We start from the raw sequence: 52,995 nt of genomic DNA, 5'->3' as shown, positions 1-52,995 counted from the left end.
CCTTGCCGCCCCTTCAATATCAGGCGGTGATGTGATGTAGTTCGGCCAGAGCTTCAAGTGCTTTTTCAAAACAGAGTAGCGGTGCACGTACGGTTCCCGCCCCGACCTGACCAATCCCCGCATCTTTATGCGCGATACCGGTATTAATCAGCGGCGTAATCCCCGTCTCTACGACACGACGGACATCCAGCCCCAGACATGCCCCCTTGAAATCCCATGAGGGGATCTGAAACAGCGGGTTGTTGGCAAGATAGATCTCCGCCATCTCTTCTGAGGTTTCCAGCGCCGCGCCCATACCACCCGCGCCGACGAAGCGCGTTACGCCGGGTGCCGCAATCATTGCTGCACCACCAATCCCCAACGTTTCTGTGATGGCGCTGTCGCCAATGTCCGGATTCGCGTCAGCCTGGCTATAGCCGGTAAAAAACAAACCCTGCGGCGTATTTACCGGCGCGGTAAACCAGCGATCGCCAGTTCCGCTCACGCGAATGCCGAAATCACGACCGTTACGCGTCATCGCAGTGACCACTGAGCCTGCCTTAATTTCCGCCGCGGCATCCATCACTGCCTTACTATAGGCCATAGCCAAATTGAGGAAGAATTGGTCTGTTACGCTCAGGAACTGCAGTACCTCAGTGATTTCCGTCTTCGGACGATCCAGACCAGCGATTACCGGAGAGAGTGTACGCAGTAACAGAGAAGAGGCGGCAATATTACGTTGGTGGAACTCATCGCCCATGGTGATGGCCTGCGCCATCATTGCCGTCAGATCGACGCCATTTTCCATCAGCGAGAGCGCTTCCTGTAGTACTGGCGCCAGCGTGTCGCGCATCCAGCGCAAGCGCTTTTGCACGTCATCACCGTAGGCGCCAAAACGCATCACTTTGCCAATACCTTCATTGAGGTTGCAGCAGGACTGGTTACCATGCACCACGTCACGCACCACCAGCACCGGCATATTAGCGGAGGTGATTCCCCCCATCGGACCTACCGCACCAACGTGATGGCAAGGGATAAAATCAACCTCACCCTGCTCCAGCATCCACACGGCATCTTCTTCCGTCACCGCCCAGCCTTCAAACAATGATGCGCCAATGCAGGCTCCGCGCATTGGGCCGGTCATCTCTTCCCAGGCGATCGGCGGACCAGCGTGCAATAATTTGCGTCCAGAAGACAATTCGGCCACCGCTTCTTTTGCAGGGCGCACAGCAACCCAGTGGGGACGCGCGGCTTTAATTCGTTCGATAATGGCTTCGTTGGCCTGTGCAATAGATGAATACATATCCGTACCTCTGAACTTAATGTAACTGTTTGAGTAAACTGGCAAGACGGGCGTTGCCACCGGCAACAGGCGCCCACTGATAATGCACAACCGGCGTACCGCTGCTTTGCAGATCCAGTGCAAAGCTGCGTAATCCAGCGTTAATGACCTGTACGCCATCAAGGAGTGCGCTATGGGATGCCAGGATGCTACGTTCCTGGTGATGTGTCAGGTTGACGGCGAGTAAAACTGCCTCTTCCAGCGTTTCCACCACCGCTATCCCAGCCTCGCGAAGTATCTCCGCCTGCCCACAGCGCCCCTGCGGATCGGCCTCGGTTCCGGTCAGAGTGGCAATCACCACAAGCGGGGCGGCACGTTTGGCTCGCACCTGCTCTACCGCCTCAACAACCGCTCCAGCCGGGTCAGCACAGGCGCCATAGCCCAGCACCACATCCAGAAGCAGTACGCCCACATCCGGCAACGCGGCCAGTTTTTCGATCTCAATGCTGCGAGTCGTCGGGTCAATCATCGGATGCGGTCTGCCCAGGGTGTAGCTGTCGTCCCCCAGGTCGACAATGCGATGGCCACCGCCTTCCAGCATCACTCCCTGGTCATGGCTTTCGCTAACGGGTACTCCCAGCCCGGCAGAGAGCAACATAGCGGCTTCAGCTGCCAACGTGCCGCCGGCGTACAGACCGTAAATACCTTTACCGGCCACTTCCGGTTGAACCTGTCTCTGCAGTGCCACACGCATCAGCAATACCGCCAGTTGTGCAGCATCAGAAAGTGAATTCGCCAGCCAGACGTTACCTTCGCGACGCTGCTCCGGCTTGCTTCCCAGAAACAGCGCGACAACCGGTTTACCCACGTTTTGCATCGCGGCAATAATGCAGGTTCGCACCTGCGGTGACGGTGGTTTAGAGACAAACGCAATCACCCGCGTGGCATCATCCGTAGCCAGCATTTCCAGTGCGGTCAATGCGCTGATGCCGCCAACATCAGCACTCAGGTCGCGACCACCCAGACCGATAGCGTGGCTCACACCCTGCTGGTGTAGTGCAATCTGCGAAGTAATTTCCTGAATCCCGGTGCCTGACGCGCCAATCACGCCAATCCCGCCTTCAGGGAGTACGTTGGCGAAAGCTAATGGACTTCCGGCTATCATCGCGGTTCCGCAGTCTGGTCCCATGACGAGAAGCCCGCGCTCGCGCGCCAACGTTTTCAGCTCAACTTCTTGCTCCAGCGGCACGTTATCGGAAAAGAGCATCACGTTTTTGTTCGCCAACAGTCCCTCTTTAGCAACGGACGCGGCATATTCCCCAGCGACCGATATCAGCAACAGATTAGCCTGAGGCAATTTCTGGCACGCACTTTCGAAGCGACGTGCTTTAACCAGTTGATGCGAACTCCCTGACGCATTGGTAATCGCGTTCAGCTCTTTTTCCAGTTGCTCACGGATCAAATCCAGTATCCCGGGCTCTTCGCCTTCGGTTCGGACTGCGACACAAATATCGTTTGGCGTGGCGTCAGCAAAGTCGTCGTGCCAGAATCCGGTGGAATCCAGCATTGATTTATTGGCTGGCGTTCCCATCATGACTGAAACCTGATCGACTTCCGGGCGTTCACTGAGTTTTCGGGAAATGATCATCAGGCTGACGGAATCCTGAAAACTTCCCTTTTTAATAAAGGCGTAAATCATTACCGCTACCTCTTTATGTGCGTTTTTCTTTTAAAAACAGCATTGCAACTAAACCGATAGCCAGCAGAGTGGCTGAAACATAGAAGCTGGAAGCCAGGCTTCCGGTCATATCACGTGCCGCGCCGGCAATAATGGGGGCAAGAATAGATGAGCTCATGCCGATGAAATTAAATAAACCAAATGCGGTGCTGTAGTTATTTTCATCCACGCTGTCGGCAACCAGCGCAACCAGTACTGGATCCAGCGCCAGTTTACCCACCAGACCATAGACACACAGCGCAATGATTACCCCTGTCATATTCGGCATCCAAATAATTGACAGCATGCTGATAATCGCTACCGGCACCAGAAACATAATTAATGGTTTTCGCTTGCCTAATTTGTCAGAAAGGCTGGAGAATAACAGCGCGCCAGGAATTGAAATCCAGGCCACCAGCGAAGAGATAAACCCGGTTTCGCTACCGGCAATACCACGTTCATTTTGCAAATAATAGGGAAGCCAGGTCAGGATTACGAAGAAACCGAACAGGCTACAGAACACCATTATATAAGTAATAATTAAGTTACGATTTTTTAGCAGGTCGCTGAACTTACCTTTTTTCACCGGCGCACCATCGACATCAGCGGTGCGTTTCTTCTCTTTTACGAACAGCCATATAGCCACCCCGACCAACACCGAGGGAACCGCCATCGCATAAAATGGCATGCGCCACGAATGTCCTTGATCGTATACCAGCCAGCTTGAGGTCATCAAACCCAGCGCAATACCAAAGGCCATACCACTGTTGATGATCGCACTGCCAAGAGAACGATATTTCTTCGGGATCTGCTCGGAAGAGAGACCGTATTGCGGACCGTAGTAGGTTCCTTCACCAGCCCCCGTTACCACGCGGGCAAATAGCAACGTATACCAGCTTTTCGCCCAACCAGTAACCGCGGTGAAAACACCAAATAGAATAAATCCTGGAACCAGTACTTTTTTCTTACCAATTTTGTCGCCCAGAATTCCGGCTGGAACCTGAAGCAAAGCATAAGAAAAATAGAACACGGAATTAAGAATACCTAACTGTGTGCCGCTTAAACCAAATTCCTTTTCTAATTCGCCCATCACCGGATTGAGCACCGTACGGTCGGCGTACATAAAAATCCATCCGAGCCAGAACAGGAAAACGGTGACCCACCAGGCCGGTATTCCCTTTTTCTTTGTGGCCTCAGCCACTTCATATGAACCAGACATAAGCAATCTCCCGGTAATAATTACCGCTGAATACCTCATGTTACCTGACACGATACGTGAGGTTTGATGTTTTAACTGCGCCTACCTTATCGGGGTAAAAATGTATTTCATTTGAACAAAGTCACACAAAATCCATTGTTATAAATTCCTGGTAACTGACCACAGCATTATTAAAAAAAGTCTAATAATCATTTTTAAAACAATTTAAATAAAGAGACTGAAATCATCATTAATTATCGAGTTATTTTTGTAGATATTTTACTTGTCGCTCCCATCACATAATAAAGGTAATAAAACGTTATTTTGACCGCGAGATAATTTGCATAATGAGGTCATCAATGAAAAAGAGAATTGTCATTGCTCTTGGCGGTAATGCGTTATTACAGCGCGGAGAAATTTTGAGCGCAGAAAACCAGCGGCGGAGCATTCAGGTATTTGCTGAGATGGCAGCCGAATTAGCCCGTGACTATCAGTTGGTCATTGTTCATGGCAACGGCCCTCAGGTTGGCCTGCTGGCGCTACAGAATGCAGCATACAAAGAATCCCCGGTCTGGCCGCTGGATATTCTGGTCGCGGAAAGCCAGGGAATGATCGGTTTCGCTATTACTCAGGAACTGGCGTCATCCGCGGGTAACTCTCCCGTCACAACGCTGATGACCCGGGTTGAGGTGGATCCGCAGGACGAAGCCTTCTCAGCTCCCGGTAAGTATATTGGCCCCGTGTATCAACCGGATCAACAGGCAGAGCTGGAAGCACGCTATGGCTGGCAGATGAAAACCGATGGGCAATATATTCGCCGCGTGGTTCCCTCACCGACTCCGCTGAAAATTCTCGATAGCGACGCCATCCGTACGCTGATGGATGCGGGACATACTGTGGTTTGCTGTGGTGGCGGCGGTATTCCGGTTATTGCACAGGGTGATGGTTACCAGGGAACCGAGGCCGTCATTGATAAGGATTTGACTGCTGCCGTTCTGGCACAATCCATCAACGCTGACCATCTGCTGATTCTGACAGACGCCGATGCCGTGTATGAAAACTGGGGAACGCCGCAGGCGCGTGCGCTACGACATGCCACCGTTGAGGAACTTACGCCATTTGCCACACCTGATGGCGCGATGGGGCCTAAAGCGGCGGCGGTGATGCAGTTTGTCAAACAGACCGGGAACGCGGCATTTATCGGCGCCCTGAAAGATGCCCCGCAGATTCTGGCTGGAGAAAAAGGTACCTGCGTGACAAAGTAAACCGAGATGAAAAAAAGGCTTCCCGGAGGAAGCCTTGTTTGTCGTTAGCAGACTGAATTACAGAACGTCAACCGCGTTCAGTTCTTTGAAAGCCTGTTCCAGACGGGTGATCATAGTTGTCTGACCAGCACGCAGCCATACGCGCGGATCGTAGTATTTCTTGTTCGGCTGATCTTCGCCTTTCGGGTTACCCAACTGGCCCTGCAGGTAAGCTTCGTTTGCTTTGTAGTAGTTCAGAACACCTTCCCAGGTAGCCCATTGGGTATCGGTGTCGATGTTCATTTTCACTACGCCGTAGCTTACGGAGTCTTTGATTTCCTGAGCAGTAGAACCGGAACCGCCGTGGAAGACGAAGTTCAGGCTGTTGTGCGGCAGGTTATGTTTCTTAGAAACATAGTCCTGAGAGTCGCGCAGGATGGTCGGGGTCAGAACCACGTTACCCGGCTTGTAAACGCCGTGTACGTTACCGAAGGACGCTGCGATGGTGAAACGCGGGCTGATTTTGCTCAGCTCGGTGTACGCGTAATCAACGTCTTCCGGCTGGGTGTACAGTGCAGAAGCGTCCATATGGCTGTTGTCCACGCCGTCTTCTTCGCCACCGGTGCAACCCAGTTCGATTTCCAGAGTCATGCCCATTTTGGACATGCGCGCCAGATATTTGGAGCAGATTTCGATGTTCTCTTCCAGAGACTCTTCAGACAGGTCGATCATGTGAGAAGAGAACAGCGGTTTGCCGGTTGCTGCGAAGTGTTTTTCACCCGCGTCCAGCAGACCGTCGATCCACGGCAGCAGTTTCTTCGCGCAGTGGTCAGTGTGCAGGATAACCGGAACACCGTAGTGTTCAGCCATCTGGTGAACATGATGCGCGCCAGAGATAGCACCCAGGATTGCAGCGCCCTGAGGCACGTCGGACTTCACGCCTTTACCCGCGATGAAAGAAGCACCACCGTTGGAGAACTGTACAATTACCGGCGCTTTAACTTTTGCAGCAGTTTCCAGAACGGCGTTGATGGAGTCGGTACCCACGCAGTTAACAGCTGGCAGAGCAAAGTTGTTTTCTTTAGCTACCTGGAAAACTTTCTGTACGTCATCACCAGTGATTACGCCTGGTTTTACGAAATCAAAAATTTTAGACATATTACGAGTCCTGTATCTTCGGCCGTTATACACATCATCCTTCAAGCCGCCTCATCGTTGGCTGCTCTCGCTCGCCCCAGTCACTTACGTAAGTAAGCTCCCGGGAACTCACTCTGTTGCCGCCTTGATGCAACTCGAATGATTTTGTGTAAAGAATTGAAGCGTGCTCTAAAGCGCGCTGAAATAAGGGCAGGTTTCCCTGCCCATTAAAGTCTTACTTTTTAGCACGCTCTTCGAGCATGGCTACTGCTGGCAGTACTTTGCCTTCCACGAATTCGAGGAACGCGCCGCCGCCAGTAGAGATGTAGGAGATTTTGTCAGCAATGCCGAACAGGTCGATTGCTGCCAGGGTGTCACCGCCGCCTGCGATAGAGAATGCTTCGCTGTCTGCGATGGCATTAGCAACGATTTCAGTACCTTTGCGGAAATTCGGGAATTCGAACACGCCAACCGGGCCGTTCCACAGAATGGTTTTCGCATTCTTCAGGATGTCAGCCAGCTGCTGTGCAGAAGCGTCGCCGATATCCAGGATCTGCTCGTCTTCTTTCACATCGCTTACGGACTTCAGGGTAGCCGGTGCAGTTTCAGAGAATTCAGTCGCTACGCGAACGTCGGTTGGGACCGGGATGTCGCAAGTGGTCAGCAGACGCTTAGCTTCGTCAACGAGATCTGCTTCGTACAGGGATTTACCCACGTTGTGGCCTTGAGCAGCAACGAAGGTGTTCGCGATACCACCGCCAACGATCAGCTGGTCAGCAATTTTTGACAGAGAGTCCAGAACGGTCAGTTTGGTAGAAACTTTAGAACCACCAACAATAGCAACCATCGGACGAGCAGGTTCTTTCAGCGCTTTACCCAGTGCATCCAGCTCGGCAGCCAGCAGCGGACCTGCACAAGCAACATCGGCGAATTTACCGATACCGTGAGTAGACGCCTGCGCACGGTGAGCAGTACCGAAAGCATCCATAACGAATACGTCGCACAGAGCAGCATATTTTTTGGAGAGTGCTTCGTCGTCTTTCTTCTCGCCTTTGTTAAAGCGAACGTTTTCCAGAACAACCAGTTCACCGGCAGCGACTTCAACGCCGTCCAGGTAATCTTTTACCAGGCGAACCGGAGCAGACAGTTTGTCTTTCAGGTAGTTAACAACCGGCAGCAGAGAGAATTCTTCGTTGTACTCGCCTTCGGTAGGACGACCCAGGTGGGAAGTTACCATCACTTTAGCACCCTGTTTCAGGGCCAGTTCGATGGTCGGCAGGGAAGCACGGATACGCGCATCGCTGGTTACTTTCCCTTCTTTAACTGGTACGTTCAGGTCCGCACGGATAAAAACGCGTTTACCAGCCAGATCCAGATCGGTCATCTTAATTACAGACATGGTGAATCCTCTCGTTGATTCATAAAGTTTTGTCGACGCTCAAGCGTCGAGCCTGAAACCAATAGCAGCCATCGCTAACGTCGTGTCGAGCATACGGTTAGCAAAGCCCCATTCATTATCACACCAGACCAGCGTTTTGATCAGGTGAGCGCCACTCACACGCGTTTGCGTACCATCAACGATGGCGCTGTGCGGGTCGTGGTTAAAATCTACTGAGACCAACGGTAATTCCGTATAGTCAACTATACCATGAAATGCACCTTGTGCTGCTTTTTGCAGCAACTGGTTGACTTCACTGGCTTTTACTGGTTTTTTCACCGTCACGCTTAAGTCGATCGCCGTCACATTTATGGTCGGTACACGCACCGCTATCGCTTCAAAACGATCGTTAAACTGCGGGAAAATTCGCGTGATGCCCGCCGCCAGTTTGGTATCAACCGGAATGATCGACTGGCTGGCCGCTCGCGTGCGACGCAGGTCAGGATGATAAGCATCAATAACCTGCTGATCGTGCATCGCGGAGTGGATCGTGGTGACGGTACCAGACTCAATGCCGTAAGCATCATCCAGCAATTTAATGACGGGTATTATGCAATTCGTGGTGCAGGAGGCATTGGAAACGATCCGGTGCTCAGCGCGCAGCTGATCCTGATTAACGCCAAACACAACGGTTGCGTCGATGTCGTGACTACCAGGATGTGAAAAGAGCACTTTCTTTGCGCCGGCGGCAATATGCGCCTCGCCGTGTTCGCGGCTGCCGAAAACCCCCGTACAATCCAGCACAACGTCGACACCCAGTTCGCGCCACGGAAGCGCATCGAGCGTTCGCTCATGCAGAATGCGGATCGCGTCATCGCCAACGATGAGCTGGTCTCGTTCCTGACGAACATCCCAGGCAAAACGCCCATGGCTGGTGTCATATTTCAACAAATGCGCCATGCCTGCAGCATCCGCCAGTTCGTTGATTGCCACCACGGTGATTTCCGCCCGACGCCCGGATTCATATAAAGCACGAACCACGTTGCGTCCGATGCGACCGAAACCATTAATCGCTACGCGTACGGTCATAGGTCTCCTGCAAGGATTTCTCAGAAACGATGTGGCAGACAGAGTAATGCAGCAAATCGCTCAGGGAAACCTTACCTGTCGCAAACTGCGACTAATTGGTTAATTGTCGAACATTTAATCGACTGAAACGCTTCAGCTAGAATAAGCGAAACGCGGAATAAAAGGAATGATTGTCCAGCAACAGAACACAGTTATCTGACTTACGTCACATTTTAACGTCCTTCAACGCGACTTTTATTCCATATTCCAGAATTACGAATAACCGTAGCAAGATTATTTCGTTGCCATGTCACAAATCCTGATTTATATCAGAAAGCTCCCTAACCCGCGTCTATATTATCAGCGCTACGTCCGAGTCTCGGAGTCCCTCAACTATGGCAACATTCTATCCTCATCCATCTGAAGCTCGCTTTCATGCGCTGCGTTTATTACCGGGCCAGGAAGTCTTTTCAGCGCTACACGCTTTTATCCAGCAGCATCAACTACAGGCAGCCTGGATAGCGGGTTGCACCGGCAGTTTGACCAACATTGCTCTGCGCTTCGCCGGACGTGAAGAAACCACATTACTTACGGGTACGTGGGAAATTATCTCTCTGAACGGCACGCTGGAACTTACCGGCGAGCATCTCCATCTGGCGGTTGCTGACCCACACGGCGCGATGCTGGGCGGACACATGATGCCGGGCTGTACCGTGCGAACCACGCTGGAGCTGGTGATTGGCGAGTTGACGTCTCTGGCATTCAGCCGTCAGCCCTGCGCCGTTTCCGGTTATGACGAACTGGTTATTTCATCCCGCTAACGCTTCACTTATACGAGGTCTTTTATGGCGCGTCGCCAATTTTCCAGCCAGTCTCTGGTTCTTATTGTCATTGCTATCGCCATCAACATGGTCGGTGGGCAGCTTATCAGCATGTTGAAATTACCTATTTTTCTCGACTCGATTGGCACGTTGATCAGCGCGGTGCTGTTAGGCCCGGTAGTGGGGATGCTAACCGGATTACTCACTAACCTGTTGTGGGGGTTACTGACCGATCCGATCGCCGCCGCCTTTGCGCCCGTCGCCATGGTTATTGGACTGGTCGCCGGTTGGCTGGCACGGGCGGGATGGTTTCGCACCTTACCCAAAGTCGCGGTCAGCGGCGTAATTATCACGCTTGCCGTGACCCTCGTTGCCGTGCCGATTCGCACGACTCTGTTCGGCGGTGTCACTGGCAGCGGCGCGGATCTTTTTGTCGCCTGGATGCACTCGGTCGGTCAGAACCTGATGGAGTCCGTCGCCATCACCGTCATCGGAGCGAATCTGGTCGATAAAATCCTCACGGCAATCATCGTCTGGGTGCTGCTGCGACAGCTTCCGCTGCGCACCACGCGCCATTTCCCTACGATGTCTGCCGTGCGCTAAATGCATCCGTTTACGTCGTTAACTCTGTGGGCGCTTGCCGCCTGCTCCACGCTCCTGCTGCCAGCCGGAGTGCCGCTCAGCTTGTACAGCGCCGCGACGTTTGTCGGTTTGCTATGTATGAAGGCTACGTGGTCGCGGGCGAAATACGTACTCTGGCTGATGATCCCCTTAGGACTGGGGCTATGGCTGGTACACGGCGGATGGCTTACCGAGTGGATTAGCGGGCAGCCGCGCACACCGGAACGCTGGGCCGATGCCGTTACGCTCTGGCTGCGGATCCTGGCCATTGTGTCGACATCGCAGATGTGGATGCAGTACGTGCCGGTTGCGCGCTTTATGCGCGCCCTGTTTGCTTCACGCCTGCCGCCAGGCGTTGCCTATCTGTTTGCAGGCCCGCTGCTGGTGGTTGAACAGCTCAAACGCCAGTTGGCGATTATTCACGAGGCTCAGCGCGCACGCGGCGTACCGCTGGATGAATCCTGGTACCAACGTTTACGCGCTATGCCGGCATTAATTGTGCCGCTCACCCATAACGCGCTCAATGACTTAGCCGTTCGCGGTGCAGCGCTCGATATGCGGGGATTTCGCCTGCATCGCACTCGCACCACTCTATGGGCGCCGCCAGACAGCACCTTACAACGTCTGGCCCGCTACGGTATGGTGGTTCTGATGGCAGTTGAGACAGGAATCTGGATATGGTTACGTTAGAGCAGTTTCGCTATATTCCGACGCACGCTATGCGGCCATCCGCCTGTTACGATTTCCATTACGCCAGGCCTGGTATGGTGGCTATTTTTGGTGAGAACGGCAGCGGGAAAAGTACGCTGGCACAGCTGATGGCTGGCTGGTACCCCGACTTCCTTCCGGGAGAAATTGAGGGCACAGGCACGCTACTGGGTAATCCCATCGGGAAACTGTCGCTGGTCGAGCAGTCGAGTACCATCCAGCTTGTGCAGCAGTCACCTTACCTGCAGCTTTCAGGTTGTACTTTCAGCGTGGAGGAAGAAGTGGCGTTTGGCCCGGAAAATCTCTGCCTTACCGAGACTGAAATTATGCAGCGCATAGATGCCGCCCTTACGCTGACGGAATGTCAGCCTCTGCGCCATCGTCATCCCGGCACCCTTTCCGGCGGGGAAACCCAGCGGGTGGTGATTGCCAGCGCACTCGCCATGCAGCCGAAAATATTGATTCTGGATGAAGCGTTCAGTCGCCTGACGGCGCAAGCCACGGCAATGCTGCTGGCTCGACTGCAGCAGTGGGCACAGGAACAGCATGCTTTGGTGATACTTTTCGAACGCAACCCTTCACCTTTTCTCAGCTACTGCCAGCAGGCATGGCAACTGCGCGACGGAGCATTGTCATCACTATGCTAACGCTAAACCAGGTCAGCTATCGCTGGCCGAACGCCGCCGATGACTGTTTACGCAATATTTCGCTGGAACTCCAGGAGGGGGAATGGCTGGCGCTAACGGGCGATAATGGCGCAGGAAAATCCACGCTTTTGCGCATCATGGCCGGGCTACTGACGCCCTCATCCGGCACAATAACCGTTCAAAATCGTGCGATTGCGCAACTGAAAAACCGGGAGCGCGCCAGGGTGCTCGGCGTACTGTTTCAGGAGGCGGAGAATCAAATCTTTCACAGCAAGGTTGCAGAGGAAGTGGCCTTCGGATTACGGCTACAGAAGCTTCCGGCGACTGAAATTGCGCAACGCACGATGGCGGCGCTGCGATTATGTCAGTTAGAGGATGTCGCCGACGCGCACCCGCTCGATCTGCATACTGCACAACGACGTATGGTTGCCGTCGCCAGTCTGGAAGCCCTCGAACCCGCTATTCTACTGCTGGATGAGCCCAGCCGGGACTTTGATGCGCACTGGCTTGGCGTCTTTGAAAACTGGCTGGCAGTGTGTCGTACGCGTGGCGCCAGCGTTGTGGCGATCAGTCATGACGCAGCATTTACGCAGCGCCATTTTTCGCGCGTAGTACGTCTTGAAGCAGGTCAGCTACGCACGTAACTACCCTGATAAGCAAAAAAACGGGCCGCCTAAGCGACCCGTTTTCACCTGTAATCGAAATTACAGCAGTTCTTTTGCTTTCGCGACCACGTTGTCTACGGTGAAGCCGAATTCTTCAAACAGCAGTTCTGCCGGTGCAGACTCACCAAAGGTAGTCATACCGACGATAGCGCCGTTCAGGCCCACGTATTTGAACCAGTAGTCAGCAATGCCTGCTTCGATAGCGACGCGAGCAGAGACAGCTTTCGGCAGTACGGATTCACGGTAAGCCGCATCCTGCTTGTCGAATGCATCGGTAGACGGCATGGAAACCACGCGCGCTTTCACGCCTTCAGCGGTCAGTTTGTCCCAGGCAGCCACGGCAAGTTCAACTTCAGAACCGGTGGCGATGAAGATCAACTCCGGCTGACCCGCGCAATCTTTCAGCACGTAGCCACCGCGAGCGATGTTCGCCAGTTGCTCTGCGGTACGTTCCTGGTGTGCCAGGTTCTGACGGGAGAGGATCAGTGCGGTCGGGCCGTCCTGACGCTCAACACCGTATTTCCATGCTACTGCGGATTCAACCTGGTCACACGGACGCCATGTGCTCATGTTCGGGGTCACACGCAGAGAAGCAACCTGCTCTACCGGCTGGTGAGTCGGGCCATCTTCACCCAGACCGATGGAGTCGTGAGTATAGACCATCACCTGACGCTGTTTCATCAGCGCAGCCATACGCACCGCGTTACGGGCATATTCCACGAACATCAGGAAGGTGGAGGTGTACGGCAGGAAACCACCGTGCAGGGAAATACCGTTGGCGATAGCGGTCATACCGAATTCACGTACACCATAATGGATGTAGTTACCGGCAGTATCTTCGTTGATGGCCTTAGAACCAGACCACAGAGTCAGGTTAGATGGCGCGAGGTCAGCGGAGCCGCCGAGGAATTCAGGAAGCCAAGGACCGAAGGCTTCAATCGCGTTCTGAGACGCTTTACGGCTGGCGATTTTCGCCGGATTAGCCTGCAGCTTAGCAATGAACTCGTTGGCTTTCGCGTCGAAGTCAGACGGCATTTCACCTTTCATACGACGGGTGAATTCAGCAGCTTCCTGCGGGAAAGCTTTGGCATAAGCAGCGAACTTCTCGTTCCAGGCGGCTTCTTTTGCCTGGCCGGCTTCTTTCGCATCCCACTGCGCGTAGATTTCAGACGGGATTTCGAACGGCGCGTATTTCCAGCCCAGCTGTTCACGGGTCAGTGCGATTTCTGCATCGCCCAGCGGCGCACCGTGAGAGTCGTGGGTACCGGCTTTGTTCGGAGAACCGAAACCGATGATGGTTTTGCACATCAGCAAGGACGGTTTGTCGGTCACTGCGCGTGCTTCTTCAACAGCGCGTTTAATGGCGTCAGCATCGTGACCATCTACACCACGAATCACGTGCCAGCCGTAAGCTTCGAAACGCTTCGCGGTGTCATCGGTGAACCAGCCTTCAACGTGGCCATCGATAGAGATGCCGTTGTCATCATAGAACGCAACCAGTTTACCCAGTTTCAGCGTACCGGCCAGGGAACATACCTCGTGAGAGATACCTTCCATCATGCAGCCGTCGCCCATGAAAGCATAGGTGAAGTGGTCAACGATGTCGTGACCAGGACGGTTAAACTGCGCCGCCAGCGTTTTTTCAGCGATAGCCATACCCACTGCATTCGCAATGCCCTGACCCAAAGGACCGGTCGTGGTTTCAACACCCGCCGTGTAACCCACTTCCGGGTGACCCGGCGTTTTGGAGTGCAGCTGACGGAAGTTCTGCAGCTCGGACATCGGCAGATCATAGCCGGTGAGGTGCAGCAGGCTGTAAATCAGCATTGAACCGTGGCCGTTTGACAGCACGAAGCGGTCACGGTCAGCCCAGGACGGGTTAGTCGGGTTGTGGTTCAGGAAATCACGCCACAGGACTTCGGCAATGTCAGCCATACCCATCGGGGCACCCGGGTGACCGGATTTGGCTTTCTGTACTGCGTCCATGCTCAGCGCACGAATAGCATTGGCAAGCTCTTTACGTGAGGACATTTTGACTCCAGATCGGATAATGAAGGCCACGCCCTAAACGACTTGACGACAGCGCGTTTTGGGCTACGCCGGAAAAAAGTGCCAACAATGTAACCCAAGCCGCGTGTCATGTACATGGAGCATCCTTTCGCCGCTTCAGAAATCTCTGGATCATGCGCGCAAGTTGCGCAATCTTCTCGCCCGCTTATTGTTCTTTTCTTTATACTTAGGCCGAGCGTCGGTTCACCTGTAAACGACGCATTTTTTAGAATAATCCTGACCTTGTGCGGAAGAGAAAAAATGAAAATTCGCGCTTTACTGCTTGCTACGAGCATGGCGGCGGCATTGACCGGCTGCCAGAACATGGACTCAAACGGACTGCTTTCCTCAGGCGCAGAGGCTTTCCAGGCCTACAGTCTGAGCGATGCGCAGGTAAAAGCGCTGAGCGATCAGGCCTGTAAGGATATGGACAGCAAAGCTACCATCGCCCCGGCTGGCAGCGAGTATGCAACGCGTCTTGGCAAAATCGCCGCCGCGCTTGGCGATAACATTAACGGCCAGCCGGTGAACTACAAAGTGTATATGGCGAAAGATGTGAATGCCTTTGCCATGGCGAACGGCTGTATCCGCGTATACAGCGGCCTGATGGATATGATGACCGACAACGAAGTCGAAGCGGTGATCGGCCACGAAATGGGTCACGTTGCGCTGGGCCACGTGAAAAAAGGGATGCAGGTTGCGCTGGGTACGAACGCCGTGCGCGCAGCTGCGGCTTCCGCTGGCGGTATTGTCGGCAGCCTGTCGCAGTCGCAATTGGGCGATCTTGGCGAGAAACTGGTGAACTCGCAGTTCTCCCAGCGTCAGGAATCCGAGGCGGATGATTACTCGTATGATCTGTTGCGCAAACGTGGGATCAATCCGGCTGGCTTAGCCACCAGTTTTGAGAAACTGGCAAAACTGGAAGCAGGACGTCAAAGCTCAATGTTTGACGATCACCCGGCATCCGCAGAACGTGCGCAACATATTCGCGATCGCATGAGCGCAGACGGGATCAAGTAATCTTCGAACAGTGCCGGATGGCGGCGTGAACGCCTTATCCGGCCTACAAATTCAGCAACAATGTAGGCCGGATAAGCGCAGCGCCATCCGGCAAAAAACAGCTTACTCGCCTTTCTTAGCCGCCTGGATATAGAGCATTTCTAATGCTAACGTTGCCGCCGCCAGTGCGGTGATCTCTGACTGATCGTAGGCCGGAGCCACTTCAACAACATCCATCCCGACGATGTTCAGATCTTTCAGACCACGTACCAGTTTTATCGCGCGATCGGACGTCAGGCCGCCGATCACTGGCGTACCGGTTCCTGGTGCAAACGCCGGATCCAGACAGTCGATATCAAAAGTCAGGTATACCGGCATATCACCGACAATCTGCTTAACCTGAGCGATAATGTCATCAACGCTGCGGTCGTTAACCTGGCATGCATCCAGCACGGTAAAACCGTTGTCTTTGTCGAACTCGGTACGAATACCGATCTGCACAGAGTGATTCGGATCGATCAGACCTTCGTTCGGCGCAGTGTAGAACATGGTGCCGTGGTCGAATTCGCAGCCGTTCGCGTAGGTGTCGGTGTGGGCGTCAAAGTGCACCAGCGCCATTTTACCAAAGTGTTTAGCGTGCGCGCGCAGCAGCGGCAGCGTGACGAAGTGGTCGCCGCCAAAGGAGAGCATGCGCTTACCGGCAGACAGCAGCTTCTCAGCATGCGCCTGCAGTTTTTCACTCATTTCACGCGCATCCCCGAACGCATAAACCAGATCGCCGCAGTCCACCACGTTCAGGCGCTCACGCATATCGAAGTTCCACGGGAAGCGGTTGTGCTCCCAGGCCAGGTTGGTGGAAACCTGACGGATCGCCGCCGGGCCATGGCGGCCACCCGCACGACCTGACGTTGCCATATCAAACGGTACGCCGGTGATCACCCAATCGGCGTCGCTGTCGTAGGGCATGAAGTTCATCGGCAGACGCAAAAAACCAAAGGCGTTAGAAACCAGGGAGTTGTCGTATTGATGACCTAAGGTGCTCATGTACTGACCTCTTTTAAAATCGGTGAAAAAAAATCCCCTCCGCGTCGTTAAGCCCGACGAGGAAGGGATTGATTTACGTGACTACTTGTATGGGCGAATTATCGCCTTAAAACTGCGCGGCTTCAAGCAAAGCGTTTATTTCCGGCAAGGCGGCGGCGCGTAACCGTTACTGTCCGCTGGAAACGCCTGGGCAGAGCACGGCGGTATCGCCTTCGCAACTTTTCCCTGTAGCTCAAAGGCGGCAAAACCAATCACTCCGGTGTTACGTACATCGCCCTGTGCGGAATTAGCCGCGTAAGAGTCCGAGGCAGAGGAAAACTGGAATGCCGCTTCGGTAGTGCTGTCTTTGCGGAATCCTTTGATTGCCAACGAATCTCCCGCATTCACAATATAGCCATTGTGACTCAGTGAACCCAGCTTGCCAGTAAGAACATCCAGTCCATCGACTGTGGCCACAATTTCATAATTTGTATCGCGACTGTTGTTACGCACATACAATTGATAGGTCATGCCCAATTTTGCCGGAATAAGATATTGCCATTTGCCGAAAGAATTATTGTAGTGCCGGGTAATAGGAATAGATCTGAAATTTGCATCACGAACCGCATACTCCAGGTCGCTAATACGAATGCTGTAAATCTGGTCATAACAAGACTGATATGCCGTCGAGTAATTAATGACTATCATCTCAGTCGGTTCACGGTCTACGCGTTCAGCGGACACGCCAGTCACCGTAGAGTGAACATCATTACCCCAGGCAGTTCCCACCTCGGAATCCGGAGCATTGCTGCGCTGCATCTGAGATGAGCAGCCCGTGATAAACAAAAAAACAACCGCAAATAATGCGTTAAATTTAAATCCTTTCATATCTGTTCCTTTACCGATGACGAGTTAATCTGGCAACAATGCTAGGGGTATTAAATAAGAAAGGAAGGGATTAACATCCTATTTCAGATATTGTTTAATAAAAAGGGCCGACTTATATAAATAAGTCAGCCCTCAAGAGGAATAATCTTAATTATTCGTCTTCGAGATAAGTGTATCCGTACAGACCCGCTTCGAACTCTTCGAGGAATTGCTGTTGCAGCTCAGCATCCAGATCGGTTTTTTTCACCTGGTCACGGAACTGCGTCAGCAGGGTGTTCGGATCCAACTGCACGTACTGCAGCATATCCGCCACGGTATCGCCTTCATCAGAAAGCTCAACTTCCACGCTGCCGTCGGGGAAGACGAACACGTCAACCGCTTCGGTATCACCGAACAGGTTGTGCATGTTGCCGAGGATCTCCTGGTACGCACCCACCATAAAGAAGCCCAGCATCGGCGGATTTTCCGGGTCGTATTCCGGCATCGGCATGGTCGTCGCAATCCCGTCGCCGTCGACGTAGTGGTCGATAGCGCCGTCGGAGTCACAGGTAATATCCAATAGCACCGCACGACGCTCTGGCACCTGATTCAGTCCTTCGAGCGGCAGTACCGGGAACAGTTGATCGATCCCCCATGCATCCGGCATCGACTGGAACAGGGAGAAGTTGACGTAAATCTTATCCGCCATACGTTCCTGTAGCTCGTCGATAATCGGACGGTGCGCGCGGTTGCTCGGGTCGAGCTGTTTCTGCACGTCATGGCACATGTTCAGATACAACTGCTCTGCCCACGCACGCTCCTGCAGGCTGAAGGTGCCTGAAGAGTAACCCACGTGAATATCATGCAGATCCATCTGGCTGTCGTGCAGCCATTCGCGCAGCGAACGACGGGTTCCCGGCTCGTGCATCTCTTGCCAGGTTTCCCACATGCTTTGCAGGGCACGCGGCGCATCGTCAGCCGGCGGCGTGGCTTCGGTATGTTCGCTACGCTCAACGCCGATAATGTTAGACACCAGCACAGTATGGTGCGCGGTAACCGCACGACCAGACTCGGTGATGACCGTCGGATGCGGCAGACCATGCTCTTCACAGGCATCGCCAATGGCCCAAATGATATTGTTGGCGTATTCGTTCAGGCCGTAGTTTACGGAGCAGTCAGACTGCGAACGGGTACCTTCGTAGTCCACGCCCAGACCACCGCCGACGTCGAAGCACTGGATATTCACGCCCAGCTTGTGCAGCTCAACGTAGAAACGAGCTGATTCACGTACGCCGGTGGCGATATCACGAATGTTCGCCATCTGCGAACCGAGGTGGAAGTGCAGCAACTGAATGCTGTCCAGACGACCGCGCTCGCGCAAAATTTCCACCAGTTGCAGCACCTGGTTTGCCGCCAGGCCGAATTTTGATTTCTCGCCACCGGAAGACTGCCATTTACCGGACCCCTGCGATGCCAGACGCGCACGCACGCCCAGACGCGGAACCACATTCAGACGTTCAGCTTCATCCAGCACGATAGCGATTTCAGACATCTTCTCGATGACCAGATAGACCTTATGGCCCATCTTCTCGCCAATCAACGCCAGACGGATGTATTCACGGTCTTTATAGCCGTTACACACGATCACGCTACGGGTCATTCCGGCATGGGCCAAAACGGCCATCAGTTCAGCTTTGGAACCGGCTTCCAGCCCCAGCGGTTCGCCGGAGTGGATCAGCGATTCAATCACGCGACGATGCTGGTTGACCTTGATCGGGTAAACGAGGAAATAGTCGCCGTTGTAACCGTAAGATTCACGGGCGCGTTTAAACGCGGCGTTAATCGAACGCAGTCGGTGTTGCAGGATCTGCGGGAAGCAGAATAATGCAGGCAGACGCTGGCCCTGCGCTTCACGGGCTTTCACCAACTCAGCAAGGTCAACGCGCGCTTCTGGTACGTCCGGATCCGGGCACACGCTGATGTGGCCCAGCTCATTGACGTCATAGTAGTTATTACCCCACCAGGCAATATTGTAAGTACGCAGCATCTTGCTGGCTTCCTCGGAACTCATTGCAACCTCCTGCATGGAGCGTAGTACACCGTGTTCGCCTGCTGACGAAGGCGAACCCAAAGAAATGTCGTCAGACATAGCGAACCTCAATTTTATTAACAAGTGTAAAACAGTTGACTACTATCGCAATCCATAGACGCGATAACAACCCAAATACAGGCAGAATTTCCAGCAGATAGTGCTGACGCTCCGACTGTGCGACCGGTTTCTTTTTCATATCAATGTAAACACGTAACCGAACTTAATGCTGACGGTTCGGCGAAACCACGAGAAAACTCTTGTTTACCAAGAGCGCCCTTGTTCAGTTCTTAGTGACCGTTACCGGCTCTTGAGTCCTGAGAAGCGCCGAGATGGGTATAACATCGGCAGGTATGCAAGATGCAGATTGCGGGGGACATATGTACACCGGAACGGTGCGACAGATTCAGCAGAATACAACGGTTCATTATCTCGTATCACCTCCACGGTTGCTCCTGACGGAACGAACCCACAAGCCAAAGCTAAAGTGTTAACCCGGCTGGAAGTGGCAACACGATGAAAACGTCGTGTGCTTTTTGTATGAGCCGCGCGCCGCGTTTTATACCGACAACAGTACGAAAATGCAAAAGATAAATACGTACATTGCCAGCACCGTCAGGAAAAATTTCCAGTTACATTTTCAGTACAATGCGACCTCAATCAAAAAAAGCTGGAAATCAGGCGAAGAACTGTCCTAAAATAGCCGTCCAGATGTTAATCCATCTATACCGATTAACACTCAGACTGCCAGTGTCCGTCATCTGCAGACTCATGGTAGAATCTTCTACACATGGCTATTCCACTCGACAGTTTGAGCTAACTAAATATTCCTTAGGTGAAATTAAATATGGCAAAACACCTTTTTACGTCCGAGTCCGTATCAGAAGGGCATCCTGACAAAATCGCTGACCAAATCTCTGATGCCGTGCTGGATGCAATCCTCGAGCAGGATCCGAAAGCACGCGTAGCCTGCGAAACCTATGTCAAAACCGGTATGGTTTTAGTTGGCGGTGAGATCACTACCAGCGCCTGGGTAGATATCGAAGAGATCACGCGTAACACGGTTCGCGAAATTGGCTATGTGCATTCCGACATGGGCTTTGACGCCAACTCTTGCGCGGTTCTGAGCGCCATCGGTAAGCAGTCTCCGGATATCAACCAGGGTGTTGACCGCGCGGATCCGCTGGAACAAGGCGCTGGCGACCAGGGCCTGATGTTTGGTTATGCAACCAATGAAACCGACGTGCTGATGCCTGCGCCAATCACCTACGCGCATCGTCTGGTACAGCGTCAGGCTGAAGTACGCAAAAACGGTACTCTGCCGTGGCTGCGCCCGGATGCAAAAAGCCAGGTCACTTTCCAGTATGACGACGGTAAAATTGTAGGTATTGATGCCGTGGTTCTGTCGACTCAGCATGCTGAAGATATCGACCAGAAATCTCTGCAAGAAGCCGTCATGGAAGAGATCATCAAGCCGGTACTGCCGACTGAATGGCTGAGCGCTGCGACCAAATTCTTCATCAACCCGACGGGTCGTTTTGTGATCGGCGGCCCGATGGGCGACTGCGGTCTGACCGGTCGTAAAATCATCGTTGATACCTACGGCGGCATGGCGCGTCACGGCGGCGGTGCATTCTCTGGTAAGGATCCGTCTAAAGTTGACCGTTCTGCAGCCTATGCAGCTCGTTACGTCGCGAAAAACATTGTTGCCGCTGGTCTGGCTGACCGTTGTGAGATTCAGGTTTCCTACGCCATCGGCGTGGCTGAACCGACCTCTATCATGGTAGAAACGTTCGGTACTGAAAAAGTGCCTTCTGAGCAACTGACCCTGCTGGTGCGCGAGTTCTTCGACCTGCGTCCGTATGGCCTGATTCAGATGCTGGATCTGCTGCACCCGATCTACAAAGAAACCGCAGCTTACGGTCACTTTGGCCGCGAACATTTCCCATGGGAAAAAACCGACAAAGCGCAGTTGCTGCGTGACGCTGCAGGTCTGAAGTAATTCCCTCACGGCTCAACGCTTATGAAGACCAGCCTCGCGCTGGTCTTTTTTTATTCCCCAATTTTCCCCCCAACGCCTCGTCACCTGAACAATGCAGTGAAGCGTTCCTCTAACAACAATGAAAGCGATTACATAGCACCGATTTTCTATCCACAACAAGTTAACATCTCTTTTCCGTCAAGCTTGCGTCACTGTTACATTATTTTTCAGGATCGTCTTAATTCCAGGCAATTAACCATATTTAATTGTATTATAAAATGTTAATTTTCAAATAGTTAATCAATAATCGTGATAAATATCAGTGTAACCGATTACACTAATGTGATGTGATTCGCATTTTTTTACCCCGTACTCACCTACCCTTAACATCAACAAAACTAGCTACCCAACCGGAGGGCATCATGCCTGACAATAAAAAAACGGGGCGTTCCAACAAAGCCATGACATTTTTTGTCTGCTTTCTTGCAGCCCTGGCTGGATTACTTTTTGGCCTGGATATCGGTGTTATTGCCGGTGCTTTACCGTTCATCACCGACGAGTTCCAAATTACCCCCCACACTCAGGAATGGGTGGTGAGTTCGATGATGTTTGGTGCTGCCGTGGGTGCCGTCGGCAGCGGTTGGCTCTCCTTCAAACTGGGGCGTAAAAAGAGTCTGATGATCGGCGCAATCCTGTTTGTTGCCGGTTCACTGTTCTCCGCCGCGGCGCCAAACGTTGAAGTGCTGCTGGTTTCCCGCGTGCTGCTCGGCCTGGCGGTGGGCGTTGCGTCTTATACCGCGCCGCTGTACCTGTCTGAAATTGCCCCGGAAAAAATTCGTGGCAGTATGATCTCTATGTATCAGCTGATGATCACCATCGGTATTTTGGGTGCGTATCTTTCCGATACGGCGTTTAGCTACAGCGGCGCATGGCGCTGGATGCTGGGCGTGATCATCATCCCTGCCCTGCTGCTGCTGGTTGGCGTTATCTTCCTGCCGGACAGCCCACGCTGGTTTGCTGCTAAACGTCGTTTTGTCGATGCTGAACGTGTTCTGTTGCGTCTGCGTGATACCAGCGCAGAAGCCAAACGCGAGCTGGATGAAATTCGTGAAAGCCTGCAGGTGAAACAGAGCGGCTGGGCGCTGTTTAAAGAAAACAGCAACTTCCGCCGCGCGGTATTCCTTGGCGTCCTGTTACAGGTGATGCAGCAGTTCACCGGGATGAACGTCATTATGTATTACGCACCGAAAATCTTTGAGCTGGCGGGCTACACCAACACCACCGAGCAGATGTGGGGGACGGTTATCGTCGGTCTGACCAACGTGCTGGCAACCTTTATCGCCATTGGCCTGGTTGACCGTTGGGGCCGCAAGCCTACGCTGATCCTCGGCTTTATCGTCATGGCCGTCGGTATGGGCGTGCTGGGTACGATGATGCACGTGGGTATTCACTCGGCGGCCGCGCAATACTTCGCTGTACTGATGCTGCTGATGTTTATCGTTGGCTTTGCCATGAGCGCCGGTCCGCTGATTTGGGTTCTGTGCTCTGAAATCCAGCCGCTGAAAGGCCGCGATTTCGGTATCACCTGCTCTACCGCAACCAACTGGATTGCCAATATGATCGTCGGTGCAACCTTCCTGACGATGCTGAACTCGCTGGGCAGCGCCAACACTTTCTGGGTCTACGGTGGCCTGAACGTCCTGTTCATCTTCCTGACCCTGTGGCTGATACCTGAAACTAAAAATGTCTCTCTGGAACACATTGAACGTAACCTGATGAAAGGTCGTAAACTGCGCGAAATTGGCGCACACGACTAATCACGAAAAGCTTCCTCCCCCGCGGGAGGAAGCCTTCCTCTTGCAGTCCCTTCCCTGTCGCACTATCCTCTGGCGTTATGAAAACCTCCCGTCTCCCTATCGCCATCCAGCAAGCCGTTATGCGTAGCCTGCGGGAAAAACTCGCTCAGGCCAATCTTAAGCTCAAGCGTAATTATCCGGAACCTAAGCTGGTGTACCAACAGCGCGGCACCGCTGCAGGCACCGCGTGGTTACAAACCTACGAAATCCGCCTCAATCCGGTACTGCTGATGGAAAATGTCGACGCATTCGTGAATGAGGTGGTGCCCCATGAACTGGCGCATTTACTGGTGTGGAAATACTTTGGTCGCGTGCCGCCGCACGGCAAAGAGTGGAAATGGATGATGGAGAGCGTGCTGGGCGTGCCAGCCCGACGCACGCATCAGTTCGAACTGCAATCCGTGCAGCGTAAGACCTTTACTTACCGCTGCAAGTGTCAGGAACACCAACTGACCGTACGCCGCCATAACCGCGTGGTACGCGGTGAAGCCACCTACCGCTGCGTTCACTGCGGCGAACCACTGATTGCAGAATAATCTTCAGAATTATCAGGAACTTTTCTGATCTAACTGATTGCATACAGGAATGACTTTCGCTACGTTGCGGGCTCGTTTTGACACGGAGTTCGTGATGTACCGTAATTTTTCTTTTGCTGCGGCCCTGTTAGCCGCAGCATTTTCAGGCCCGGCTTTAGCCGAAGGCATCAATAGTTTTTCCCAGGCAAAAGCCGCTGGCGTCAAAGTTAACGCCGATGCGCCAGGCGATTTCTACTGTGGTTGCAAAATTAACTGGCAAGGCAAAAAAGGGGTCGTGGACCTCGAATCCTGTGGCTATAAAGTGCGAAAAAACGAAAACCGCGCCAGTCGAATTGAATGGGAACACGTTGTCCCCGCCTGGCAGTTTGGTCATCAGCGCCAGTGCTGGCAGGACGGGGGGCGTAAAAACTGCGCTAAAGATCCGGTCTATCGCAAAATGGAAAGCGATATGCATAACCTGCAGCCTGCGGTAGGTGAAGTGAATGGCGATCGCGCAAACTTTATGTACAGCCAGTGGAACGGTGGCGAAGGCCAGTATGGACAGTGCGCGATGAAGGTTGATTTCAAAGAGAAAGTTGCCGAACCGCCTGCCCGCGCACGTGGCGCCATCGCGCGTACCTATTTTTATATGCGCGACCAATACAACCTGACGCTCTCCCGCCAGCAAACCCAGCTTTTTAATGCCTGGAATAAGCAGTATCCGGTCACCGACTGGGAGTGTGAGCGCGACGAACGCATCGCGAAGGTACAGGGGAATCATAACCCCTATGTGCAACGCGCTTGCCAGGCGCAAAAGAGCTAACCTACACTAGCGGCAATATTTTTAACCATGCCCTGGCCTTTAATAGCTCAGGGCCATGACGCGGATGTTTAACTATGCGCATTCCCCGCATTTATCACCCTGAGCCAATCACCTCCGGTAGCCAAATTTCACTGTGTGAAGATGCTGCCAACCATATCGGCCGCGTACTACGTATGGGGCCAGGCCAGCCGCTACAGCTGTTTGATGGCAGCAATCAGGTATTCGACGCCGAAATTACCCACGCCAGTAAGAAAAGCGTGGACGTGAAGGTGCTTAACGCTGAACTCGACGATCGGGAATCACCGTTGCATATCCACCTGGGCCAGGTAATGTCGCGCGGTGAAAAAATGGAATTTACTATCCAGAAATCGATTGAACTAGGTGTAAGCCTCATTACGCCACTTTTTTCTGAGCGCTGCGGCGTTAAACTGGACAATGAACGCCTGAACAAGAAGCTCCAGCAGTGGCAGAAAATCGCCATTGCCGCCTGCGAACAGTGCGGTCGTAACCGGGTGCCTGAAATTCGCCCGGCAATGGATCTGGAAGCATGGTGCGCAGAACAGGACGAAGGTCTGAAACTCAATCTGCATCCTCGCGCCAGCGCCAGCATCAACACGCTGCCGCTCCCGGTGGAGCGCATCCGCTTGCTGATTGGCCCGGAAGGTGGGCTATCGGCAGATGAAATTGCCATGACCGCACGGTATCAGTTTACTGATATTCTGTTAGGACCTCGCGTTCTGCGTACTGAGACAACTGCGCTCACCGCCATTACCGCGCTACAGGTGCGTTTTGGCGATCTGGGCTAACGGAGAAAAACAATGATCAAGCTCGGCATCGTGATGGATCCCATCGCAAGCATCAACATCAAGAAAGATTCCAGCTTCGCTATGCTGCTGGAAGCGCAACGCCGCGGTTACGAAATTCATTATATGGAGATGGCCGATCTTTATCTGATCAACGGTGAAGCCCGCGCCCATACGCGTACCCTGAGCGTAGAGCAGAACTACGACAAATGGTATGAGTTCAAGAGCGAGCAGGATCTCCCGCTGGCAGACCTGGACGTTATTCTGATGCGTAAGGATCCGCCGTTTGATACCGAGTTCATTTATGCAACCTATATTCTGGAACGTGCAGAAGAAAAAGGAACGCTGATCGTCAACAAACCGCAGAGCCTGCGCGACTGCAACGAGAAGTTGTTCACCGCATGGTTTGCCGATCTGACGCCGGAAACGCTGGTCACGCGTAACAAAGCGCAGTTGAAAGCCTTCTGGCAAAAACACAGCGACATCATTCTCAAACCGCTGGACGGCATGGGCGGAGCCTCTATTTTCCGCGTGAAGGAAGGCGATCCGAACCTTGGCGTTATTGCGGAAACGCTGACAGAGCACGGTACCCGCTACTGCATGGCGCAGAACTATCTGCCGGCCATTAAAGATGGCGATAAACGCGTGCTGGTGGTTGATGGCGAACCCGTTCCGTACTGCCTGGCGCGTATTCCGCAGGGCGGTGAAACCCGTGGCAACCTGGCCGCAGGTGGCCGTGGCGAGCCGCGTCCATTAACCGACAGTGACTGGGAAATTGCCCGTCGCATTGGGCCGACGCTGAAAGCGAAAGGTTTGATTTTTGTTGGTCTGGACATCATTGGCGATCGTCTGACGGAAATTAACGTCACCAGCCCAACCTGTATTCGTGAAATTGAAGCGGAGTTCCCGGTCTCTATTACCGGTATGCTAATGGACGCCATTGAAGCGCGCCTGCAAAAATAAAAGAACTCGCCGGTAGAAGGGACCCTACCAATACTAATAGTGACAGCGCTCCTGTTTGTACGCATACTGGGCGCTGTTGCTTTTTTGAACCAGGAAACAGAACCTCTGACAATGAATTTACAGCATCACTTTCTAATTGCCATGCCTGCTCTCCAGGATCCAATTTTCCGCCGTTCCGTGGTGTACATCTGTGAGCATAATGAGAACGGAGCAATGGGGATTATCGTTAATAAGCCTCTGGAAAACTTACAAATTGAAGGGATTCTGGAAAAGCTGAAGATTACCCCAGAAGAACGCGATCCGGCCATTCGTCTGGATAAGCCCGTGATGCTCGGCGGCCCGCTGGCAGAAGACCGTGGATTTATACTTCATACCCCACCGTCGCGCTTTGCGTCCAGTATTCGCATTTCTGATAACACCATCATCACAACCTCCCGCGATGTATTAGAAACCCTGGGCACACAAGAACAACCGTCCGAAGTGCTGGTTGCACTGGGTTATTCATCATGGGAAAAAGGTCAACTGGAGCAAGAGCTACTGGATAACGCCTGGCTCACGGCCCCCGCAGATCTCAACATCTTATTCAAAACGCCGATTGCCGACCGCTGGCGCGATGCGGCGAAGCTTATCGGGATAGATATTCAGACCATGCCCGGCGTGGCGGGACACGCATGATGAGCGGAACATTACTCTCTTTTGATTTTGGTACGAAAAGTATCGGCGTCGCCGTGGGTCAGCGCATTACCGGTACGGCCAGGCCATTGCCCGCCATCAAAGCACAGGACGGTACGCCAGACTGGAATTTGATTGAACGCCTGCTGAAAGAGTGGCAACCGGATGAAATCATTGTCGGCCTGCCGCTCAACATGGATGGCACCGAACAGCCCCTTACCGCGCGCGCACGTAAATTCGCTAACCGCATTCATGGTCGCTTTGGCGTAACCGTAACGCTGCACGATGAACGTTTGAGCACCGTCGAAGCCCGCTCAGGCCTGTTTGAGCAAGGCGGTTACCGGGCGTTGAATAAAGGCAAAGTGGACTCCGCTTCTGCCGTTATTATCCTGGAAAGCTATTTCGAGCAGGGCTATTAAAGCCGCCCCTGCGCCAGTCGCTGCTGCAAACTTTGTGCAAACGTCTGCATACCTGTCTGCTGCCCGGTTTGAATCACGCCGGGTAGCTGATGCGTTTTCCCTTCGCGGATCAAATTGCCCACGGCGGGCGTGTTGACGAGCAGTTCGAATAGCGCCACGCGTCCTCCCTGCTTATCCTCCTCCAGTTTTTGCGAAAGAACCGCCCGCAGGCTGTCTGCCAGTTGGTTACGCACCGGATCTTTCTCTGATGCAGCAAAGGAATCCACCAGCCGCGCAATGGATTGTGCAGCCCCACGCGTGTGTAGCGTTGCCAGCACCAGATGTCCGGTCTCCGCCGCCGTTAATGCCAGCCGAATGGTTTCCACGTCGCGCAGCTCGCCCAGCAAAATAACATCGGGATCTTCGCGTAGCGCACCGCGCAAACCGGCGGCGAAAGAGGCGCAGTGTACGCCCACCTCCCGCTGTTGAATGAGACAACGCTGGCTGGCGTAGCGGTATTCAATAGGATCTTCCAGCGTCAGAATGTGTCCCTCAATATGCTGATTAAGATACTCCACCATCGCCGCCAGGGTCGTAGATTTACCGCTGCCGGTGGCGCCTGTCACCAGAATTAACCCATTTTCACTGCGCAGCAGTTCAGGTATGACCGCGGGAGTCTGGAGATCGTCTAAATGAGGACAATCCAGCGGTAGCAGTCTTAGCGCCAGTGACGTTCCTTGCTGATGGGCAAATGCGCTGGCGCGCAGGCGCCGGGAGTCCGTCAGGGTAACGGCAAAATCAACCTGCCCTTGCTCCCGCCACTGTACCTGTTGTTGCTCACTGAGCCAGCACATCAGCAGATTCTCTACGTCAGGCGTGGTAAATGGCGCGTTTTCGATTTTTCCACGCCTGCGCCAACGCGCAGGCCATGCATTGCACAGGTGTAGATCCGACACGTTATGCTTTACACTAAGGGCCACTATTTCTTCCATATTCATATGAACATCCTCGGAAAATGAACGATATCGCGCATAACCTGGCACATGTCCGGGACAAAATCTCAGCCGCCGCGACGCGTTGCGGGCGGTCTTCAGAAGAAGTTACGTTGCTTGCAGTCAGCAAAACCAAACCTGCGAGCGCCATCGAAGAAGCCATTACCGCAGGGCAGCGAGCCTTCGGTGAAAACTATGTCCAGGAAGGGGTGGATAAAATCCGCTACTTTCAGGAAAAAGGCGTCAACGATCTGCAGTGGCACTTTATCGGCCCGCTGCAGTCCAACAAAAGTCGTCTGGTCGCAGAACATTTTGACTGGTGCCATACGATTGATCGTCTGCGCATCGCTGCCCGTCTGAGCGAACAGCGCCCGGCAGACCTGCCGCCGCTGAATGTGTTGATCCAGATAAATATCAGCGATGAGAACAGTAAGTCAGGGATTCCGCTGGCAGAGCTTGATGCCCTGGCCGCTGAAGTCGCTGCGCTGCCGCGCATTACCCTGCGTGGTTTGATGGCAATTCCCGCGCCTGAGTCAGATTATGTAAGGCAGTTTGAAGTTGCACAGCAAATGGCTGTAGCATTTGCCGGGTTGAAAACACGCTACCCAAATATCGATACGCTCTCGCTGGGGATGTCTGATGATATGGATGCCGCTATCGCGGCGGGTAGCACGATGGTGCGCATAGGCACTGCCATTTTTGGTGCTCGTGATTACACTAAAAAATAAGGAAAACTAAGGAACACCATGAATACGTTGACCTTCCTGCTCTCAACGGTAATTGAGCTGTATACCATGGCGCTGCTATTGCGTGTGTGGATGCAGTGGTCTCGCTGCGATTTTTACAACCCGTTCTCACTGTTTATTGTGAAAATCACCCAACCTATTATTGGGCCGTTACGCCGCATTATCCCCCCGATGGGACCGATCGACAGCGCATCAGCATTAGTCGCGCTCGTTCTCAGCTTTATCAAAGCCATCGTGCTGTTTAAGGTGGTGACGTTCCAGCCGATCATCTGGATCGCCGCCGTGCTGATTGTCCTGAAAACCATCGGACTGCTGATTTTCTGGGTACTGCTGGTGATGGCGATTATGAGCTGGGTCAGCCAGGGCCGCAGCCCGGTGGAGTACGTGCTGATCCAACTGGCGGATCCGCTGCTGCGTCCTATTCGTCGTATTCTTCCGGGAATGGGAGGGATCGATTTCTCGCCGATGATCCTGGTTCTGCTGCTCTATGTCATTAACATGGGGATCGCGGAAGTGTTACAGGCGACAGGCAACATGCTGCTGCCGGGGCTGTGGATGGCACTATGAGTGCCGTAACACCCTGCGATGACGGTCTGGTTTTACGGCTCTACATTCAGCCGAAAGCCAGCCGTGACAGTATTGTGGGTTTACATGGCGACGAGCTAAAAGTCGCCATTACCGCCCCGCCGGTTGATGGACAAGCCAACAGCCATCTGGTGAAGTTTCTCGGCAAACAGTTCCGCGTAGCGAAAAGCCAGGTCGTTATTGAGAAGGGCGAGCTTGGCCGCCATAAACAGGTTAAAATTATTCATCCGCAACAGATCCCGCCCGAAATTGCGGCGCTAACTGATTAGGTATCCCATGCAAAAAGTTGTCCTCGCGACCGGCAATGCCGGTAAAGTGCGTGAACTCGCCTCTCTTCTGAGTGATTTCGGTCTTGATGTTGTTGCCCAAACGGATCTGGGTGTTGATTCTGCAGAAGAGACCGGGCTGACGTTTATTGAGAACGCCATTCTGAAGGCGCGTCATGCCGCGCAAATTACGGGTTTGCCAGCCATTGCTGATGACTCCGGCCTGGCGGTTAATGCCCTTGGCGGCGCGCCGGGTATCTATTCAGCCCGCTATTCCGGCGAAGATGCGACCGACCAACAGAACCTGGAAAAACTGCTGTACACCCTGCGGGATGTCCCGGATGACCAGCGTCAGGCGCAATTCCACTGCGTGCTGGTGTATATGCGCCATGCGGACGATCCCACGCCTTTAGTGTGCCACGGAAGCTGGCCGGGCGTGATTACCCGTGAACCGGCCGGAAACGGTGGTTTTGGTTACGACCCAATCTTTTTTGTGCCGTCCGAAGGAAAAACAGCTGCTGAGCTGACCCGCGAAGAAAAAAGTGCGATTTCCCACCGCGGACAGGCACTGAAGCTGCTGCTGGATGCCCTGCGTAATGGTTAACCTTCCGCCGCTAAGTCTTTATATTCACATCCCGTGGTGCGTGCAGAAATGCCCGTACTGCGACTTTAACTCGCATGCACTTAAGGGCGAGGTTCCTCATGACGACTATGTTCAGCACCTGCTGAGCGATCTTGATTCTGAGGTTGCACACGCTCAGGGACGTGAAGTAAAGACGATTTTTATCGGTGGTGGTACGCCGAGCCTGCTTTCTGGCCCGGCAATGCAAACGCTGCTCGACGGCGTGCGCGCACGGCTGAATCTGGCCGCAGATGCAGAAATCACGATGGAGGCGAATCCCGGGACGGTGGAAGCCGATCGCTTTGTTGATTATCAACGCGCTGGCGTCAACCGTATCTCGATTGGCGTACAGAGCTTTAGCTCCGCCAAACTCGAGCGTCTGGGACGTATTCACGGGCCGGAAGAAGCCAAACGAGCAGCACACCTGGCGAGCGATCTGGGGCTACGCAGCTTTAACCTCGACCTGATGCATGGTTTGCCGGATCAGACGCTGGAAGAGGCGCTGGGCGATTTACAGCAGGCCATCGCGCTCAACCCATCGCATCTTTCCTGGTATCAGTTGACCATCGAACCCAACACACTGTTCGGGTCCCGACCACCGGTATTACCGGACGACGACGCGCTGTGGGATATTTTTGAGCAAGGCCACCAGTTGCTGACCGCCGCCGGGTATCAACAGTACGAAACCTCAGCCTATGCGAAGCCAGGCTATCAGTGTCAGCACAACCTTAATTACTGGCGTTTTGGCGACTATCTCGGTATTGGCTGCGGCGCGCATGGCAAAATTACGTTCCCGGACGGGCGCATTCTGCGTACCACCAAAACGCGGCATCCGCGTGGCTACATGCAAGGGCGCTATCTCGAAAGCCAGCGTGATGTCGCCGAAGCCGATAAGCCGTTCGAGTTCTTTATGAACCGTTTCCGGTTGCTTGAGGCCGCGCCTCGCGCGGAGTTCACACAATATACCGGGCTTACCGAGGACGTTATTCGTCGACAGATCGATGAGGCTATTTCCCAGGGCTACCTGAGTGAATGCGATGAATACTGGCAGATTACCCAACATGGTAAGCTGTTTTTGAATTCGCTGCTGGAGCTGTTTCTGGCGGAGTAATGTTTGATGCGCCCGCGGGCGCATCATTGACATAATTATCTGATAACACCTTTGCGGCGCAGGTCATTGGTTTCCTTGTCCCAACGATCGCAGACTTCATTAATATCGGCGATTTTAATCCGCAGGTTCGTTTGCTGGGTTTGCAGTTTATACATAGCGATATTCAACGGATACTGCCCTTTTTCAAACTTAATCCAGTCATTTTGCGCTTTGCGGCTAAGCTCTTGCGACTTCAAAAATACCTGTCGGCGCTGTTCGCTTATATCGAAATCTTTTTTCTGGATGATCGGAGTTTCGTAACACTTATCCCCTTCTTTGCGACACGCCGCCAACGCAGGTTGATAAACCTCTTTTTCATATTTCGCCGCGAACGCTTCACTATCGTTATTTTTAATAAAGTCATCGCGTTCTTTGTACATATGTTTGAACGCTTCTTCCCGGGTCATTACTTTGCCATCAGCCCCCTTGCCCCAGTATGCGTCGGCTTTTTTCTTCGCCGCGGCGATCTGTGGATCCAAGGCTTTTACTTCACTTTCAGTGCTCGCAATGGATTTTCTCTGCGCCTCACACTCGGCATCTATTTGACTGAAACGGAAGTTAAAATCATCCCCGTTCACCACCAGATATTTGTCGTTAGTTTTAATATCATCAACCACCCGCCCTGTATCACTGGCCGCCATTTGCATGGAGAAATAATTGACTGTCCAGCCAGAGTCAAGTGTGCCTTTACTGGTCAGCATGGCAGAAAACTTAACCGGACGATCTTTCGTCCAGGTTCTTTCAAAAAATTTATAATCCCCGGCCAGTCCAACTAAAGCGTACAAATCATCTCTCGAGGACACATCGCCCTGGGCAGACCACGTCGCCTGATTACCTGTCGAGTCGAGATTTTTTAAGGTGACGGAATTCAGTTTAAGGATGTCATGATATTGCTTGCTAAATTGCTCTTTTAAAACTTGATCAGTGGGCTGAACCACCTCCGCCCAGCTATAACCTGAAACCAGCGCAAACAGCGTGGCTCCAGCAATCCATTGTCGAAACACGGTAATTCTCCTGTGCAAAATAACGATCGGCAATCATCATAACCACAAAAATGATTAGCAAATTAATCGTTACGCATATTCAGGAGTTTTTGAGAAAACGCCCCAGTCGGATGACCGGGGCCGGAGTGATTAATACTGATTAAACATTTCCTGAATCTGCTTAGGATCTTTGGTTTCGGTCAGCGCCAGCTGCAGCAGCACGCGGGCTTTTTGCGGGTTCAGCGAGCCAGAAGCCACAAAGCCATATTTCGCATCATCAACTTCAGCATCCTGGGTGGTGGCACCAGTCGGTACACGGGATGAACGTACGACAACGGTTCCTTTATGCGCGGCAGTTGCCAGCGTATCGAAAATGGTTTTATACAGGTTACCGTTACCTACACCCGCACTAACGATCCCTGCGTAACCCGCATCTACCAGCGCTTTTGCCGGCAGATCGGAGGCGTTAGCATAGTTGTAAACAATCCCGACTTTCGGCAGCTCGGTCAGCTTAGAAACATCGAACGGCGTGGATGTAGTGTGCTTACGCGCAGGCGTACGCTGGTAGTCGATTTTACCGTTATGAATGTAACCCAACGGGCCGTAGTTAACGGATTTGAAGGTAGCAACGTCAGTGGTATTGGTTTTGGTCACGTCGCGACCATCCATAACGGTGTCGTTCATAACCACCAGCACACCGCGGTTGGCAGAGGCTTTATCTGCGGCGGTTACCACGGCGTTATACAGGTTGAACGGGCCATCAGCGCTCATACCGGTAGATGGACGCATCGCGCCTACCAGCACCACCGGCTTGTTGCATTTGACGGTCAGATCGAGGAAATAGGCGGTTTCCTCCATGGTATCCGTACCATGCGTTACCACGAAGCCATCGGTTTTATCACACTCGGTATTAATCTTTTTCGCCAGCGTTAACCAGACGTCGTCATTCATATCCTGGGAGCCGATGTTCACTACCTGCTCACCTTTAACCACGGCGATATCTTTCAACTGAGGTACGGCCTCAACCAGATTTTCTACGCCAACCTTGCCTGCCGTGTAGTTAGATTTTGTCGCGGAATCACCGCCACCAGCAATCGTCCCGCCGGTCGCTAAAATAGTGATATTTGGCAGTGCAAGCGCCGCGCCGCTGAAACCCATAACCAGTGCGGCAAGTGCCGTTCTCTTGAAAAACTCCATGTTATTTCTCCAGTTACTTGAATTTGCAGCATTATGTCTATCTCACAGATGAATAATGTGACGAGATCCAATTAACCAGATTTATATCTCCATCAAATTGTCATTCTTAGAGATGGATATCAAAAAAACAGAAATATACAAAATAAAACGGCGCAGAATGTTTCTGCGCCGTTAAACAGAGGTGAAGATTATTTCAGAGTGCTAACCAGCGTTTTACGATCGTTTTCCAGCGTCACGACGCGGGCACAAACATCTTTGCCAAACTGCTGGAAGTCTTGTTCCTGATTCTTCCATTCGTTTTGAATTGAGGTTTGCAAGCCACCGAGACTCCCGAGCACGCCCTGCAACGGATTACCACCGCCTTTGAGTACGGCTTTGGCACCCATTTCGTTGATGCTGTCCTGCAAAATACCGCCCATCGCCTGATTAACCAGCTGTTGTCCGTCCGCGCGGACTTGATCAATCGCCTTATAATGGAAGGTCAGGCCATCAGTTCGATGCTCGATGATACGGTTCATCTGCTCTTTCAATTGCGCATCGAGCTTGGTTAAGCGGCCGCGCATGTTGCTGCTTTCACCTACTTCTTTGGCGATGATTTTATCCAGCGCTACGCGACCTTTCTCAACGCGCGCTCGGGCTCCCTCATCAATCCATGGCAGACTGCTTCGCAATGCCGCCTGATAATCTTTGGCCTGCTCACGCTGTGCAGCATTCAGGGTGTACTGTTTACCGTTGAAGGTGACATCACCGGCCTGGGTAATCACCAGGTCGCCGTTTTCGCCTTTCACCTGCACCGTTTGCGGGCTCAAAATAACATCGTCACGTGGGGTGACGCTGCACTGGTAATCTGCATGTGCGGCCATCGCCGTGAACGTTAGGACTGCCGCCAGCAGCGTTTTGCGCATCATATCTTTCCCTCAAGACAAATCGGGCCGGCATTTGCCGACCCTGTGCTACTTAGTCCCACCAAATATCGAAAAGTTCGCTGGTACGCACTTCTTCGAGTTTGTGCTCTTCCAGCCACTTACGCACGATTGCCTGGTGTTCTTCGGTGCATTTGCCGATTTCCTGCAGACAGATCAGACCTTCCCAGGCCAGATAGCCGCTGCCGTCAAAAGCCAGCTTGTTCGGTTCGATAACTTCATTGATAAAGTCATCAACGATTTGATCGACCTGCTCTCCAGATGTACCTTCCGGGAAACGCCATGCAACCGAAAATCCTACCTCCTGGAATTCTTCGATGTGCATCTTTTTACGCAGACGACGGCTACGGTTCTTTGCCATTATTTCACCCTCTCGAACATTAAGTCCCATACGCCGTGGCCAAGACGATGACCACGTTGTTCAAATTTGGTTACCGGGCGCGATTGTGGGCGCGGTACATAATCGTTACTCTCGGACTGGTTTTTATACCCGTCAATGGAGGACATCACTTCCAGCATATGTTCCGCATAAGCTTCCCAGTCGGTTGCCATGTGGAATACGCCGCCCAGCTTCAGCTTACTTAAGATATGCTCAGCAAACGGTACCTGAACGATACGGCGTTTATTATGACGTGCTTTATGCCACGGGTCAGGGAAAAACAACTGAACCATGGATAAAGAATTGTCAGGAATCATTTTATGCAGGACTTCAACGGCATCATGGCACATGACGCGCAGGTTCTCGACGCCCTCTTCATGGGCTGAAGCCAGACACGCACCAACGCCCGGTGAGTGAACCTCAATACCGAGGAAATTTTGCTCAGGACGCGCTTTCGCCATTGCGACCAGCGAAGCTCCCATACCAAAACCGATCTCAAGGGTGACTGGCGCATCACGACCAAACAGTTCTGCGAAATTTACAGGCTCTTCGCTGAACTCAACGCCCATCACCGGCCAGTAGTTTTCCAGCGCGTGTTCCTGCCCTTTCGTCAGTCGCCCCTGGCGACGAACAAAACTACGAATCCGGCGCAGAGGGCGGCCGTTTTCATCAAATTCCGGTGAAATGACGTCGTTCTTCATAAAAGTTTAGTCTGCTGTGTTTGAGTTCTGAAAACGGGCATTATCCAAAGTTAGTTGCCGGATGCAAGTAAAGGAAGAAAGTGAGCAGCGGAAAGTTCCGGTTTACACCCCGTTGCCGCTGTGCTGCAATCTTGCCCCCGGCAATAATGAAACGGTAATCATGCAAGCGTCTCAATTCTCGGCTCAGGTGTTGAGCTGGTACGACAAATACGGGCGGAAAACGCTGCCCTGGCAAATTGACAAGACGCCTTACAAAGTATGGCTCTCTGAGGTAATGCTGCAACAAACTCAGGTTGCGACCGTTATCCCTTATTTTGAGCGCTTTATGGCGCGCTTCCCAACGGTAACGGATTTAGCCCATGCGCCGCTGGATGAGGTTCTGCATTTGTGGACCGGGCTGGGTTATTACGCCCGAGCGCGTAATCTGCATAAAGCCGCGCAGCAGGTTGTGACGATGCATGGCGGCACATTCCCGCAAACCTTTGATGAGGTGGCTGCTCTGCCAGGCGTCGGTCGCTCAACCGCAGGCGCGATCCTTTCCCTCTCTCTGGGTCAGCATTTTCCGATTCTCGACGGTAACGTCAAACGCGTGCTGGCTCGCTGTTATGCTGTAAGCGGCTGGCCGGGTAAAAAAGAGGTCGAAAAGAAGCTGTGGGACCTGAGCGAGCAGGTTACGCCTGCCCATGGCGTTGAGCGTTTTAATCAGGCGATGATGGATTTAGGCGCCATGGTCTGTACGCGCTCAAAACCTAAATGTTCGCTGTGTCCGTTGGATAATGGCTGTGTGGCCAGCGCCAATGCAAGCTGGGCGCTGTACCCTGGTAAAAAACCCAAGCAAACGCTGCCGGAACGGACGGGCTATTTTTTACTGATGCAGCATGATGACGAAGTGTTGCTCGCGCAGCGACCGCCCAGCGGCTTATGGGGGGGTTTATACTGTTTTCCGCAGTTTGACGATGAAAACGGACTGCGCAACTGGCTGGCGCAACGGCAAATTAACGCAGATAATCTGACCCAACTTAATGCGTTTCGCCATACCTTTAGCCATTTCCACTTAGACATTGTGCCTATGTGGCTTCCTGTGTCTTCATTTGGCTCATGCATGGATGAAGGCAACGCGCTCTGGTATAACTTAGCGCAACCGCCGTCGGTCGGACTGGCGGCTCCCGTGGAGCGTTTGTTACAGCAATTACGTGCCGGCACACACGTTTAACGTACCGGTCGATAGAGAGGATTTTTTATGAGCAGAACGATTTTTTGCACTTTCCTGCAACGCGAAGCCGAAGGCCAGGACTTTCAGCTGTACCCGGGCGATCTGGGGAAACGCATCTATAACGAGATTTCTAAAGAAGCATGGGCGCAATGGCAGCACAAGCAAACCATGCTGATTAACGAGAAGAAGCTCAATATGATGAACGTTGAGCATCGTAAGTTACTGGAACAGGAGATGATTAACTTCCTGTTTGAAGGCAAAGATGTGCATATTGAAGGCTATACACCAGAGTCTTAAGAACCGTTGCCGGATGGCGCTGCGCTTATCCGGCCTACGATTTAATCTGGTCCTTGCAAATAACAAACACAACACGCACTCCCGGAATGATGAAAAAATTTCTCGCGCTTGCCGTTATTGCGCCGTTGCTCATCTCCTGTTCCAGTTCGACCAAAAAAGGCGATTCTTATAACGAAGCCTGGGTCAAGGATACCAACGGTTTTGATATTCTGATGGGGCAATTTGCCCATAACATTGAGAATCTGTGGGGATTTAAGGAAGTGCTGATTGCGGGTCCGAAGGACTACGTAAAGTATACCGATCAGTATCAAACCCGCAGCCATATCAACTTTGATGACGGTACGATAACCGTCGAGACCATTGCCGGGACAGATCCCGCCGGGCACCTGCGTCGGGCGATTATCAAGACATTGCTGATGGGCGATGATCCGGGTTCTATCGATCTCTATTCCGATGTCGACGACATTAAGATTTCCAAAGAGCCGTTCCTGTACGGGCAGGTGGTCGATAATACCGGCCAACCCATTCGTTGGGAGGGGCGTGCCACCAATTTCGCTGACTATCTGCTGAAAACACGCCTGAAAAGCCGCAGCAATGGTATTCGCATCATCTATAGCGTGACGATCAACCTGGTACCGAACCACCTTGATAAGCGCGCGCATAAATACGTCGGCATGGTGCGTCAGGCTTCGCGTAAGTATGGCGTCGATGAGTCGCTAATTCTGGCCATCATGCAAACCGAATCTTCATTTAACCCGTATGCGGTCAGCCATGCCGATGCGCTGGGACTGATGCAGGTGGTGCAACACAGCGCCGGGAAAGATGTGTTTCGCTCGCAAGGGCGCTCCGGCACGCCGAGCCGTAGCTTCCTGTTTGACCCGGCCAGCAACATTGATACCGGTACCGCCTATCTGGCAATGCTCAACAATGTCTATTTAGGCGGCATTGATAATCCAACCTCCCGTCGCTACGCGGTGATCACGGCATATAACGGCGGTGCGGGCAGCGTGCTGCGCGTTTTCTCGAACGATAAAATCCAGGCCGCGAATATTATCAACAGCATGACCCCGGGGGACGTTTATCAAACGCTGACCACCCGACATCCGTCTACTGAATCACGCCGATACCTTTACAAGGTCAATTCCGCACAAAAATCATATCGACGCCGCTAATATATCCCTCTTCTGCCCCGGTAAACGGGGCCCGGAAGAGGGTAAAGTGTTAACCCCATCACTCTTTTGCTTTGCAATCAGAAATTGTTTGCAAATATTTGTCACAGGTAACAAAAAAAGAGTGTCTCTCGTTGATAGAATCACATCATCAAGCCCCGGCAAATGTGCCTTTTAAAACATTCATCCGCATCACGGTGTGAGGAAATTAACATGAATCTTAAGCTGCAGCTGAAAGTGCTCTCGTTTCTGCAGTTCTGCTTATGGGGTAGTTGGCTCACTACCCTCGGCTCCTATATGTTTGTCACCCTAAAATTCGATGGTGCATCCATTGGCGCAGTGTATAGCTCGCTGGGGATCGCCGCCGTGTTTATGCCTACGCTGTTAGGGATCGTGGCCGACAAATGGATCAGTGCGAAATGGGTGTACGCCATTTGTCACCTGGTCGGCGCAGCAACGCTGTTCGCCGCAGCCGAAGTCACCACCCCAGGCGCCATGTTCTTTGTGATCTTGCTTAACTCTCTGGCCTATATGCCAACGCTGGGGTTAATCAACACCATTTCTTACTATCGCCTGCAGTCAGCCGGGATGGATATCGTTACGGACTTCCCGCCAATCCGTATCTGGGGCACCATCGGCTTTATCATGGCGATGTGGGGCGTGAGCTTCTCCGGCTTCGAGCTGAGCCATATGCAGCTGTATATCGGTGCGACGCTGTCCGTTGTTTTGGCGCTGTTCACGCTGACGTTGCCGCATATTCCGGTGGCTAACCAGCAGAAAAACCAGAGCTGGTCGTCCATGCTGGGCCTGGATGCTTTCGCGCTGTTTAAAAACAAGCGTATGGCGATTTTCTTTATCTTCTCAATGATGCTGGGCGCTGAGCTGCAGATTACCAATATGTTCGGTAATACCTTCCTGCACAGCTTCGATAACAACCCGCTGTTCTCCGGTAGCTTCATCGTTGAACACGCCTCGGTGATGATGTCGATCTCGCAGATTTCCGAGACGCTGTTTATCCTGACCATCCCGTTCTTCTTGAGCCGTTACGGTATTAAGAACGTGATGCTTATCAGTATTGTGGCGTGGATGTTGCGCTTCGGCCTGTTTGCCTACGGCGATCCGACACCGTTCGGTACCGTGCTGCTGGTTCTGTCGATGATTGTTTACGGTTGCGCCTTCGACTTCTTCAACATCTCTGGCTCGGTGTTCGTAGAGAAAGAGGTTCGCCCTGAAATCCGCGCCAGCGCACAGGGTATGTTCCTGATGATGACCAACGGCTTCGGCTGTATTCTTGGCGGTCTGGTGAGCGGTAAAGTGGTTGAACACTATACGCTGAACGGTATTACCGACTGGCAGACCGTGTGGCTGATCTTCGCAGGTTACTCGCTGGTTCTGGCTTTTGCCTTCGTGGCGCTGTTTAAATACAAACACGTACGCGTTCCGGCAGGTACCCAAACTATCGCGCACTAACGTTTACGCAGAGATAAGCGGGTTGCCAAAAGGTAACCCGCTTTTTTTGCGCTTACTTCACAACATATCCATACAGACGCTTAATACCGTCGGCATCCGTTTCACTGTAAACACCTTGCAGCTCCGGTGAGAAGCCCGGCAGCAGGTTAACGCCCTCTTCCAGCGCCAGGAAATAACGTTGGACCGCCCCGCCCCAGATTTCGCCCGGTACCACGCACAGAACGCCTGGAGGATAAGGCAGCGCACCTTCTGCCGCAACGCGACCTGCGGCATCACAAATACGCACCAGTTCGACATCACCACGGATAAAGGCGCTGTTCGCATCCTGCGGGTTCATCGCCACGGTAGGCAAACTCTCCTGTCGGAACATCGCTTTTTGCAGATCCTTGACATCAAAGCTGACGTATAAATCGTGCATCTCCTGACACAGTTCACGCAGCGTGTAATCCCGATAGCGTACCGGATACTTGTTGAAGATGGTGGGCAGCACATCTGCCAGCGGCGTATCGTCCTCAATATGCTGCTCAAACTGCGCCAGCATCGCCACCAGTTGCGCCAGTTTCTCGGTGCTTTCTGCCGGGGTCAGCAGGAACAGAATCGAGTTAAGGTCGCATTTCTCCGGAACAATGCCGTTTTCACGCAGGTAATGCGCCAGAATCGTCGCCGGAATACCAAACTCAGTATATTGCCCGGTTTGCGCATCAATGCCCGGAGTAGTTAACAACAGCTTGCAGGGATCAACGAAGTACTGGTCGCGCGCGTAGCCGGAAAAACCATGCCATTTAGCACCCGGTTCAAAGCTAAAGAAGCGGCGCTCGCTGGCAATCACCGGCGTCGGATAGCTTTCCCACGGTTTGCCATCGACTACCGGGGGAATAAACGGCTGAATCAGCTTACAGCGGGTAAGTATCGCTTTACGGGCCTCGATCCCCAGCGCTACACACTCCGCCCATAGCCGACGCCCGCTCTCGCCTTCATGGATTTTGGCGTTAACATCCAGCGCCGCAAACAGCGGGTAAAACGGACTGGTGGACGCATGCAGCATAAATGCATTGTTCAGACGCTTATGCGGACAGAACCGCGCCTGACCACGAATATGGTTATCCTTTTTGTGGATCTGCGAGGTTTGCGAGAATCCGGCCTGCTGTTTGTGTACCGACTGGGTGACAAAGATCCCCGGATCGTCAGCATTGAGCTCCAGGAGCAGCGGTGACCCATCGGCCATCATCGGAATAAATTGCTCGTAGCCAACCCAGGCAGAATCAAACAGGATGTAATCGCACAGGCTACCGATCTTGTCGATCACCTGCCGGGCGTTGTAGATCGTACCGTCATAGGTACCAAGCTGAATGATCGCCAGACGGAACGGGCGCGGCTGGTCAGCCTTGTGCGGCGCAACGTCACGCAGTTGCTGGCGCAGATACGCCTCATCAAAGCAGTGCTCATCAATACCGCCAATAAAGCCAAACGGATTACGCGCCGCTTCCAGATAAACCGGCGTCGCGCCCGCCTGGATCAGCGCGCCGTGGTGGTTGGACTTATGGTTGTTGCGGTCAAACAACACCAGATCGCCGCGCGTCAGCAGCGCATTGGTCACCACTTTATTCGCCGCAGAAGTCCCGTTCAGCACAAAGTAGGTTTTATCCGCGTGGAAAACTTTCGCGGCAAATTTCTGCGCATGTTTCGCGGATCCCTCATGAATCAGCAGATCGCCCAGCTTAACGTCAGCGTTGCACATATCCGCGCGAAACAGGTTCTCGCCAAAGAACTCGTAGAAATGTCGACCCGCCGGATGCTTCTTAAAAAACTCACCATGCTGGTGCCCCGGACAAGCAAAGGTACTGTTCCCCATTTCAACATACTGGGTCAGCGTGTCATAGAACGGCGGCAGCAACTCTTCCTCATACCGACAGGCGGCAGACTCCAGCTCCAGCCAGTCCTGCGCATTGCCGCAGATAACCGCTTCAACGTCTGCCAGGTCATCCACGTTGGTCTCTGAAAATATAAACACCGGTATGTGAAACCCGGTGCGTTTCAGCAAAGCCAGGATCCCGCTGCGGCTGTCCGCAACGGTAATGACGACTGCCGCGACGTCAGTAAAATCGGTACTGTCCAGCGTCACCACCTTGCGATGAGTAGACAGACGGGAAACCAGTTCACCACTGGCGGCAATATTCATTGATTTCATAAGCGCAAAAACCCGTATCGGGAGAATCAAAAGTCCCGGGCAAAGCCGCATTGCTATGCCCCACGAAATGACAGGTCAAACTGGTCACCAGCCCCGACCGCCAGACATCAGTAAAAGCAGATAGCCTCTGATTTTACTGTTATCCTGCAGTGAGCGTGCGCTGCCCTCACCGCATGGTGGGAGAGTATAGATAAGTCGCAGGAAGGGGCAAACGTCGCGCAAAAAGGCGATATTGAAGGCGATGTAGGGGGAGTAATGTCATCCCAGGCAGCCCCATTCAGACAGGAGAAAATTCGCGCAATCATGGCACCTTTCACCTACAGGCGCAAGATAAAATCCTGTGCTTAAACCTCACAGATAAACAAACATTTCGTCTGAAAATAGCGGCATAATAATGCAATCTGAAACATAATTTCACCCAGACAATTGCCTTTAACATCAATACGATAATAGGTATGCAGGAGCTAACGTGGTAATCGGACCCTTTATTAATGCCAGCGCCATTTTACTCGGTGGCGTTCTCGGCGCGCTGCTCAGCCAGCACTTACCCGAACGTATTCGGATCTCAATGACCTCAATATTCGGGTTGTGCTCGTTGGGGATTGGTATCCTGCTGGTTATCAAATGCGCTAACTTGCCGGTGATGGTGCTGGCAACGCTGCTCGGCACGCTGATCGGCGAGTTCTGTCATCTGGAAAAAGGCATTAATACCGCTGTCGCCAAAGCGCAGCAGCTTTTCACCAAATCGGATGTCAATGCAACACACGAATCCTTTATCCAAAGCTATGTGGCGATCATTGTGTTGTTTTGCGCCAGCGGGACCGGGATCTTCGGTGCGATCCATGAAGGGATGACCGGCGATCCTAATATTTTAATCGCCAAGTCATTTTTGGATTTCTTCACGGCCATCATCTTTGCCTGCTCATTAGGAATCGCGGTATCGGCAATTTGTGTGCCGATGTTGGCAATTCAGTTGACGCTCGCCACCTGCGCGGCTCTGATTTTACCGCTGACAACCCCAGCCATGATGGCCGATTTCAGCGCGGTAGGCGGACTGCTGTTGCTGGCGACGGGTCTACGTATTTGCGGAATCAAAATGTTTGCGGTGGTGAATATGCTTCCCGCCCTGCTGCTGGCAATGCCGCTTTCCGCAGCATGGACGGCATTTTTTGCCTGAGAATGCGTGCAATACCAGCAATGTGGTGATAGATTGTGCAGTCTGCATTGATTTGAAGAAATTTCGTTGACGAAACGAAGTGAATCGGGTTTAATGCGCCTCGTTGCCCGGATAGCTCAGTCGGTAGAGCAGGGGATTGAAAATCCCCGTGTCCTTGGTTCGATTCCGAGTCCGGGCACCACTATTCTAAAGAACCCGCCCACAAGGCGGGTTTTTGCTTTTGGGGATTCGACAATTCGGATCCTTATCTCTTATCTGGCTGGGCATAGCGCGAAGGCCAGATTTTTTCCGGCGCAACATCCAACTCCTCCGCGATCAATCTTTCTCCCTTCGGCCAGTGTTTTATCAACGCGTTTGCTAAAGTAGAGGACGCCAGCCCAGATTTGCGGGAAACGGCGGATAACGACGTTCCACGTTTTTTCAGCGCCGCGATAATGTCGGCGGGATGCCAGTCCAGTTGCATCATGCTCATGCCGCTACCCCGTCAATAAATTTTACGCCATCAGGAGTGCGCAGCCAGCGCGGGGCTTTCATTTCCGCGGCGAAGTAGTTGATCAGGTCATACAACAGCCAGCTAAGCAATTTCTCCGTTTCCGAGGAAAACCCCTGCCCCGCCAGCGTTTGCGTCAGGGCAAGGCAGTAGCTGCAAAGTTCGGTACATTCTGGCCCAAACTGAGGAGCGTTTGCGGGGAGAGTATCAACGGTCAGGCTTTCAATAAGATGCGGCGGAACAGGTTCTAACAGCGTGGGCTGGAGCAGCGTCAGAGCGGTGTTAAGTCTGCCGCAGAGCGCCATTTTTAACGCGATATCTTTACTTTCAATCAGGGTTTCGGCGAAGTTTTCGCAGTGGCTGGCAAGGACGGTGAAGTCCGTGGCGGCATTGAAGGGAACAGTAAGTAACGGGTGTGTCTGGTTGGGGATCGTAGCCATAGTGGCAGCCTCCTGTAACGGGTTTATATTTCCGCCACCGGAGAGGTCAATCCCACGGGTGGCGGAACCGGACGGGGTTGACCTTACCGGCGTTACAGGAAACCGGCGCACCTTGCGGTGCCCCCGCCCGGCCCGCCATAGAGGTGTAGCCGTGCGCACGACATAAAAAAAGACGCGGGCGCGTCGTATGTCGCCTGTAACAGTTTTCAGGAGGTCAAGCCCGGCACCTGATTTTGCAGGTGCGGGTAAAAGATACCGCGTTTGGCGGTTAACAACAAGGAGGTTTTATGGAATGTAGATCGCAGATTGTTATAAATAATAGACATATAGTTACAAAACTAAGTGTTATGCTAAAGGCAATTAAGACGGAGAAAAGTGATCATCAATGGACATGAAAATTACCAGAAAAAGGAATGATAAGCATCATGCAGCCATTATTGAGAATCTACACGGAATTAAGCATCCAATGCCATGTTATGAATACCATGGCAATTTCTTCGAAAACAGATTATTTTCAACAACCGATATAATAATATCTAAAAAAATACAGACACTTCTATCATTATATTTCATAACTTTGATTATAAAAGCATTAACCTTATTATATAAAAAGGAGATTACACATGGCTAAGCATAATGTTTTTATTAGCTATCATCATAAGAACGATCAGGATTTTAAAGAAGAACTCTTAAAATTAAATGAAGAGCACAAAATTTTCATTGACCAATCGGTTTATACTGGAGATATTGATGAAACTCTTGATGCCCAAGTTATTCGTGAAAAAATTCGTGACGAATATTTGAGCGATTCAACGGTAACAATACTACTCGTCGGTACAGAAACCAAAAACAGAAAGCATATTGACTGGGAGCTATATTCCAGCATGTATGATGGGAAAATAAACAAAAAATCAGGTGTTTTAGTAATTAACTTGCCAACTATAAAAAGTAGTATCCATGCTGCTCATGGTGAGCAAGAATATTATCCAGGAACTAGCTGGACAACATTAAAATGTCGATCTGATTATGAAGAAAGGCATCCTTTCTTACCAGAAAGGATAATAGATAACCTGCTAAATCCAAACGCAAAAATATCAGTAACCAACTGGAACAGCATTAAAGACAATCCGTCTTTCCTCTCCGAACTCATTGACAAAACATTCGACTCAAAAAAAACAAATAATTATAATTTATCGAGAGAAATGAGAAAAAACAACTCTTAAGGAATATGTTTATGCCGTCAAAACAAAGCATTGCAATATATTTTATTTATCATAATAAAGATAAGTGCGAGGTTGTTGATAAAGGGATAGATTATGTCTTTAATTTACTGAAAAGAGATATACAGCGGCCCTTCTCTAGAGCTCTTAATTTACCAGTATTTTTCAGGACATCTCTGGATGAACAACCTCCAGCAGATATACCTGAAACAGCAGACAAAACGCTAGCATTTACTTTTGTTGGCAACCACTTCTTAACTAATGAAGGTTGGGTTAATTATCTATCAAAGCTTGAAAGTAAAAAAAATTACCATATCATTCCCATAGCGCTCAATCGAAACGCTTATAATCTAGATAATGACCTAAACGATATAAATTTCATCAGAGCATACGATTTCCCCACTGAATTTTTTAATGAAAATCTATTTATATCCATTGCTCACGAAATTTATCGCATAACACTAAATGAAAATTTCAAAGAAATAAAAATTGGCACTGATACAACTATTGAATTTTTCCTTAGCCATACTAAAGACGGTAAGCAAGGAGAAAACATTGCAAAGCAGTTGAAACTATTTTTAGATCAAAGTCGATTATCATGTTTTTTTGATGCTACTGACATCGCTCATGGATATGAATTTTCAACAGAAATAGAAAATCATATCAAAAAATCATCTTTAATAGCGATCCACTCCGACTCATATACCTCCCGCTACTGGTGTCAAAAAGAGTTAGAATACGCAAAAAAACATAACCGCCCCATCATTGCCGTAGATTGTCTTGAAGAGTATGAAGATCGACGTTTTCCATTATTCTCTAACATTCCAGCCATTCACGTTTTACATTCTCAAAAAAATGTGCTGCCAGATAAGGACTGTTATAGAATAATCATTGCTGCTTTATTAGAAACAATTAGATTCTTTTATTCTAAAATCCAATTCCAGAAATACAAAAAAAGAGGGTGGATAGAGAACGATATCAAAGGATTGTATCGACCACCTGAACTTCTGGATATACTAAATATTATAAAAGAGGGTATTGAAAACAAGAAATTAATATATCCAGAACCTCCAGTATATGAAGACGAACACCAGATACTAAAAGAATTAAATGTCGATGCAAAAACGATACTAACATATCGATTCAATGAAATTAAAGGAAAAAAAATCGGAATATCCATTTCAGATATTGAAGAGACTGAACTAATAAAAACAGGAAAACGTCCTGACAACCTTATCTTGTTATCGCAAGATTTAGCCAGACATATATTATCCAGAGAAGCAACGCTTATTTATGGTGGTGATTTACGGCCCGACGGATTTACATCATTTTTATTAGATGAGGCAGAAGTCATCCAGAGTCGTCTAAAATCAAGACGAATATTTATCAAAAACTATATTTCTTGGCCTATTTACTTAAATACAAACATTGATTTATTAAACTGGCAGGCAAGATATAATAGGGTTGCAAAATTTGAGAAATGTGAATTACCAAAGCAGCAAATCCCCACTCAATTGACTGTCGATGTGAATACTTTCATCCCTCCAGATATTAAAGAAAATATATATATCTGGTCCAAGTCTCTTTCCAGTATGAGAAAAAGAATGATACAGGAGTGTGATGCAAGGATTTGTGCAGGTGGAAGATTAACAGGATATAAAGGCTGTATGCCCGGGGTACTGGAAGAAGTACTTTTAACAATCGAGCACAAAAAACCGCTCTTCTTATTAGGCGGTTTCGGTGGTATTGCAAGCTATATATGCCATTGTATAAAAACAAATAATATACCTGAAGAGCTAACTAGAAATTGGCAAATCTACAGCAATGGTGGGTACAAAATGTTACTTGATTATATAAATGAAATAGACAGCCAATACATCCCTAACTATACCGATTTAAATAAAATTCTGAATTATCAAAACCTGAACAATGGATTATCCGAAGAAGAAAACAACCAGTTATTTAATACTGAATATATTGATGAGGCAATATATTTAATATTAAGGGGATTAAATAATTTAAGTTGAAATATATTTATCTAAAAGTCTTAGCTAAAACGTCCGTATAAATTCCAGAACATTGAAGGTGATTGCTCAAGCAATCACCTGACTCAATAAATCACCAGTTTTGGTTCATCTAACGAAGCGGAACCAGTCCACTCAAGATAAGATTATAATCAGTAAAGTAGTTCCATTTTAATTACGCCTTTCTCACAACTTCGCTGATATACAATAATTACTCAGTATCACAAATCAGGAATAAACCCTTCTTCCCGCAGAACTTTAATCACTCCACGTATCAGATACGAATTAGAAAACTTCGCCGTATAGGTACGCGCCCCTTCTTCTACTGGCTGGAGCAACCCCCGCTCAATCAGCTTACCAAGCTGATAAGTCACCTGCGTCGGCTTCAGATCGGGTAAAACGGCACGCAGATCGCCCGCTTTTATCGTTCCTAACTCAACAGAACGTTTCAGAACCTTCGATTCCAGCGGATTTATCAGCCCCCTCTCCGACGAAAAATCGATAGCCGGATACAGAATTTTTTCGCTCAGGAAAGCGTGATTTGTCAGTTGATCAACTTTCTTCAGCTCAGAGGAGATCCCCGAAAGCACATATAAACACCACTCTTCCAGCCCCTGCTCTGTTCCCTTATCGGCTAACGAAAGCATGGCGTAATAACGTTCACGATCGTTACAGAATACCGCTGTCGGATTGAGAACCCGACCACCAGCCTGAACATTAAAACCATATTTAATAAGCAACGCGTAGGTTAGCAATCTGACGGTTCTGCCATTACCGTTACCAAAAGGATGTATCCAGCCGAAGCGATGATGCACCAGAGCAATCTTCATCAGATCGTACTTTGGCTTATCGGCGCGGTTAATAAAGGCGGTCAGTTCCGCCATATAATCAGGAACGCGGATGTGGTCCGGCGGTAAATGGTCAGACTGAGCAATGCTGACGTTATGTTGCCGATATGCACCGGGCGTTCTGTCGCCTTCCTGTTGCAGCCCGGCGACCGCCAGACTATGCAACTCGCGGATAAAATATTCCGTTATGTCATCGCCATTGCTCAGATATTCGTCGATGAACTCCATCGCGGCTTCAATATTGTTGATTTCTTTGAGCTGGTCCGTCGAACTCTGCATTCCTTCCACCTTGCTTTCAACATAGTCGGCAAGCGTGGTGTGGTTTCCCTCAATCCTTGCAGAGCCAAGACTCTCCAGCATGTGGAAAACAGCCTTCAACTGCGCAAACAGGATCGGGTGAACGTCGGTTTCCAGCCGCAGATGCCGGAGGATCTCCAGTTCCGTCAACGCGTCGACCAAAGGGGAGTCAAAGCTGGGGTTCAGAAGCGAAAGTTCAAAGTGATTAAATTGAGCCATGATGTTTAGTTATCTCAACTGCTGCATGACGGTATCTCAAAAGTATAGCAAAAATACCAATAGAATCTATCAATTAGAAAATACACCACTTTTTGTTATCTCAAAAACTGTTGTTCCAATATATCAAATGTAAGTTTGAAAGATGTTCAATGCGAAAGCGCGGAATGCCGCTATCTGACCACCAGTCAAAGACTAACCGATAACCAACTGAGTAAGAAGCTTACGACTTTCCGAGAGCGCTTCAAACTGACGGTCTATCTGCGTCAGCTGTTCTCGCACTTTAGCTTTTAGTTCCTCGCAAGGCGAGGTTCCTGCATATGCGCAATTCAGCAAACTACGCACAACGGGTAATGTGAAGCCTGCGCCATTCAGAATAAGTATCCGTCTGACAATATCCACATCTTCTGAGGTGAAACTGCGATAGCCTGCATCGGTTCGCGCAGGATGAAGCAAACCTTCGCTCTCGTAGTGCCGAAGCATACGTATGCTAACGCCAGTCAATGCCGCCAGTTTTCCAATCTGCATAACGCCCTCTTGACTCTGACACCACTGTCAGAGTGTAAGCTTTGAGTTCCCGAAAAAACAGGAATAGCAACATGTTAAAATTAATCATGTGTGTCAAAAGGCGTCCCCATTTAACGCGGGGAGAATTTGATCATTATTGACGTAATCACCATGCTTCATTGGTGATTAAACACGCTGAACGTCTTGGTATTCGTAAGTACATCCAGACTGTTCCCTTTGCGCACAGTGCCGCACAATCAGCACTTCAACAAACAAGGAATTCAGCACCCGTCGATTTTGATGGCTGCGCCGAGCTATGGTGGGACGATCTGGAATCACATCTTGCAGCCCGGAAAACAGCGGAAGGGTTAAGCGCTCTTCGGGAACTTATTGAGGATGAGGGTAAATTCGTGGATTTGGAGCAGTCGCAACTCTGGTACGGCGAGGAACGCTATGTGATTTCTGAGTGAAACATCGGTTGGTTTAAAAATTTAGCTATTCGTCGATTCAAAAGCGACCTTTAGCCGGTAATTTAAACCAACCAACTCAGGTACTAACACTCTATTTTTCGTGATAATCATCACAAAAACAAAGCGATTTTTTATGGGGGCCTTAGTGGGGGCGCTGGTTCTGACTTTTTTCAATGAAACCAAAGAGAAACAGCATGTTAATCGTGGATATGATTCCGAGTCCGGCACCACTATTTAGAGAACCCAGCCTATGGCTGTTTTTTTGCTTTTGGGTGTTTTAAGCGCTATTGCCCACAAAGATCCCCCGTGCTGGCAACATCACCACCACAGGGGGTTGCGATTATTCCTGCACCACAATCAACGGCTCGATATCGCTCTCTTTTTTAATCACCAGCGACTCGTCACCGCGCAGGCAGGTCCCGCCGTAGTTACCACCTACGGTGAACGTACAAACCTGAATATATTTACCGGCAACCTTCGGCAGACACCAAAGCTGCTGATAAATGTTCTTCTGCCCAGCAAACTTACCGCTGGTTTTATCCAGCAGCTCTTCCTGATGACTCACCAGATCGATGTTGCTGCCACAACGTCCTGCAATAGGTTTCACCGCATAACCGGTTTGCGCCAGCTCTTCATTAACAGTGAAATCGGTATCAAGCAGATAGCGGTGGTGCGGGAAAAGCTGCCAGAGGATCGGCAAAATCGCTTTGTTGCCAGGGATCACCGTCCACAGAGGTTCGAACACCAGCACTTCCGGGCGCAGCAACACGTCGATTAAACGCACTTCCTGATTGGTATGCCCGGTACGAATTGGCACCGCTGCATACTCCGTTTCGCTGACCTCTCGCACCTGCTCAATCGCAGTTTCCCACGCCCAGGTTTTCCAGACGCAGTTCACCAGGCGACCGTCACCGTCAATCAGTTGACCGGCATCATCCCAACGTAGCTCATCAAGGCCACGCAGAATTTTGCTGTCAAACCCGGCCTGACGCAGCGCCTGCTGCATAAACTGCGCGTGGTAGTTTTCCTCGATATCCTTGTCCTGCATGATGTGGACAAAAGGACGCGCGCGGCTGTGCTTCCAGGCCCCCGCCAGTTCGTTGATCAACCCTTCAGCCGGGTTGTGTCCCTGCCCTGTGTAGCCCCGCTCGGCCCATCTTTCGAGGATCAACCCGGCTTCGGTATGGCACGATGCGGAATCGGCGTTGTACTCGTACACCTTCAGTCCGCGTTCATCCATACAGAAATCCATACGTCCCGTAATCATATGATGCCGACGACGCTGCCAGGAAAGGCGCAGACGCGGCCAGAGGATTTTCGGGATATCGAACAGCGCCAGCAGGTTGTCGTCTTTCAGCACCTTGTCGGTCGCGTGCAGGTACATCAGGTGTAACTCGTTAGTTGCTTTGATCAGCTCCTGCTCGGCACTCTCGGTAATGGTGAAGTACTGATGCGGATCCTGATTAATGACGTGACCGTTCGCCAGCACGTAGGCTTTTTGCAGCGGATCCTGCTCATCCAGCCATTTACCGTCGAACTGTCCGTTATCTTCCAGTCGCGCGCTGCCAATTTTCAGCGAGTCATTGGCGATCTCCGGCTGCGGCAGGCTGTAACGGGTATCCTCGGTCTGGATCATCCAGCCAAGTATGGTGGTGTCGTCAAAGGTATCCCGCAGGGTGTAGCAACCGTTTTCAACCACCATCTCCAGTTCACGGGTCCACTGCTGTCCGGGAGGCAGCGGCGTATGGAGCACGTTCTGTTCGGCAATACGGATTTTGTTTTCCAGCAACTGGGTAACGACCGCCACATGCCCGGTATCTTTAAATTCGCCGCCTTTTTGCCAGATAAGCAACGCGCCTGCTACCGGCGCGCGGGGCGAACCATTGGGAAATGCCTGTAACGGCAGGATATTGTCATTCACCACTTCACGCAGGAAGCGTAAGGAGAAGATCTCCCAGGCCATGCCTACATCGGTGAAGACCACGCCATAGTTAAGGAACAGAAAGCGGCGTGCAAACTCTACGCACTGCCATTTGTGGCCCATGTATTCGTCGTCGATATAGCTGCGAAATGCCGCATCATCGTCGTAGTCCCGCGGGTCGAGGGAGCTGTAATCTGAAGAGTAGATTGCTACGCCGCCTGGGGCGTAGCCCAATAATGTCCCGAATGGGGCATCCTGACTGGTCGTTCCTTTGCTCATGCACCTTACCTCAAAACAATACAGCCTGAGCAGGTTGGCGTGAATTTTTCGCTCTGATTGCCTGCTCTGCGACACTAACCGGACAGAGGTCGACATCATCATACACCTCAACGCAGCGGCTGGCGCTCAGAAGCGAAAAATTCACAGCAGGAACTACGCTTTGGCCAGGGTGACCGGTGCGCTTTTATAGGCCGGAGTCAAACTTTGTGTATCTACCGCATCCAGCGAAAGCAGGACATTCGCTTCAGGTAGATACGCGCCAATTGAACCCGCCGCCATGTTGTAAATCACCACCGTTAAGCCGTACATGATGCGATCCGCGCACGGCTGGCCGTTGTCACCCAGCGCCTGAACGTTGACCACATCACCCTGGCTCAGACCGCGAGCCGCCGCTTCCTCGGCGCTTAAAAACACCACATCCCGACGACCGGTAATGCCGCGATAGCGATCGTTCATACCATAAATCGTGGTGTTGTACTGATCGTGGCTGCGTAGCGTCGCCAGTATCAGCGTATCGGCAGGCTGATTTTCCCGCTCTACCGCCCGCTGATGGCTGACGATAAAGTTGGCTTTGCCATTCTCCGTTCGCCATTCACGGCGCGAAGCAGGCGTATCCATACGAAATCCGCCCGGCTCGGCAATACGCGCGTTGTAATCGTGGAACGCCGGGATCACGGCTTCAATGGCGTTACGGATCAGCGCGTAGTCCCCGGTCAACGCTT

General features: G+C 51.5%; 53 protein-coding genes and 1 tRNA gene. 29 read left to right on the top strand and 25 right to left on the bottom strand.

Features of this window, described 5'->3' with window-relative positions; translation table 11 throughout:
* Positions 1 to 19: 19 nt before the first annotated feature.
* From FDX03_RS14225 to FDX03_RS14215, 3 genes are read right to left on the bottom strand one after another with little or no spacing between them, the layout of a single operon-like run.
* On the bottom strand, positions 20 to 1,282 hold the full coding sequence (locus FDX03_RS14225; RefSeq protein WP_061068533.1) for a DUF1116 domain-containing protein: 1,263 nt from the start codon (positions 1,280 to 1,282) through the stop codon (positions 20 to 22).
* Between the two features lie 16 nt (positions 1,283 to 1,298).
* The gene (locus FDX03_RS14220) at positions 1,299 to 2,960 is read right to left on the bottom strand and encodes an acyl-CoA synthetase FdrA (protein ID WP_137346093.1); all 1,662 of its coding nucleotides are present in this window, start codon (positions 2,958 to 2,960) and stop codon (positions 1,299 to 1,301) included.
* A 13-nt stretch (positions 2,961 to 2,973) separates the two neighbouring features.
* On the bottom strand, positions 2,974 to 4,197 hold the full coding sequence (locus FDX03_RS14215; protein WP_105242192.1) for an MFS transporter: 1,224 nt from the start codon (positions 4,195 to 4,197) through the stop codon (positions 2,974 to 2,976).
* Between the two features lie 338 nt (positions 4,198 to 4,535).
* Between FDX03_RS14215 and FDX03_RS14210 the strand changes: the two genes are divergently transcribed.
* Positions 4,536 to 5,441: a carbamate kinase gene (locus FDX03_RS14210; protein ID WP_061068536.1), complete on the top strand. Its 906-nt coding sequence runs from the start codon at positions 4,536 to 4,538 to the stop codon at positions 5,439 to 5,441.
* A gap of 57 nt (positions 5,442 to 5,498) precedes the next feature.
* Here FDX03_RS14210 and fbaA read toward each other — a convergent pair whose 3' ends face one another.
* From fbaA to epd, 3 genes are all read right to left on the bottom strand, one after another.
* Positions 5,499 to 6,578, bottom strand: coding sequence for a class II fructose-bisphosphate aldolase (gene fbaA, locus FDX03_RS14205; protein ID WP_128317332.1), 1,080 nt, complete (start codon positions 6,576 to 6,578; stop codon positions 5,499 to 5,501).
* 214 nt (positions 6,579 to 6,792) lie between these two features.
* Positions 6,793 to 7,956 (bottom strand): phosphoglycerate kinase, encoded by a 1,164-nt coding sequence (pgk, locus tag FDX03_RS14200; RefSeq protein ID WP_003027032.1) that lies wholly within the window; start codon positions 7,954 to 7,956, stop codon positions 6,793 to 6,795.
* 39 nt (positions 7,957 to 7,995) lie between these two features.
* Complete coding sequence (gene epd, locus FDX03_RS14195; protein WP_003027035.1) at positions 7,996 to 9,024, bottom strand: erythrose-4-phosphate dehydrogenase; 1,029 nt, start codon at positions 9,022 to 9,024, stop codon at positions 7,996 to 7,998.
* A gap of 374 nt (positions 9,025 to 9,398) precedes the next feature.
* On the opposite strand from epd, the gene FDX03_RS14190 reads away from it, so the two are divergent.
* From FDX03_RS14190 to FDX03_RS14170, 5 genes are read left to right on the top strand one after another with little or no spacing between them, the layout of a single operon-like run.
* Positions 9,399 to 9,824, top strand: coding sequence for a PPC domain-containing DNA-binding protein (locus FDX03_RS14190; protein ID WP_071697479.1), 426 nt, complete (start codon positions 9,399 to 9,401; stop codon positions 9,822 to 9,824).
* Between the two features lie 24 nt (positions 9,825 to 9,848).
* Positions 9,849 to 10,427, top strand: coding sequence for an ECF transporter S component (locus FDX03_RS14185; protein ID WP_137346092.1), 579 nt, complete (start codon positions 9,849 to 9,851; stop codon positions 10,425 to 10,427).
* A complete protein-coding gene (locus FDX03_RS14180) occupies positions 10,428 to 11,135 on the top strand; it encodes an energy-coupling factor transporter transmembrane component T (RefSeq protein WP_137346091.1) in 708 nt (235 codons plus the stop codon).
* Complete coding sequence (locus tag FDX03_RS14175) at positions 11,123 to 11,800, top strand: energy-coupling factor ABC transporter ATP-binding protein (RefSeq protein ID WP_061068539.1); 678 nt, start codon at positions 11,123 to 11,125, stop codon at positions 11,798 to 11,800. Before FDX03_RS14180 ends, FDX03_RS14175 begins: the two co-directional genes overlap by 13 nt.
* Positions 11,794 to 12,444, top strand: a complete 651-nt coding sequence (locus FDX03_RS14170; RefSeq protein WP_101742763.1) for an ATP-binding cassette domain-containing protein — start codon at positions 11,794 to 11,796, stop codon at positions 12,442 to 12,444. Before FDX03_RS14175 ends, FDX03_RS14170 begins: the two co-directional genes overlap by 7 nt.
* 60 nt (positions 12,445 to 12,504) lie before the next feature.
* Here FDX03_RS14170 and tkt read toward each other — a convergent pair whose 3' ends face one another.
* Positions 12,505 to 14,496 carry a transketolase gene (gene tkt / locus FDX03_RS14165; protein WP_137346090.1) on the bottom strand — a complete coding sequence of 664 codons (1,992 nt, stop codon included), beginning with the start codon at positions 14,494 to 14,496 and terminating at the stop codon, positions 12,505 to 12,507.
* Between the two features lie 279 nt (positions 14,497 to 14,775).
* Between tkt and FDX03_RS14155 the strand changes: the two genes are divergently transcribed.
* Positions 14,776 to 15,534 carry a M48 family metallopeptidase gene (locus FDX03_RS14155; RefSeq protein ID WP_003027053.1) on the top strand — a complete coding sequence of 253 codons (759 nt, stop codon included), beginning with the start codon at positions 14,776 to 14,778 and terminating at the stop codon, positions 15,532 to 15,534.
* Positions 15,535 to 15,636: 102 nt separating this feature from the next.
* Here the strand turns inward: FDX03_RS14155 and speB are convergent, their stop codons facing one another.
* The 5 genes from speB to FDX03_RS23835 form a co-directional block, all read right to left on the bottom strand.
* Positions 15,637 to 16,557, bottom strand: coding sequence for an agmatinase (gene speB, locus FDX03_RS14150; RefSeq protein ID WP_003027056.1), 921 nt, complete (start codon positions 16,555 to 16,557; stop codon positions 15,637 to 15,639).
* Between the two features lie 135 nt (positions 16,558 to 16,692).
* Positions 16,693 to 17,424, bottom strand: coding sequence for a hypothetical protein (locus FDX03_RS14145; RefSeq protein ID WP_137346089.1), 732 nt, complete (start codon positions 17,422 to 17,424; stop codon positions 16,693 to 16,695).
* Between the two features lie 151 nt (positions 17,425 to 17,575).
* Entirely contained in the window at positions 17,576 to 19,552 is a 1,977-nt protein-coding gene (gene speA, locus FDX03_RS14140) for a biosynthetic arginine decarboxylase (RefSeq protein ID WP_115642900.1), read from the bottom strand.
* Positions 19,545 to 19,691 (bottom strand): acid stress response protein YqgB, encoded by a 147-nt coding sequence (gene yqgB, locus FDX03_RS14135; protein ID WP_005123310.1) that lies wholly within the window; start codon positions 19,689 to 19,691, stop codon positions 19,545 to 19,547. The genes speA and yqgB overlap by 8 nt, the downstream gene beginning before the upstream one ends.
* A 91-nt stretch (positions 19,692 to 19,782) precedes the next feature.
* Entirely contained in the window at positions 19,783 to 19,920 is a 138-nt protein-coding gene (locus tag FDX03_RS23835; RefSeq protein WP_269149342.1) for a hypothetical protein, read from the bottom strand.
* A gap of 419 nt (positions 19,921 to 20,339) precedes the next feature.
* Between FDX03_RS23835 and metK the strand changes: the two genes are divergently transcribed.
* From metK to ruvX, 8 genes are all read left to right on the top strand, one after another.
* Positions 20,340 to 21,494 carry a methionine adenosyltransferase gene (metK, locus tag FDX03_RS14130; protein WP_040232098.1) on the top strand — a complete coding sequence of 385 codons (1,155 nt, stop codon included), beginning with the start codon at positions 20,340 to 20,342 and terminating at the stop codon, positions 21,492 to 21,494.
* 401 nt (positions 21,495 to 21,895) lie between these two features.
* Entirely contained in the window at positions 21,896 to 23,290 is a 1,395-nt protein-coding gene (gene galP / locus FDX03_RS14125; protein ID WP_003027074.1) for a galactose/proton symporter, read from the top strand.
* Positions 23,291 to 23,367: 77 nt separating this feature from the next.
* A complete protein-coding gene (locus tag FDX03_RS14120; protein ID WP_115601493.1) occupies positions 23,368 to 23,865 on the top strand; it encodes a SprT family zinc-dependent metalloprotease in 498 nt (165 codons plus the stop codon).
* 94 nt (positions 23,866 to 23,959) lie between these two features.
* Positions 23,960 to 24,667 carry a deoxyribonuclease I gene (gene endA, locus FDX03_RS14115; RefSeq protein ID WP_016150969.1) on the top strand — a complete coding sequence of 236 codons (708 nt, stop codon included), beginning with the start codon at positions 23,960 to 23,962 and terminating at the stop codon, positions 24,665 to 24,667.
* A gap of 74 nt (positions 24,668 to 24,741) precedes the next feature.
* A complete protein-coding gene (gene rsmE, locus FDX03_RS14110) occupies positions 24,742 to 25,473 on the top strand; it encodes a 16S rRNA (uracil(1498)-N(3))-methyltransferase (protein ID WP_137346088.1) in 732 nt (243 codons plus the stop codon).
* Positions 25,474 to 25,485: 12 nt separating this feature from the next.
* Positions 25,486 to 26,433: a glutathione synthase gene (gshB, locus tag FDX03_RS14105; protein WP_003027083.1), complete on the top strand. Its 948-nt coding sequence runs from the start codon at positions 25,486 to 25,488 to the stop codon at positions 26,431 to 26,433.
* Between the two features lie 111 nt (positions 26,434 to 26,544).
* A complete protein-coding gene (locus tag FDX03_RS14100; protein ID WP_003027086.1) occupies positions 26,545 to 27,108 on the top strand; it encodes a YqgE/AlgH family protein in 564 nt (187 codons plus the stop codon).
* Positions 27,108 to 27,524, top strand: coding sequence for a Holliday junction resolvase RuvX (gene ruvX, locus FDX03_RS14095; RefSeq protein ID WP_006686843.1), 417 nt, complete (start codon positions 27,108 to 27,110; stop codon positions 27,522 to 27,524). The genes FDX03_RS14100 and ruvX overlap by 1 nt, the downstream gene beginning before the upstream one ends.
* On the opposite strand, the gene FDX03_RS14090 is transcribed toward ruvX, so the two are convergent.
* A complete protein-coding gene (locus tag FDX03_RS14090) occupies positions 27,521 to 28,501 on the bottom strand; it encodes a type IV pilus twitching motility protein PilT (protein ID WP_137346087.1) in 981 nt (326 codons plus the stop codon). The two genes, ruvX and FDX03_RS14090, sit on opposite strands and share 4 nt — an antisense overlap.
* Before the next feature lie 17 nt (positions 28,502 to 28,518).
* Between FDX03_RS14090 and FDX03_RS14085 the strand changes: the two genes are divergently transcribed.
* The 5 genes from FDX03_RS14085 to hemW are packed head-to-tail and all read left to right on the top strand — an operon-like array spanning position 28,519 to position 31,825.
* A complete protein-coding gene (locus FDX03_RS14085) occupies positions 28,519 to 29,223 on the top strand; it encodes a YggS family pyridoxal phosphate-dependent enzyme (protein WP_048213195.1) in 705 nt (234 codons plus the stop codon).
* A gap of 18 nt (positions 29,224 to 29,241) precedes the next feature.
* Positions 29,242 to 29,808, top strand: a complete 567-nt coding sequence (locus FDX03_RS14080) for a YggT family protein (protein ID WP_137346086.1) — start codon at positions 29,242 to 29,244, stop codon at positions 29,806 to 29,808.
* Positions 29,805 to 30,095, top strand: a complete 291-nt coding sequence (yggU, locus tag FDX03_RS14075; protein WP_005123286.1) for a DUF167 family protein YggU — start codon at positions 29,805 to 29,807, stop codon at positions 30,093 to 30,095. The genes FDX03_RS14080 and yggU overlap by 4 nt, the downstream gene beginning before the upstream one ends.
* Positions 30,096 to 30,102: 7 nt before the next feature.
* Positions 30,103 to 30,696, top strand: a complete 594-nt coding sequence (locus FDX03_RS14070; protein WP_115642890.1) for an XTP/dITP diphosphatase — start codon at positions 30,103 to 30,105, stop codon at positions 30,694 to 30,696.
* Positions 30,689 to 31,825 carry a radical SAM family heme chaperone HemW gene (hemW, locus tag FDX03_RS14065; RefSeq protein WP_137346085.1) on the top strand — a complete coding sequence of 379 codons (1,137 nt, stop codon included), beginning with the start codon at positions 30,689 to 30,691 and terminating at the stop codon, positions 31,823 to 31,825. Before FDX03_RS14070 ends, hemW begins: the two co-directional genes overlap by 8 nt.
* A 35-nt stretch (positions 31,826 to 31,860) precedes the next feature.
* Here hemW and FDX03_RS14060 read toward each other — a convergent pair whose 3' ends face one another.
* The 5 genes from FDX03_RS14060 to trmB form a co-directional block, all read right to left on the bottom strand.
* Complete coding sequence (locus FDX03_RS14060) at positions 31,861 to 32,868, bottom strand: DUF1202 family protein (protein WP_115642888.1); 1,008 nt, start codon at positions 32,866 to 32,868, stop codon at positions 31,861 to 31,863.
* A gap of 129 nt (positions 32,869 to 32,997) precedes the next feature.
* A complete protein-coding gene (gene ansB / locus FDX03_RS14055) occupies positions 32,998 to 34,044 on the bottom strand; it encodes an L-asparaginase 2 (RefSeq protein ID WP_115601485.1) in 1,047 nt (348 codons plus the stop codon).
* Between the two features lie 188 nt (positions 34,045 to 34,232).
* Positions 34,233 to 34,952 carry a DUF2884 domain-containing protein gene (locus FDX03_RS14050; protein ID WP_115601484.1) on the bottom strand — a complete coding sequence of 240 codons (720 nt, stop codon included), beginning with the start codon at positions 34,950 to 34,952 and terminating at the stop codon, positions 34,233 to 34,235.
* 49 nt (positions 34,953 to 35,001) lie between these two features.
* On the bottom strand, positions 35,002 to 35,328 hold the full coding sequence (locus tag FDX03_RS14045) for a YggL family protein (RefSeq protein WP_003027115.1): 327 nt from the start codon (positions 35,326 to 35,328) through the stop codon (positions 35,002 to 35,004).
* Positions 35,328 to 36,047, bottom strand: coding sequence for a tRNA (guanosine(46)-N7)-methyltransferase TrmB (gene trmB, locus FDX03_RS14040; protein WP_003027117.1), 720 nt, complete (start codon positions 36,045 to 36,047; stop codon positions 35,328 to 35,330). The genes FDX03_RS14045 and trmB overlap by 1 nt, the downstream gene beginning before the upstream one ends.
* A 160-nt stretch (positions 36,048 to 36,207) precedes the next feature.
* Between trmB and mutY the strand changes: the two genes are divergently transcribed.
* From mutY to FDX03_RS14020, 4 genes are all read left to right on the top strand, one after another.
* Positions 36,208 to 37,260, top strand: a complete 1,053-nt coding sequence (gene mutY / locus FDX03_RS14035; RefSeq protein WP_116360767.1) for an A/G-specific adenine glycosylase — start codon at positions 36,208 to 36,210, stop codon at positions 37,258 to 37,260.
* A gap of 27 nt (positions 37,261 to 37,287) precedes the next feature.
* The gene (locus tag FDX03_RS14030) at positions 37,288 to 37,557 is read left to right on the top strand and encodes an oxidative damage protection protein (RefSeq protein ID WP_003027126.1); all 270 of its coding nucleotides are present in this window, start codon (positions 37,288 to 37,290) and stop codon (positions 37,555 to 37,557) included.
* Positions 37,558 to 37,643: 86 nt separating this feature from the next.
* A complete protein-coding gene (gene mltC / locus FDX03_RS14025) occupies positions 37,644 to 38,729 on the top strand; it encodes a membrane-bound lytic murein transglycosylase MltC (RefSeq protein WP_137346084.1) in 1,086 nt (361 codons plus the stop codon).
* A 210-nt stretch (positions 38,730 to 38,939) separates the two neighbouring features.
* Positions 38,940 to 40,196 (top strand): nucleoside permease, encoded by a 1,257-nt coding sequence (locus tag FDX03_RS14020; RefSeq protein WP_003027130.1) that lies wholly within the window; start codon positions 38,940 to 38,942, stop codon positions 40,194 to 40,196.
* Between the two features lie 52 nt (positions 40,197 to 40,248).
* Here the strand turns inward: FDX03_RS14020 and FDX03_RS14015 are convergent, their stop codons facing one another.
* The gene (locus FDX03_RS14015) at positions 40,249 to 42,384 is read right to left on the bottom strand and encodes an ornithine decarboxylase (RefSeq protein WP_137346083.1); all 2,136 of its coding nucleotides are present in this window, start codon (positions 42,382 to 42,384) and stop codon (positions 40,249 to 40,251) included.
* A 469-nt stretch (positions 42,385 to 42,853) separates the two neighbouring features.
* On the opposite strand from FDX03_RS14015, the gene FDX03_RS14010 reads away from it, so the two are divergent.
* Both FDX03_RS14010 and FDX03_RS14005 read left to right on the top strand, forming a co-directional pair.
* Positions 42,854 to 43,561 (top strand): DUF554 domain-containing protein, encoded by a 708-nt coding sequence (locus FDX03_RS14010; protein ID WP_137346082.1) that lies wholly within the window; start codon positions 42,854 to 42,856, stop codon positions 43,559 to 43,561.
* Between the two features lie 105 nt (positions 43,562 to 43,666).
* Positions 43,667 to 43,742, top strand: a tRNA-Phe gene (locus FDX03_RS14005).
* Positions 43,743 to 43,805: 63 nt separating this feature from the next.
* On the opposite strand, the gene FDX03_RS14000 is transcribed toward FDX03_RS14005, so the two are convergent.
* Together FDX03_RS14000 and FDX03_RS13995 are read right to left on the bottom strand one after the other, a co-directional pair.
* Positions 43,806 to 44,027 carry a helix-turn-helix transcriptional regulator gene (locus FDX03_RS14000; RefSeq protein ID WP_040229952.1) on the bottom strand — a complete coding sequence of 74 codons (222 nt, stop codon included), beginning with the start codon at positions 44,025 to 44,027 and terminating at the stop codon, positions 43,806 to 43,808.
* Between the two features lie 2 nt (positions 44,028 to 44,029).
* Positions 44,030 to 44,491, bottom strand: a complete 462-nt coding sequence (locus tag FDX03_RS13995) for a hypothetical protein (protein ID WP_137346081.1) — start codon at positions 44,489 to 44,491, stop codon at positions 44,030 to 44,032.
* Positions 44,492 to 45,114: 623 nt separating this feature from the next.
* On the opposite strand from FDX03_RS13995, the gene FDX03_RS13985 reads away from it, so the two are divergent.
* Positions 45,115 to 45,714: a TIR domain-containing protein gene (locus FDX03_RS13985; protein ID WP_137346079.1), complete on the top strand. Its 600-nt coding sequence runs from the start codon at positions 45,115 to 45,117 to the stop codon at positions 45,712 to 45,714.
* Between the two features lie 11 nt (positions 45,715 to 45,725).
* Positions 45,726 to 47,738: a TIR domain-containing protein gene (locus tag FDX03_RS13980; protein ID WP_170973099.1), complete on the top strand. Its 2,013-nt coding sequence runs from the start codon at positions 45,726 to 45,728 to the stop codon at positions 47,736 to 47,738.
* A gap of 218 nt (positions 47,739 to 47,956) precedes the next feature.
* On the opposite strand, the gene FDX03_RS13975 is transcribed toward FDX03_RS13980, so the two are convergent.
* On the bottom strand, positions 47,957 to 49,099 hold the full coding sequence (locus FDX03_RS13975) for a Fic family protein (RefSeq protein WP_137346077.1): 1,143 nt from the start codon (positions 49,097 to 49,099) through the stop codon (positions 47,957 to 47,959).
* 192 nt (positions 49,100 to 49,291) lie between these two features.
* Positions 49,292 to 49,624 (bottom strand): MerR family transcriptional regulator, encoded by a 333-nt coding sequence (locus FDX03_RS13970; RefSeq protein WP_137346076.1) that lies wholly within the window; start codon positions 49,622 to 49,624, stop codon positions 49,292 to 49,294.
* A 161-nt stretch (positions 49,625 to 49,785) separates the two neighbouring features.
* Here FDX03_RS13970 and FDX03_RS13965 point away from each other — a divergent pair, with 161 nt between their 5' ends.
* Positions 49,786 to 50,073: an EthD domain-containing protein gene (locus FDX03_RS13965; protein WP_283204887.1), complete on the top strand. Its 288-nt coding sequence runs from the start codon at positions 49,786 to 49,788 to the stop codon at positions 50,071 to 50,073.
* Positions 50,074 to 50,413: 340 nt separating this feature from the next.
* Here FDX03_RS13965 and gss read toward each other — a convergent pair whose 3' ends face one another.
* Positions 50,414 to 52,273, bottom strand: coding sequence for a bifunctional glutathionylspermidine amidase/synthase (gene gss, locus FDX03_RS13960; RefSeq protein WP_137346075.1), 1,860 nt, complete (start codon positions 52,271 to 52,273; stop codon positions 50,414 to 50,416).
* A gap of 153 nt (positions 52,274 to 52,426) precedes the next feature.
* Positions 52,427 to 52,995: molybdopterin dinucleotide binding domain-containing protein (locus FDX03_RS23415; protein WP_283204886.1), on the bottom strand; the 569-nt coding region annotated here is incomplete at its 5' end.

Source organism: Citrobacter sp. wls827, from assembly GCF_005280875.1.
Classification (GTDB): Bacteria; Pseudomonadota; Gammaproteobacteria; order Enterobacterales; family Enterobacteriaceae; genus Citrobacter; species Citrobacter youngae.
This window is presented reverse-complemented; position numbering and strand designations above follow the sequence as displayed.

Excerpts from the sequence above, each read along its gene's own strand:
- epd (WP_003027035.1), bottom strand. The coding sequence starts at position 9,024 with ATGACCGTACGCGTAGCGATTAATGGTTTCGGTCGCATCGGACGCAAC.
- FDX03_RS13975 (WP_137346077.1), bottom strand. The coding sequence starts at position 49,099 with ATGGCTCAATTTAATCACTTTGAACTTTCGCTTCTGAACCCCAGCTTT.
- FDX03_RS14185 (WP_137346092.1), top strand. The coding sequence starts at position 9,849 with ATGGCGCGTCGCCAATTTTCCAGCCAGTCTCTGGTTCTTATTGTCATT.
- metK (WP_040232098.1), top strand. The coding sequence starts at position 20,340 with ATGGCAAAACACCTTTTTACGTCCGAGTCCGTATCAGAAGGGCATCCT.
- FDX03_RS14100 (WP_003027086.1), top strand. The coding sequence starts at position 26,545 with ATGAATTTACAGCATCACTTTCTAATTGCCATGCCTGCTCTCCAGGAT.
- gshB (WP_003027083.1), top strand. The coding sequence starts at position 25,486 with ATGATCAAGCTCGGCATCGTGATGGATCCCATCGCAAGCATCAACATC.
- FDX03_RS13980 (WP_170973099.1), top strand. The coding sequence starts at position 45,726 with ATGCCGTCAAAACAAAGCATTGCAATATATTTTATTTATCATAATAAA.
- FDX03_RS13970 (WP_137346076.1), bottom strand. The coding sequence starts at position 49,624 with ATGCAGATTGGAAAACTGGCGGCATTGACTGGCGTTAGCATACGTATG.
- FDX03_RS14155 (WP_003027053.1), top strand. The coding sequence starts at position 14,776 with ATGAAAATTCGCGCTTTACTGCTTGCTACGAGCATGGCGGCGGCATTG.
- FDX03_RS14175 (WP_061068539.1), top strand. The coding sequence starts at position 11,123 with ATGGTTACGTTAGAGCAGTTTCGCTATATTCCGACGCACGCTATGCGG.
- tkt (WP_137346090.1), bottom strand. The coding sequence starts at position 14,496 with ATGTCCTCACGTAAAGAGCTTGCCAATGCTATTCGTGCGCTGAGCATG.
- endA (WP_016150969.1), top strand. The coding sequence starts at position 23,960 with ATGTACCGTAATTTTTCTTTTGCTGCGGCCCTGTTAGCCGCAGCATTT.
- galP (WP_003027074.1), top strand. The coding sequence starts at position 21,896 with ATGCCTGACAATAAAAAAACGGGGCGTTCCAACAAAGCCATGACATTT.
- FDX03_RS14080 (WP_137346086.1), top strand. The coding sequence starts at position 29,242 with ATGAATACGTTGACCTTCCTGCTCTCAACGGTAATTGAGCTGTATACC.
- fbaA (WP_128317332.1), bottom strand. The coding sequence starts at position 6,578 with ATGTCTAAAATTTTTGATTTCGTAAAACCAGGCGTAATCACTGGTGAT.
- pgk (WP_003027032.1), bottom strand. The coding sequence starts at position 7,956 with ATGTCTGTAATTAAGATGACCGATCTGGATCTGGCTGGTAAACGCGTT.
- speA (WP_115642900.1), bottom strand. The coding sequence starts at position 19,552 with ATGTCTGACGACATTTCTTTGGGTTCGCCTTCGTCAGCAGGCGAACAC.
- FDX03_RS14090 (WP_137346087.1), bottom strand. The coding sequence starts at position 28,501 with ATGAATATGGAAGAAATAGTGGCCCTTAGTGTAAAGCATAACGTGTCG.
- FDX03_RS14225 (WP_061068533.1), bottom strand. The coding sequence starts at position 1,282 with ATGTATTCATCTATTGCACAGGCCAACGAAGCCATTATCGAACGAATT.
- yggU (WP_005123286.1), top strand. The coding sequence starts at position 29,805 with ATGAGTGCCGTAACACCCTGCGATGACGGTCTGGTTTTACGGCTCTAC.
- rsmE (WP_137346088.1), top strand. The coding sequence starts at position 24,742 with ATGCGCATTCCCCGCATTTATCACCCTGAGCCAATCACCTCCGGTAGC.
- FDX03_RS14020 (WP_003027130.1), top strand. The coding sequence starts at position 38,940 with ATGAATCTTAAGCTGCAGCTGAAAGTGCTCTCGTTTCTGCAGTTCTGC.
- yqgB (WP_005123310.1), bottom strand. The coding sequence starts at position 19,691 with ATGAAAAAGAAACCGGTCGCACAGTCGGAGCGTCAGCACTATCTGCTG.
- FDX03_RS14145 (WP_137346089.1), bottom strand. The coding sequence starts at position 17,424 with ATGAAAGGATTTAAATTTAACGCATTATTTGCGGTTGTTTTTTTGTTT.
- FDX03_RS14210 (WP_061068536.1), top strand. The coding sequence starts at position 4,536 with ATGAAAAAGAGAATTGTCATTGCTCTTGGCGGTAATGCGTTATTACAG.
- speB (WP_003027056.1), bottom strand. The coding sequence starts at position 16,557 with ATGAGCACCTTAGGTCATCAATACGACAACTCCCTGGTTTCTAACGCC.
- FDX03_RS14190 (WP_071697479.1), top strand. The coding sequence starts at position 9,399 with ATGGCAACATTCTATCCTCATCCATCTGAAGCTCGCTTTCATGCGCTG.
- FDX03_RS14085 (WP_048213195.1), top strand. The coding sequence starts at position 28,519 with ATGAACGATATCGCGCATAACCTGGCACATGTCCGGGACAAAATCTCA.
- hemW (WP_137346085.1), top strand. The coding sequence starts at position 30,689 with ATGGTTAACCTTCCGCCGCTAAGTCTTTATATTCACATCCCGTGGTGC.
- gss (WP_137346075.1), bottom strand. The coding sequence starts at position 52,273 with ATGAGCAAAGGAACGACCAGTCAGGATGCCCCATTCGGGACATTATTG.
- ruvX (WP_006686843.1), top strand. The coding sequence starts at position 27,108 with ATGAGCGGAACATTACTCTCTTTTGATTTTGGTACGAAAAGTATCGGC.
- FDX03_RS13985 (WP_137346079.1), top strand. The coding sequence starts at position 45,115 with ATGGCTAAGCATAATGTTTTTATTAGCTATCATCATAAGAACGATCAG.
- FDX03_RS14070 (WP_115642890.1), top strand. The coding sequence starts at position 30,103 with ATGCAAAAAGTTGTCCTCGCGACCGGCAATGCCGGTAAAGTGCGTGAA.
- FDX03_RS14180 (WP_137346091.1), top strand. The coding sequence starts at position 10,428 with ATGCATCCGTTTACGTCGTTAACTCTGTGGGCGCTTGCCGCCTGCTCC.
- FDX03_RS14170 (WP_101742763.1), top strand. The coding sequence starts at position 11,794 with ATGCTAACGCTAAACCAGGTCAGCTATCGCTGGCCGAACGCCGCCGAT.
- trmB (WP_003027117.1), bottom strand. The coding sequence starts at position 36,047 with ATGAAGAACGACGTCATTTCACCGGAATTTGATGAAAACGGCCGCCCT.
- FDX03_RS14215 (WP_105242192.1), bottom strand. The coding sequence starts at position 4,197 with ATGTCTGGTTCATATGAAGTGGCTGAGGCCACAAAGAAAAAGGGAATA.
- FDX03_RS14220 (WP_137346093.1), bottom strand. The coding sequence starts at position 2,960 with ATGATTTACGCCTTTATTAAAAAGGGAAGTTTTCAGGATTCCGTCAGC.
- mutY (WP_116360767.1), top strand. The coding sequence starts at position 36,208 with ATGCAAGCGTCTCAATTCTCGGCTCAGGTGTTGAGCTGGTACGACAAA.
- FDX03_RS23835 (WP_269149342.1), bottom strand. The coding sequence starts at position 19,920 with ATGAACCGTTGTATTCTGCTGAATCTGTCGCACCGTTCCGGTGTACAT.
- FDX03_RS13995 (WP_137346081.1), bottom strand. The coding sequence starts at position 44,491 with ATGGCTACGATCCCCAACCAGACACACCCGTTACTTACTGTTCCCTTC.
- FDX03_RS14120 (WP_115601493.1), top strand. The coding sequence starts at position 23,368 with ATGAAAACCTCCCGTCTCCCTATCGCCATCCAGCAAGCCGTTATGCGT.
- mltC (WP_137346084.1), top strand. The coding sequence starts at position 37,644 with ATGATGAAAAAATTTCTCGCGCTTGCCGTTATTGCGCCGTTGCTCATC.
- FDX03_RS14050 (WP_115601484.1), bottom strand. The coding sequence starts at position 34,952 with ATGATGCGCAAAACGCTGCTGGCGGCAGTCCTAACGTTCACGGCGATG.
- ansB (WP_115601485.1), bottom strand. The coding sequence starts at position 34,044 with ATGGAGTTTTTCAAGAGAACGGCACTTGCCGCACTGGTTATGGGTTTC.
- FDX03_RS14015 (WP_137346083.1), bottom strand. The coding sequence starts at position 42,384 with ATGAAATCAATGAATATTGCCGCCAGTGGTGAACTGGTTTCCCGTCTG.
- FDX03_RS14030 (WP_003027126.1), top strand. The coding sequence starts at position 37,288 with ATGAGCAGAACGATTTTTTGCACTTTCCTGCAACGCGAAGCCGAAGGC.
- FDX03_RS14000 (WP_040229952.1), bottom strand. The coding sequence starts at position 44,027 with ATGATGCAACTGGACTGGCATCCCGCCGACATTATCGCGGCGCTGAAA.
- FDX03_RS14045 (WP_003027115.1), bottom strand. The coding sequence starts at position 35,328 with ATGGCAAAGAACCGTAGCCGTCGTCTGCGTAAAAAGATGCACATCGAA.